The organism is Mucilaginibacter sp. CAU 1740 (assembly GCF_039839285.1).
In the GTDB taxonomy this organism is placed as follows: Bacteria; Bacteroidota; Bacteroidia; order Sphingobacteriales; family Sphingobacteriaceae; genus Mucilaginibacter.
The window spans coordinates 288,358-340,549 of the sequence record NZ_JBDOQS010000009.1; the positions used below are offsets into that span (position 1 = coordinate 288,358).

Annotated in this window: 44 protein-coding genes (1 of these 44 cut by a window edge); 19 read left to right on the forward strand and 25 right to left on the reverse strand. The window is 42.2% G+C overall.

The features are described from left to right. The 10 genes from AAFN85_RS20275 to AAFN85_RS20320 all read right to left on the reverse strand — a co-directional run. Positions 1-105 carry the start of a c-type cytochrome gene (locus tag AAFN85_RS20275; RefSeq protein WP_347529431.1) on the reverse strand. 870 nt of this gene lie to the left of the window's left edge, so the window shows 105 of its 975 coding nt (coding positions 1-105); its start codon is at positions 103-105; its stop codon lies beyond the left edge, outside the window. Between the two features lie 94 nt (positions 106-199). Further along, positions 200-922: a head GIN domain-containing protein gene (locus AAFN85_RS20280; RefSeq protein ID WP_347529432.1), complete on the reverse strand. Its 723-nt coding sequence runs from the start codon at positions 920-922 to the stop codon at positions 200-202. 115 nt (positions 923-1,037) lie between these two features. After that, positions 1,038-1,646, reverse strand: a complete 609-nt coding sequence (locus tag AAFN85_RS20285; RefSeq protein ID WP_347529433.1) for a DUF2807 domain-containing protein — start codon at positions 1,644-1,646, stop codon at positions 1,038-1,040. 410 nt (positions 1,647-2,056) lie between these two features. Next, entirely contained in the window at positions 2,057-2,572 is a 516-nt protein-coding gene (locus tag AAFN85_RS20290; protein ID WP_347529434.1) for a hypothetical protein, read from the reverse strand. Positions 2,573-2,731: 159 nt separating this feature from the next. After that, entirely contained in the window at positions 2,732-3,478 is a 747-nt protein-coding gene (locus AAFN85_RS20295) for an SDR family oxidoreductase (protein WP_347529435.1), read from the reverse strand. A 39-nt stretch (positions 3,479-3,517) separates the two neighbouring features. After that, positions 3,518-4,372: an oxidoreductase gene (locus AAFN85_RS20300; protein ID WP_347529436.1), complete on the reverse strand. Its 855-nt coding sequence runs from the start codon at positions 4,370-4,372 to the stop codon at positions 3,518-3,520. 142 nt (positions 4,373-4,514) lie between these two features. Further along, positions 4,515-5,105 (reverse strand): TetR/AcrR family transcriptional regulator, encoded by a 591-nt coding sequence (locus AAFN85_RS20305; protein WP_347529437.1) that lies wholly within the window; start codon positions 5,103-5,105, stop codon positions 4,515-4,517. A gap of 395 nt (positions 5,106-5,500) precedes the next feature. Next, entirely contained in the window at positions 5,501-6,100 is a 600-nt protein-coding gene (locus AAFN85_RS20310; protein WP_347529438.1) for a DUF2807 domain-containing protein, read from the reverse strand. Between the two features lie 272 nt (positions 6,101-6,372). Continuing rightward, a complete protein-coding gene (locus AAFN85_RS20315) occupies positions 6,373-8,268 on the reverse strand; it encodes an ATP-dependent DNA helicase RecQ (RefSeq protein WP_347529439.1) in 1,896 nt (631 codons plus the stop codon). Between the two features lie 199 nt (positions 8,269-8,467). Next, on the reverse strand, positions 8,468-9,613 hold the full coding sequence (locus AAFN85_RS20320; protein WP_347529440.1) for an alpha/beta hydrolase-fold protein: 1,146 nt from the start codon (positions 9,611-9,613) through the stop codon (positions 8,468-8,470). Between the two features lie 407 nt (positions 9,614-10,020). Between AAFN85_RS20320 and AAFN85_RS20325 the strand changes: the two genes are divergently transcribed. Genes AAFN85_RS20325 through AAFN85_RS20335 form a run of 3 tightly spaced genes read left to right on the forward strand, consistent with a single transcriptional unit; the run spans position 10,021 to position 15,683 of the window. Continuing rightward, positions 10,021-12,975 carry a TonB-dependent receptor gene (locus tag AAFN85_RS20325; RefSeq protein ID WP_347529441.1) on the forward strand — a complete coding sequence of 985 codons (2,955 nt, stop codon included), beginning with the start codon at positions 10,021-10,023 and terminating at the stop codon, positions 12,973-12,975. 29 nt (positions 12,976-13,004) lie between these two features. Next, positions 13,005-14,591, forward strand: coding sequence for a RagB/SusD family nutrient uptake outer membrane protein (locus AAFN85_RS20330; protein WP_347529442.1), 1,587 nt, complete (start codon positions 13,005-13,007; stop codon positions 14,589-14,591). 60 nt (positions 14,592-14,651) lie between these two features. Further along, positions 14,652-15,683, forward strand: a complete 1,032-nt coding sequence (locus AAFN85_RS20335; RefSeq protein ID WP_347529443.1) for a SusE domain-containing protein — start codon at positions 14,652-14,654, stop codon at positions 15,681-15,683. Between the two features lie 295 nt (positions 15,684-15,978). Here the strand turns inward: AAFN85_RS20335 and AAFN85_RS20340 are convergent, their stop codons facing one another. Beyond that, positions 15,979-17,265, reverse strand: coding sequence for a citrate synthase (locus AAFN85_RS20340; protein ID WP_347529444.1), 1,287 nt, complete (start codon positions 17,263-17,265; stop codon positions 15,979-15,981). A gap of 135 nt (positions 17,266-17,400) precedes the next feature. Between AAFN85_RS20340 and AAFN85_RS20345 the strand changes: the two genes are divergently transcribed. Then, a complete protein-coding gene (locus tag AAFN85_RS20345; protein ID WP_347529445.1) occupies positions 17,401-20,685 on the forward strand; it encodes a PAS domain S-box protein in 3,285 nt (1,094 codons plus the stop codon). Positions 20,686-20,982: 297 nt separating this feature from the next. Here the strand turns inward: AAFN85_RS20345 and AAFN85_RS20350 are convergent, their stop codons facing one another. Beyond that, positions 20,983-21,507, reverse strand: a complete 525-nt coding sequence (locus AAFN85_RS20350) for a DUF3347 domain-containing protein (RefSeq protein ID WP_347529446.1) — start codon at positions 21,505-21,507, stop codon at positions 20,983-20,985. Positions 21,508-21,514: 7 nt separating this feature from the next. Then, on the reverse strand, positions 21,515-22,762 hold the full coding sequence (locus tag AAFN85_RS20355) for an ABC transporter permease (RefSeq protein WP_347529447.1): 1,248 nt from the start codon (positions 22,760-22,762) through the stop codon (positions 21,515-21,517). Positions 22,763-23,015: 253 nt separating this feature from the next. Here AAFN85_RS20355 and queA point away from each other — a divergent pair, with 253 nt between their 5' ends. Both queA and AAFN85_RS20365 read left to right on the forward strand, forming a co-directional pair. Beyond that, positions 23,016-24,065 carry a tRNA preQ1(34) S-adenosylmethionine ribosyltransferase-isomerase QueA gene (queA, locus tag AAFN85_RS20360; protein ID WP_347529448.1) on the forward strand — a complete coding sequence of 350 codons (1,050 nt, stop codon included), beginning with the start codon at positions 23,016-23,018 and terminating at the stop codon, positions 24,063-24,065. A 373-nt stretch (positions 24,066-24,438) separates the two neighbouring features. Further along, positions 24,439-25,140: a 2-C-methyl-D-erythritol 4-phosphate cytidylyltransferase gene (locus AAFN85_RS20365; protein ID WP_347529449.1), complete on the forward strand. Its 702-nt coding sequence runs from the start codon at positions 24,439-24,441 to the stop codon at positions 25,138-25,140. Between the two features lie 36 nt (positions 25,141-25,176). Here the strand turns inward: AAFN85_RS20365 and AAFN85_RS20370 are convergent, their stop codons facing one another. The 3 genes from AAFN85_RS20370 to AAFN85_RS20380 all read right to left on the reverse strand — a co-directional run bounded on the left by AAFN85_RS20370 (position 25,177) and on the right by AAFN85_RS20380 (position 26,298). After that, positions 25,177-25,326 (reverse strand): lmo0937 family membrane protein, encoded by a 150-nt coding sequence (locus AAFN85_RS20370; RefSeq protein ID WP_110585189.1) that lies wholly within the window; start codon positions 25,324-25,326, stop codon positions 25,177-25,179. 106 nt (positions 25,327-25,432) lie between these two features. Next, positions 25,433-25,654, reverse strand: coding sequence for a DUF2795 domain-containing protein (locus AAFN85_RS20375; protein WP_002996718.1), 222 nt, complete (start codon positions 25,652-25,654; stop codon positions 25,433-25,435). Positions 25,655-25,728: 74 nt separating this feature from the next. Next, on the reverse strand, positions 25,729-26,298 hold the full coding sequence (locus tag AAFN85_RS20380; RefSeq protein ID WP_347529450.1) for a cob(I)yrinic acid a,c-diamide adenosyltransferase: 570 nt from the start codon (positions 26,296-26,298) through the stop codon (positions 25,729-25,731). A 240-nt stretch (positions 26,299-26,538) separates the two neighbouring features. Between AAFN85_RS20380 and AAFN85_RS20385 the strand changes: the two genes are divergently transcribed. From AAFN85_RS20385 to AAFN85_RS20395, 3 genes are all read left to right on the forward strand, one after another. Beyond that, positions 26,539-27,564 (forward strand): chitinase, encoded by a 1,026-nt coding sequence (locus tag AAFN85_RS20385; protein ID WP_347529451.1) that lies wholly within the window; start codon positions 26,539-26,541, stop codon positions 27,562-27,564. A 67-nt stretch (positions 27,565-27,631) separates the two neighbouring features. Next, complete coding sequence (locus tag AAFN85_RS20390; RefSeq protein WP_347529452.1) at positions 27,632-28,243, forward strand: hypothetical protein; 612 nt, start codon at positions 27,632-27,634, stop codon at positions 28,241-28,243. 44 nt (positions 28,244-28,287) lie between these two features. Continuing rightward, positions 28,288-29,457 (forward strand): TlpA disulfide reductase family protein, encoded by a 1,170-nt coding sequence (locus AAFN85_RS20395; protein WP_347529453.1) that lies wholly within the window; start codon positions 28,288-28,290, stop codon positions 29,455-29,457. A 36-nt stretch (positions 29,458-29,493) separates the two neighbouring features. Here the strand turns inward: AAFN85_RS20395 and AAFN85_RS20400 are convergent, their stop codons facing one another. The 5 genes from AAFN85_RS20400 to AAFN85_RS20420 form a co-directional block, all read right to left on the reverse strand. Continuing rightward, complete coding sequence (locus AAFN85_RS20400) at positions 29,494-31,149, reverse strand: serine hydrolase (RefSeq protein ID WP_347529454.1); 1,656 nt, start codon at positions 31,147-31,149, stop codon at positions 29,494-29,496. A gap of 59 nt (positions 31,150-31,208) precedes the next feature. Beyond that, complete coding sequence (locus AAFN85_RS20405) at positions 31,209-32,024, reverse strand: AraC family transcriptional regulator (RefSeq protein WP_347529455.1); 816 nt, start codon at positions 32,022-32,024, stop codon at positions 31,209-31,211. Positions 32,025-32,054: 30 nt separating this feature from the next. Continuing rightward, positions 32,055-32,819 carry an ABC transporter ATP-binding protein gene (locus AAFN85_RS20410; RefSeq protein ID WP_347529456.1) on the reverse strand — a complete coding sequence of 255 codons (765 nt, stop codon included), beginning with the start codon at positions 32,817-32,819 and terminating at the stop codon, positions 32,055-32,057. Positions 32,820-32,955: 136 nt separating this feature from the next. After that, complete coding sequence (gene gatC, locus AAFN85_RS20415) at positions 32,956-33,270, reverse strand: Asp-tRNA(Asn)/Glu-tRNA(Gln) amidotransferase subunit GatC (protein ID WP_347529457.1); 315 nt, start codon at positions 33,268-33,270, stop codon at positions 32,956-32,958. Positions 33,271-33,384: 114 nt separating this feature from the next. Next, positions 33,385-34,137 carry a lysophospholipid acyltransferase family protein gene (locus tag AAFN85_RS20420; RefSeq protein ID WP_347529458.1) on the reverse strand — a complete coding sequence of 251 codons (753 nt, stop codon included), beginning with the start codon at positions 34,135-34,137 and terminating at the stop codon, positions 33,385-33,387. 40 nt (positions 34,138-34,177) lie between these two features. Here AAFN85_RS20420 and trpS point away from each other — a divergent pair, with 40 nt between their 5' ends. The 5 genes from trpS (at position 34,178) to AAFN85_RS20445 (ending at position 39,817) form a co-directional block, all read left to right on the forward strand. Next, positions 34,178-35,173, forward strand: coding sequence for a tryptophan--tRNA ligase (trpS, locus tag AAFN85_RS20425; RefSeq protein ID WP_347529459.1), 996 nt, complete (start codon positions 34,178-34,180; stop codon positions 35,171-35,173). Positions 35,174-35,338: 165 nt separating this feature from the next. Further along, positions 35,339-35,953 (forward strand): deoxynucleoside kinase, encoded by a 615-nt coding sequence (locus AAFN85_RS20430; protein ID WP_347529460.1) that lies wholly within the window; start codon positions 35,339-35,341, stop codon positions 35,951-35,953. A 9-nt stretch (positions 35,954-35,962) separates the two neighbouring features. After that, positions 35,963-36,697 carry a 3-deoxy-manno-octulosonate cytidylyltransferase gene (kdsB, locus tag AAFN85_RS20435; RefSeq protein ID WP_347529461.1) on the forward strand — a complete coding sequence of 245 codons (735 nt, stop codon included), beginning with the start codon at positions 35,963-35,965 and terminating at the stop codon, positions 36,695-36,697. 447 nt (positions 36,698-37,144) lie between these two features. Next, positions 37,145-38,281: an FIST N-terminal domain-containing protein gene (locus AAFN85_RS20440; RefSeq protein WP_347529462.1), complete on the forward strand. Its 1,137-nt coding sequence runs from the start codon at positions 37,145-37,147 to the stop codon at positions 38,279-38,281. 3 nt (positions 38,282-38,284) lie between these two features. After that, entirely contained in the window at positions 38,285-39,817 is a 1,533-nt protein-coding gene (locus tag AAFN85_RS20445) for an ATP-binding protein (RefSeq protein WP_347529463.1), read from the forward strand. A 3-nt stretch (positions 39,818-39,820) separates the two neighbouring features. Here the strand turns inward: AAFN85_RS20445 and AAFN85_RS20450 are convergent, their stop codons facing one another. Further along, entirely contained in the window at positions 39,821-40,834 is a 1,014-nt protein-coding gene (locus AAFN85_RS20450; protein WP_347529464.1) for a DUF4365 and DUF1817 domain-containing protein, read from the reverse strand. A 369-nt stretch (positions 40,835-41,203) separates the two neighbouring features. Between AAFN85_RS20450 and AAFN85_RS20455 the strand changes: the two genes are divergently transcribed. The 3 genes from AAFN85_RS20455 (at position 41,204) to AAFN85_RS20465 (ending at position 46,234) form a co-directional block, all read left to right on the forward strand. Beyond that, positions 41,204-42,814 carry a CTP synthase gene (locus AAFN85_RS20455; RefSeq protein ID WP_347529465.1) on the forward strand — a complete coding sequence of 537 codons (1,611 nt, stop codon included), beginning with the start codon at positions 41,204-41,206 and terminating at the stop codon, positions 42,812-42,814. 22 nt (positions 42,815-42,836) lie between these two features. Beyond that, positions 42,837-44,675 carry a membrane protein insertase YidC gene (gene yidC, locus AAFN85_RS20460; protein ID WP_347529466.1) on the forward strand — a complete coding sequence of 613 codons (1,839 nt, stop codon included), beginning with the start codon at positions 42,837-42,839 and terminating at the stop codon, positions 44,673-44,675. 194 nt (positions 44,676-44,869) lie between these two features. Then, a complete protein-coding gene (locus AAFN85_RS20465; RefSeq protein ID WP_347529467.1) occupies positions 44,870-46,234 on the forward strand; it encodes an exonuclease domain-containing protein in 1,365 nt (454 codons plus the stop codon). 229 nt (positions 46,235-46,463) lie between these two features. Here AAFN85_RS20465 and AAFN85_RS20470 read toward each other — a convergent pair whose 3' ends face one another. From AAFN85_RS20470 to AAFN85_RS20480, 3 genes are read right to left on the reverse strand one after another with little or no spacing between them, the layout of a single operon-like run. Then, positions 46,464-48,059: an MFS transporter gene (locus tag AAFN85_RS20470; protein WP_347529468.1), complete on the reverse strand. Its 1,596-nt coding sequence runs from the start codon at positions 48,057-48,059 to the stop codon at positions 46,464-46,466. Beyond that, entirely contained in the window at positions 48,052-49,128 is a 1,077-nt protein-coding gene (locus tag AAFN85_RS20475) for an HlyD family secretion protein (protein WP_347529469.1), read from the reverse strand. Before AAFN85_RS20475 ends, AAFN85_RS20470 begins: the two co-directional genes overlap by 8 nt. Before the next feature lies 1 nt (position 49,129). Then, positions 49,130-50,470, reverse strand: coding sequence for a TolC family protein (locus tag AAFN85_RS20480; RefSeq protein ID WP_347529470.1), 1,341 nt, complete (start codon positions 50,468-50,470; stop codon positions 49,130-49,132). An 88-nt stretch (positions 50,471-50,558) separates the two neighbouring features. Between AAFN85_RS20480 and AAFN85_RS20485 the strand changes: the two genes are divergently transcribed. Both AAFN85_RS20485 and AAFN85_RS20490 read left to right on the forward strand, forming a co-directional pair. Next, a complete protein-coding gene (locus AAFN85_RS20485; RefSeq protein WP_347529471.1) occupies positions 50,559-51,350 on the forward strand; it encodes an AraC family transcriptional regulator in 792 nt (263 codons plus the stop codon). Between the two features lie 92 nt (positions 51,351-51,442). Beyond that, the gene (locus AAFN85_RS20490; RefSeq protein ID WP_347529472.1) at positions 51,443-51,979 is read left to right on the forward strand and encodes a pyridoxamine 5'-phosphate oxidase family protein; all 537 of its coding nucleotides are present in this window, start codon (positions 51,443-51,445) and stop codon (positions 51,977-51,979) included. The last annotated feature ends 213 nt before the right edge of the window (positions 51,980-52,192 follow it).

The following is a 52,192-nucleotide window of genomic DNA, read 5'->3' on the forward strand; positions in this document are numbered from 1 at the left end:
TTTACCCACATTGGGTAGTGCAAGCGTTATGTACGAAATGCCTGCAACAATGATCAGCACCAGCGCGATTACGGCATAGGCTGTCCATTTTAAAAACTTTTTCATTGAAATTTTTAATTAGTGATAGGTGGCGAATAAATTAAAAAAGCCGGGGAATATCACGTCCTCAGCTTTTTCGCTGTGATTTTATGATAGATGATCAGTCAACCTTTTTGATGGACGATGCGCCCGATTTATCATTATTTACTGTAGATGGCGAACCTTTGTATTTAATTTCGGAAGCACCGCTGGTATGCACGTTAAGCGTTTTTAGCACGTTGATATCGCAATGAGCAATACCCGAAGTTTCGATCTCGTAATCGCCCACAACAAAATCAAACGCATTAATTTTACTGGCACCGCTCATATCGATCTTGTGTGATGAAGCCTGGCCGGTTAAATTAACTTCGGTAGCGCCACTGCCATCAGTTGATACATTGGCGGCATTTAAATCTAAAGTTACTTTGGTAGCGCCCGACAGATCGAGGTTAAAATCTTTAGCATTGATCTTACCATCACTGAATACCTCAACAGCGCCTGCGGCTTTAACTTCCTCAAGATCTTTTACGCCGATATTGATCACCATATCGCCGGGATCACAAAAGTTCTTTTTTGATTTGATATGCAGGACACCGCCCTCTACCGAGGTAGAAATGTATTTGATCAGGTTATCATCAGCAGTGATAGAGATACCTAAAGTACTATCCTGTTTTAAATGTACTTTGAAAGCGCCAGAGATATCTACTTTTTTAAACTCGTCGGCCTTGCGCTTTTCGGTAGTTTGATTGCCCGATCCGTGTACGCATTTGAGGCGACAAGATGATAAAATGCCGGTTATAATAAACGCGCTTATAATAGTGATGGTAAGGATATGCTTTTTCATGGTTGTGGTGTATGACGCCCGGAGGCAGTTTAGTGTTACATCAAAATTAAAAAAAGCTACCACATTTTGGGCGGTAGCTTCTGGAATATATGATAGACTTTTGCAAAAGTGATTATTAAAGGCCTGCCAGTTCGTTCTCTACAGTGTGTTTAGCAGGCGCGTTGGTAACTTTATCATTGTACTGATTGGCAGCAAAAGCGTTGTTGTTTACAAACGATTCGCGGGTATGGTTCAAAGTGTACACATCAGCAGTGCCGTTCAATTCAACTTTAGCGCTATCATTTACATTGATGGTAGTAGCGTAGGTATCCAGTTTTAAGTTAGCTGAAGCATTGTTGTACAGGTTAACGTTTAAATCGATCATTGATAATTTACCGAATGATTTTACTTCGGCGTTATCATAAGCGTTGATAGCTTTTAAATCGGCAGCGGTTACCCAAACCACCAGTTTCTCGTTTTTGTATGAGGTGATACGCAAAGTACCGTTGTTGTTTTGAACCAGGGCGTTTTCGGCGTAGTATTTATTGTAAACCTTTACCTGGTCGGCGTTGCCGGCAGATACGTAGACTTCGACATTACCACGAACTTCTATTTTGTTGATGCCTTTTACATTGTTTAATACCACGGCGGCATTGTTGTCAATTTTGGTATTTGCGTTAGCTGCGGTTGATACGCCAAGTGCTAAAACTAAAGAGGTTGCGATTGTTAATATTGTAGTTTTCATGATGATTAATATTTTGATTGTCAATTATTTGCGTTTATATTTCATTTAATACACAGATAAGACGCCCCCACTTTTAAAACGTTACAGCCGTTTTGGCTCAATTAGATGTACAGCAGGTTTTAGTCGGCGAAGAGCAGAAAATCATCGGTGAAAAGAGGAAGAAATTTGATGCCCTGATGTGCAGATATGCGAATTTCAGATGTGCAGATGAAATTGTGCGACTAATGACCGCTGTCCGAAGTTTTCAACTTCGGACTATTATGTTCCGAGTTTGAAACTCGCGAACTACTGTGTCAAAACTACTTTCAGGCTTGTAGTTACAAACTACAGGCATATTAGTTCGTACACAGGAGTCTACGGTCAGCGTTTCTTGATATTGGTAAAATCTTCAAGAGTAAAAGTACAGATATCTAAAACGATACCCCCAACTGCAATCCCGTACCAATTGATGTTGGCTGATCATTCCCAAACCTAACCGGTACAGGTATAGAGGCAAAAAAGTTAGCGTTCTTTCCGCGGATAACCACCTGGTTAAATACCGGCGTCACCCCGAAACGGCCATTGGTTTCAAAAGCAACCCTGCCAATAAAAGTAAAACCGTGTGCAAACCTGAACATAGCACCGGGATGAAACACCACTGTATTTACTTTGGATATATGCTTCTCGGTACGGATAGATGGCGATACCTCAAAACTCACCCCAAAGTGGTCGCTTTTGATGATGTTCATCCCAAAGGGAAAAGCGATGGTATAAACCTCGCCATCAAAATTACTTTTAAAGCCATCTTTGTTCCAGTTGCCGATGGGGTTGGTTAAACTAAAGTACCCCACTATACGGGGATATACCGGGGCTTGCTGTGCTGAAGTTTTAAAATTAATTAACGATAGGGCTACAAACAATATCAGGGGCAGGAGTAATAAACGCATATACAATAATATAGCGTTTAAACGAAAGGTAAACAGCAGATGCAAACACTTAATAGCCAGTTATTCTTTTGTTAACATTACAAGGGATATCCTGACAAAAACAGGGCGTTGTTACCAACGCCCTGCCCAAAACAAACATATATAAAATACAAGGTTAGCTTACCAGGGCAGTTCTTCGCCCAGGTGAATAAACCTGCCGTTAGGGCCATCTTCACCTATCATTGCCAGTTCAACGCTGGTTTTAGCGCCGTCAGGTACGCTCATTGGGGCATGTTCAACACTGCCCAGTTCTGTTTGTACCCAACCCGGATGTGCCGAGTTTACTTTGATATTGGTTCCTTTCAGCTCATCGGCCAGAAGCACGGTGAAAGTATTTAAAGCAGTTTTTGATGCCGCGTACGATAAACGTTTAAACGGTGCAATCGGACTTTCAGGATCGGCATGCAGGGTAAGCGACCCTAAAATGCTTGACAGGTTAACAATACGGCCTGCATCGCTTTTTTTCAATAGCGGCAACACATCGTTGGTAAGATATACTACACTGAAAAGGTTTGTATTGAAAATATATTCAAATTCATCAGCGGTGGTAGCCACGGTTTTCTTAACAAAAAGGTCTTCATCTTTAGGACCTACACCTGCATTATTTACCAATATATCCAGCTTACCAAATTTTTGTTCGATGTAAGCTGCGGCGGATTTGCGTTCACCTGCATTGGTAACATCCAGTTGGATGCCGTAAGCCTCGATACCTTGCTCAGCTAATTTGGCGGCTGTTTCTTCAGCAGCGTTGATACTGCGGGCGGCAACAATTACGGCCACACCTTTTTCGCCAAGCTGTTTGGCTGTTTCATAACCTATACCACGGTTTGCACCTGTTATTAAGGCAACTTTTTTATTGTTCGACATGATGTTTTATTATTTAAGAGTAGAGTATATGATGATTAATTAATTTGCGGCAACATGATCATGATCGGTGCTTGTTGATACAGCCAGCCATTGATCAACTTCTTTATTTACTTTTTCGCTATTGGCTTTGAACATCCCAACGGCATCTTTACCGATAGGTAAATGCAGCGGAGGATTTTCGTTATGGGCCAAATCGACAAGTACCTGGGCCAGTTTTTTAGGGTCGCCAGGTTGGTTGCCGTGTAGCTGATCGGCACCTGCCCTCATTGGGCCAACGGTTGTGGCATAATCTTCAATAATGTTTTTACCTGCCGTGTATGATTCGGCGCTTAAAAATTCGGTGCTGAACAAACCAGGTGCAGCCGAGGTTACCTTAATACCAAGCGGAGCCAGCTCCAAAGCCAGGCCTTTTGAAATACCCTCAACCGCAAATTTGGTCGATCCGTACAATGCCCAACCCGGGTAAGCATCATATCCAAACAGGGATGAAATATTGATGATATGCCCGGACTTTTGAGCACGCAAATGAGGCAATACCGCACGTGTTACATTCAGCAGACCGAACACATTAGTGGCGTATTGAGCTTTAGTTTCGGCGTCGGTAGCTTCTTCAATTGCGGTTACTATACCGTAACCAGCATTATTGATCAACACATCGATATTGCCAAAATAGGATACCCCTTCTTCAACAGCGGTTTTTACCTGGGCTTCGTTGGTTACATCCATGGTTACCACCAACAGGTTTGGGTTATTATCTAACGCAGCGGCAAGTTCATCGGCTTTGCTGCGTACGGTTGCTATTACTTTATCGCCCACAGCAAGTGCTGCTTTAGCTATCTCTAAACCAAAACCTTTTGAGGCCCCGGTTACTAATATTACTTTTTGAGTTTTCATTGTTGTTCTGTTTTTATGTTTATTTTTTAGACTTTTTAGTCTATTTTTATCTTTTAAAAAAGCCGTTTCCGGCATTAGTTTCTATATCTGTTCGTTCTCTTTTTTAAAAAAGACTAAAAAGTCTATTTTAAAGCAAAAAAAATTATTTTAGCTGATAGCTTTTTAATTCGTCCTTCAGCATTTTTATCAGGCTGTGCATGTATTTGCTATCACCGGTAACCCTCGATACCAGCATCCCGCCCTCCAGCGAAGCAAACATTTTAATGGCATATCCGGCGGCATCAATTTCGGGCGACAACTCTCCATTGGTTACCCCATCATTAATGGTGGTTTTAATAACTTCCTGCCCTCCTTCTATGATCATTTTAAGTTTGGCTTTCAATTCAGGGTTATTATCATCAGCCTCTACCCCGAAATTCAAAACCGGGCAGCCACCATCTATGTATGATTTTATCGGGTCTTTATACACATCAATAAAAGCGAAGATCTTTTTAACCGCAGTTTTTTCATGTGCCATAGCCGATGCAATTTTGTCGCTCAGCTTACCAAGCAGGTAATCAACCATCACGCGGGCAATCTCATCCTTACTTTCAAAGTGACCGTAAAGGCCACCTTTGGCCATTTTAGTGGTTGCCAAAATATCATCAATGGTAGTACCGGCAATACCTTTTTCATTAAACAGGGGTGCTGCTTGTTCGATGATAAATTGCCTGGTTCTTTCTGCTTTGCCCATTGTTATTTTTGTTTGACGAATCAAAAATAGACTAAAAAGTCTTAAAATAGAAATAGTATTTTATTTGATGACAATTGGGTGAAGATCGGGGATTAAACGTGCTATACAATTCTCGCAAAACTTTTGAGGCCTGTTAGATATCCGTGTTGTAGAAGTTTAAGCACGCAAAGGCGCTAAGACGCAAAGATTTTTAAGTGAATAGCTTTATAAGTTTACCACCACAATCTTTCTTTTACAACGATTGACGAAAAACTTATGTCATTGCGCACTTAAAACGCTCAAATCAACTGCAAAAGCTTTGCGTCTTAGTGCCTTTGCGTGCTAAAAAACAAAAAAGCCGCCTCTTTACAGAAAACGGCTTTACACTTATATAATTGACTCTAAAAAAATGGCTTTTACAAAGTAGCGTATTCAGCTACTACCGGTTTGGTTTCGCGGTTTAATGTTTCGGTGGCGTGGGCATAAGTTAACCCGTTGCTGTTCACGTTTGATACCGGGGTGCGGGTAAGGCTATACTCGCTGGTGGTACCACTTAGCTCGGCTTTGGCGTTACCGCTTAGGCTGATGCTGGCTGCATAAGTATCGAGGTTTAATGTTGCAGAAGCATTATTGTTCAGCTTCACATTAAGTTCAACACCGTTAAGGCAACCAAATGATTTGATCTCGTCGTTATCATAAGCTGTGATGGCACTTAACTGGTTGGCGGTTACCCAAACCACCAGTTTTTCGTTTTTATATGATGAAATGCGCAGCACTCCTTTTTTGCTTTGTACCAGGGCGTTTTCGGCATAATATTTATTGTACACCTTTACCTGGTCGGCAGGGCCGCTTGATACATAAAGTTCAACGTTACCGTAAACTTCTATTTTGTTGATATTACTTACGTCGTTCAAAACAACGGCGGCGTTATCTTTAGGAGTGCTTGCATTAGCATTTTTGGCGAATCCAGGTACCATAAACAATACGGCAGCGATGGCAAATAATGTAGTTTTCATGGCTTTAATATTTTGATTGTGAGTTGATTATTATTTTATTTCATTAAATACACTGGTAAGACGCCCCCATTTTTAAAACGTTACAGCAGTATTGGGTTAAATAGATGGAGGACAGGTTTTTATCGGTAAAGGCGTGATTTTTCCCGGTGAAAATATCCGATGTGCGGATGAAATCGTTGCCGGTGAGTGTATTGCTCGTTAAGATGCAAAGCTTTTTTGTGCAGCTGATGTTCGACTGGAATTTGGCAATAGTGTTATGTTTTAGCTTAATATTAGCTTAGATAATAAACCTCACCATCGGTTTTGATTTTCCCGGCATCTAACAGCATCCTCACTGTTTCCAGTTTTTCTTTTTCGGTGCCGATGTTAATCCCGGTTATTAATGTGCCGATATCCGGAGAGGATACCTGCAGCAACTGCACTATTTCGGTGGTGATATTATCAAAGATCTCTTCTTCATTAACCAGCCGCTTTTCTTCGATACAAACATCACAAACACCGCATTTTGGCGGGTTGGCTTCGTCGAAGTAATCGAGCAGCATCTGGCTGCGGCATTTTTTTCGGGCGGCATAGGCAAATACCGCTTCCATTTTTTTGCGATAAACTTCTTTACGCTCTTCGATATATTTCCTGTCGATGATCAGGTGACTGGCCTGAACCCTTGGCTTAAGGTAGGTAACCTGCGGCTTATCAGTTTGTTGCATGTAGCTAATGAGGCCAAACTGCTGTAACTTCAGCATACCATCAATAACCTGCTGAACGCTGAGGCCGGTACGCCGGGCAATATCAAACTCCTTGATCTTTACATAGCCTTCAAAGGCCCCCCCGTAAGAGCGGAGCAAGGTTTTAACAAACGGATCCCAACCGGCGTTTTGAATTTGAAAATTATAAAGCTGTTCGTTAACTACCTCAAACTGAAACCTCGAAGGCAAAAACACGCTTTCGTTAAATGCCAGGTATTCGTCGCGTTCCAAAAACTTAAGCGAGTTGAGGGTTTTTATCGGGTCGAGTTTAAAACGGGCGCAAAACTCGCCTATGTCAAGATCAAAACTAAGACCTTCGCCGGCCTCATAGGCCAGTTGGTAGTAATTGGCCAGGTAATGATAAACCTGCTTAATTTCATCTATCGATGGGAAACTAAGCTCGTACATTTTTTCCTGCCTTAATTTATCAGAAGCAGTATAAAGTAAAACACCATAGGCTTTTTTGCCATCACGGCCTCCCCTGCCGGCTTCCTGGTAATAGGCCTCCAGGCTTTCAGGCATATCTTTGTGGATCACGAAGCGTACATCCGGCTTATCTATCCCCATGCCAAAGGCATTGGTAGCTACAATTACCTGTACACGGTTATTTTTCCAGGCTTCCTGTTTTTCGGAACGCTGATCGGTAGTGAGACCTGCGTGGTAATAATCGGCCCTGATGCCGTTATCGGCATAAAACTTAGCTATTTCGAAAGTTTCCTTACGGCTGCGCACATAAACAATCCCGGTGCCTTTTACACCACGGGCCACATCCAGCAATTTCCTGAACTTGTCTTCCTCGTATTGCACCACATAGCTCAGGTTACTCCGTTCAAAGCTTTGCTGAAATACTATACCGTTTTTAAATTGGAGTTTATTCTGGATATCCTGCTTAACCTCGGCAGTAGCAGTAGCAGTAAGGGCTAAAACAGGTACATCAGGGTGCAGCTCGCGCAGATCGGCAATGTGCAAATAAGGCGGCCTAAAATCATATCCCCATTGTGAGATACAATGCGCTTCATCTATCGCGAAGAGGTTCACCTTCATGTATTTAATCCGTTCGCGAACCAGTTCGCTCAGCAGGCGCTCGGGCGAGAGGTATAGGAACTTTACTGAGCCATAAATGCAGTTATCAAGGGCAAGATCTATCTCGCGCCTACCCATGCCCGATACTATCGAGATGGCATTGATCCCCTTATCCCGCAGGGTTTCAACCTGGTCTTTCATCAGGGCGATCAAGGGTGATACTACGATGCAAACACCTTCCTTAGCCAAAGCCGGCACCTGGAAACAAACAGATTTACCACCGCCGGTAGGCAGCAAAGCCAAAGTATCATGCCCGGTTAAAACAGAATGGATGATCTCGGCCTGCATAGGCCTGAAGCTATCGTGGTTCCAGTATTGTTTTAATATTTCCTCTATGGTCATGAAGTAGTGCCTGACCTCAAAACTATCAATTTTAAGTGAGATATGGGTCGATGTTGCCTGGGAAATCACCTTCACGTCATTGCGAGGCACGAAGCAATCCCCTACTTACAGAGCCGTTAAGCATAGTTCGCGATTGCTTCGTATCTCGATGACGTGCGCGGAGAGGCCTAAAACTTTCAATCTATTAGTCGGTGATATCTTAAAATCCCGGTTCTGACAACCATTTATAAAACCCCGTCCAATCCCCGTTCCATTGTTTTTCATTGTGCGATGCACCTTTGATAATCACAACCGGAGCATTTTGCAACTTAACGCCCTTTGCTTTAACTATATCAGCCATTTTCTGCATATCTGCAACCATGGTATCACTCTCCGCGTCGCCACAAACCAAGTAAAACCGGCTGCTTTTGCCAAACGAGGTATCCTGCACCAGCTTATAAATATCCGGCGCTATCCAAAACGCGGGCGAAAACACGCCCGCATTCCCAAATACATTAGGATATTTGACAGCCGCGTACATCGATATCAAGCCTCCCATCGAACTGCCTGCAATTGTGGTATGCCTGGCATCTTTAATAGTACGGTAATGGGTATCTATATATGGTTTAAGCGTTTCGATCAGAAACCGCACATAATCATCACCCCTTCCCGTGCCGTATTTGGAATCATAAGGATCGTATTCGGTAATGCGGTTATCGCCACCGTGGTCAATGCCTACTATAATACATTGATTTTTAACCGAAACCCGATCCATCAGTTCATCTACACCCCACTCGCCATAGCCCGCGGTGTATTCATCAAACAGGTTTTGCCCATCGTGCATATAAATAACCGGGTATTTCTTTTTGCCCGATTCGTAATCTTTGGGCAGATAGACCCAAACCCGGCGCTGACGGCCAAGCTGCGGCATATCAAATTTCTCGCTGATGATGTGTACCTGTGCTGTGGCGGTATGTTTTTTCTCTGAAGCGGCAAAATTATCCTGCCAGCCGGCTATATCGAGCGTAACCGAGGTATCGGCGCTAAGCTTTAAAAGGCGGTTATCAATTTGTTTCCCGGCGGCATCACATTCAACTGTGTTCCAGCTGCCACGGGTTATTTTAAAGTGATAGATACCTGCCGGAAGATCTTTTTTTAAGGCATACTTTTCATCATTGGTTTTGAGCAGTTCCCAGGCCTTATCGGCGGGGTTCCAACCGTTAAAATCGCCTGCTAAAAACAGGTGTTCGGAGGCACTTTTCAGGGCTGGAATTTTGCCGGTAAAAACTGTGAAATTCACCTGTGCAAAAAGCAAAAAATTTTGACCCAAAAGCCAAAACGCGCAGAAAATTATTTTTTTCATCATCGTAAAATAGTAAAAACCGGGAACGTTTCCGGGAACGTTCCCGGAAATTGATTACGTAAAAGTAAAATCACCTATTGTGTATTGTTGACACTTATGTTTTTAATAAATGTAGGTTTAAATCCAAATTTCGCATAAAAACAATATTTTTTACCCTCTTTTTTAACACTTTTTAATATTTCTTTTTAGTTAAAAAAGCATAAACCAAACGCTTTAAAATTATCTTTTATATAAAATTTGCAATTATTATTTGTAAATGTAAATTAGTCGCATGCTGTTTCGGCCACTATTATAAACCAATTATAGCCGACAAATTAAGCCTTTTTTTATTCATAAAAATCAATAAGTAAATGAGAAAAAATTACTCAAAAAAGTATGTTCTTCTTTGCGCTTTCCTAATGATGTCAGTCATGGCATTTGCTCAAACCGGAAGCATTAAAGGAAAGGTATCTGATGAAACCAACCAGCCCCTACCCGGTGCAACGGTTACCATCGATGGTACCACTATTGGCTCAACTACCGATGTTAATGGTAACTACGCTATTAATAATGTTAAAGCCGGTAGCTATACCCTTAGCATCAAGTTTATCGGCTATGTTACTTTAAAACAAGCTGTAACTGTTAATGGCGCAACCGCCTTAAACTTTAGCCTTGTACCCGAAAGCAAAAGCCTTAATGAGGTAGTAGTTATCGGTTACGGTACACAGCGCAAAAAAGACCTGTCGGGTGCTATTACCAACGTTACCGCCAAAGATTTCCAAAAAGGTGTGATCACTACTCCCGAGCAGTTAATTGCCGGTAAAGTAGCTGGTGTATCTGTAATATCAAACAGCGGTGCGCCTGGTGCGGGTAGTACTATCCGTATCCGTGGAGGTGTTTCGTTAAGCGCCAGCAATGATCCGCTTATTGTTATTGATGGTGTACCTATCAGCAACAGCTCTATCTCGGGCGCCGCCAATCCGTTAAGTTTGGTCAACCCTAATGATATCGAATCATTTTCGGTATTAAAAGATGCTTCTGCTGCCGCTATTTACGGTAACAGGGCATCAAACGGTGTAATTTTGATCACTACTAAAAAAGGCAAAAGCGGAAAACCTGTTATTGATTTCAGTTCGCAGGTATCGGCAAGCAAGCTAACTAAAGAAGTACCTGTATTTACAGGCGACCAGATCCGTGAGTATGTTAAAGCTAACGGTACTGCTGCGCAAATTGCACAATTAGGCACCGCAAGTACCGACTGGCAAAAACAAATTTATCAAACAGGTATCACTACCGATAATAATATCAGTGTATCGGGTGCTACTAAACACCTGCCCTACCGTGTATCTGCAGGATACCTTGATCAGGATGGTATTTTAAAAACCAGCTCGTTACAACGTATTACAGGAGCTATTAACTTAAGCCCAACCTTTTTCCAGGATCACCTGAAAGCAACGCTGAATGTTAAAGGCGCACAATCAAAACAACGCTTTGCCAACGAAGGCGCTATTGGTTCGGCAGTTAGTTTCGATCCAACTAAACCAGTATATTCAGGTAATAACCGTTTTGGTGGTTATTACGAGTGGTTAAACAACCCGGCACAACCGGGCGGCGGCCTTAAAGATCTGGCAACGCTAAACCCACTTGGTTTATTGGAGCAACAGGATAACCGCAGCAAGGTTTACCGCAGCATAGGTAACTTACAGTTAGATTATAAATTCCACTTTTTGCCCGAGTTACACGCTAACGTTAACTTAGGTTATGACATTTCAAAAAGTTCCGGGAACGTTATCATACCTGATAGCGCTGCTTCAAACTACAAAGGATTCTTAGATGCTAAAGGTGTTACTCACCGCGGCTTAAACAATCAGTACAAACAAAAGCAATCAAATACCATATTTGAAGGTTACCTGAGCTACGCTAAAGATCTGAAAAGTATAGCCAGCCATATTGACGCGGTTGCAGGTTATTCATACCAGGACTTCTCGATCACAAACTACAACTTCGGCAACTTTGCTCATGATGGTACTGAACAACCAGGCACCCAACCGGTTTATCCTTTCGATAAGCCTGAAAACAGGTTGATCTCAGTGTACGGCCGTTTAAACTACGTATTCATGGATAAATACATCCTTACGGGTACTGTACGTCGTGATGGTTCGTCAAAATTCAACCCGGATCAAAGGTTTGGTACTTTCCCATCAGTTGCTTTTGCCTGGAAGATGAAAGAAGAATCGATGTTTAAAGGCATCACTGCTCTTTCTGATCTTAAATTACGTGTAGGTTACGGTGTTACCGGTCAGCAAGATGGCATTGGAAATTATGATGTTATCTCGTTTTATAACCTGAGCAACAACACTGCCCAATACCAAATTGGCGATACTTTTTATAACTTATATCGTCCGGGTGGTTACTATTCATTACGTACCTGGGAGCAAACAGCATCAAGCAACATAGCTGTTGATTTCGGTTTCTTTGATAACCGCATTACCGGTACTTTAGATTATTATCACCGTAAAACATCAAAACTGCTTAACCAGATCCCTCAGCCAGCAGGTACAAACTTCTCTAACTACATTGTGGCCAACATTGGCGATTTAACAAGTAATGGTTTAGAATTGAACCTGAGTGCAGATGTGATCAGAAACAGCGATGTTACCTGGAACGTTAACCTAAATGCTACTTACACAACCAATAAAATCACCAAACTTACCCTGGCACCTGATCCAAGCTATCCGGGTGTATTTACTGGCGGTATCTCAGGTGGTACTGGTAACACTGCTCAAATCAACTCTGTTGGTTATGCCCGTAACTCGTTTTATGTTTACCAACAGGTTTACGGCAGCGATGGCAAACCGCTTGATGGCGTGTTTGTTGACCGCAACGGTGATGGCATCGTAAACTCAAATGATCTTTACCGTTATAAAAGCTCAGATCCTAAAGGTTACTTTGGCTTAAGCTCCAATGTTAACTACCATAAATGGTCGGCAGGGTTTGTAGCCAGGGCAAGCGTTGGCAACTATGCTTACAATAACGTTTTCTCAAGCTCGGCAACACAATTAAGCATCTTTAACGGCATAGGTATCCTGAACAACGCCTCAACCAATTTATTGGAAACAGGCTTCACTGGCACTTCGGATAAAGGCAGGTTATCTGATTACTTTGTTCAAAACGCGTCGTTTATCCGCATGGATAACGTGAACGTAGGTTACAACTTCGGTAAGCTGTTCCATAATACCGGCAACCTTCGTTTAAGCGCTAACGTTCAGAATGTATTTATTATCACCAAATACAAAGGTGTTGACCCAGAGGTTAGCAGCGGTATTGATAATAACTTCTACCCTCGCCCGCGCACTTATGTGTTAGGTCTTAATTTATCGCTATAACACTTTATTAACAGTAAAGAGAAATTAACATGAAAAGAAATTCAATAAAATATATAACTGTAGCAGCTTTAATTGCCGGCGGTCTTTCGTCGTGTACCAAAAAGCTCGATCTGCTGCCAACTAACGATGTTACTTCGGCCCAGGTTTACAAAGATACCGCAGGTTATAAAAAAGCCTTTGCTAAGGTTTACGCCGCTTACGCGTTAACCGGCAACTCAGGCCCCGCAGGTAATGGCGACGTGCAAGGTATTGACGAAGGTACATCAGATTTTTTCAGGCTGATGTGGTGTGCCCAGGAATTGCCAACAGATGAAGCTGTTGTTGGTTGGGGCGACGTAGGTTTGCCCGATTTTCACAGCATGACTTGGTCATCAAGCAATACATTCCTTACGGGTTTATATTACCGTTGTATGTACCAGATCACTTTGGCTAATGATTTCATCCGCCAATCATCTGATGCTAACCTAAGCAGCCGTGGCATCAGCGGTGCAGGTGCTGATAAGATCCGCCAGTATGTAGCCGAGGCCCGCTTTTTAAGGGCGTACCAGTACTCTATCTTGATGGATCTGTTTGGTAACCCCCCGTTTGTTACTGAGGCCGATCCACTGGGTGGTCCGCTGCCAAAGCAAATAAGCCGTAAAGATCTGTTCACTTATATTGAAAGCGAACTTAAAGCTATCGACGGTACTTTAGCTGCGCCAAAATCAAACGAGTATGGTCGTGCCGATAAAGCTGCCGCATGGGCATTGCTGGCAAGGATTTACCTTAACGCCGAAGTTTATACAGGCACAGCCCAATATGCCAACGCGGTAACATATTCGAAGAAAGTGATCGAAACAGGCGGTTACACCTTGGTTAGCGATTACACTAAACTGATGCGTGCCGATAATAACCTCAATAAAAACGAGTTCATCTTAACCATTAACTACGATGGCTTGCACACTCAAAGCTACGGTGGTATGACTTTCATGACCCATGCCCCTGTTGGCGGCAGCATGGATGCGGCGGCGTTTGGCATTGCCGGCGGCTGGGCCGGTTTACGTACTACTAAAGCTTTGGTAAACTTATTTCCAGATGGTGCTTCAAGTGCCGATAAACGTGCACAGTTTTATACAGATGGTCAAAACATCGATATTAATACCATCAGTACCTTTACTGATGGTTATGCTATCACCAAGTATAAAAATATAAAAATTAATGGCGGCGCAGCGCAGAGCAAGGATTACGCGGATGTAGATATGCCTATCTTCCGCCTGGCCGAGCAGTATTTAATTTATGCAGAAGCTACTACCCGTGGCGGTGGCGGCGATGCTACAGCTGCCTTAGGTTATGTTAATGCATTGAGGGCCCGCGCTTACCAAAGTGCAACTAATGGCAAATTAACCGCTTTAACTACCGATTTATTGTTAGATGAAAGAGGCCGTGAGCTATACTGGGAAGGCTTCCGCCGTACAGATCTGATCCGTTATAAAAAGTTTGTTGAGGCTACTTACCTGTGGCCATTTAAAGGAGGATCAAAAGATGGCAAGGGTGTTGAAAGCTTCAGAACCCTTTACCCTATCCCATCGGCCGATGTTACTGCTAACCCTAATTTGAAACAAAATACAGGATATTAATAACATACCGGGAGGTGCCCGCAAAGCATCTCCCGTAAAACCATAAAACCTAAAAAGGATATGAAAAAAATATTTACCACGATTTTAGCAATAGGCGGCATAGCACTGCTGATGCTGGCATCATGTAAAAAGGATGAAACAAAGGTTGTAACAAACGTTGGCAAGGTAGGTGCTTTAACATCAACTACAACAGCTCCGGAGTTATCAAAACCCAATGCCAATAATGATGCAGTAACCTTTAGCTGGGCCGCAACTTCGGTAACCGGCTACAAAGCTCCTATTACTTACACTGTACAGTTAGACGTAAAAGGAAACAATTTTAAAAACGCGAGAGAAGTTAGTACCGATAAACTTACCCAAACGCTTAAAGTAGGCGTATTGAATGATATGCTTATCGCGTTGAAGTTATCATATAACGATCCATCGCAGGTTGAGGTGCGTATCAAATCGTCGGCTGCGGCAAACCTTGCGGCAACCTATTCAAATGTTGTTGCGCTAACTGTGTTACCATACCAGGGTACAGGCTATATTTACGCTCCAGGCGCTTACCAGGGCTGGGAACCTAAAACTGCCGACAGCCTGATCTCGCCTAATAACGATGGTGTTTATGACGCTAACATCGGTTTCCCGGCAGGTAAACTTGAGTTTAAACTCAATCCTAAAAGAAACTGGGACGTTTCGTGGGGTAATGCTGGTGGCGGAAACATTTCGACAGCCAAAGGCGATAACCTATCTGTGCCATCTCCGGGTTACTATGCTATCCACGTTGTAATTGATCAAAACGATAAATCAAAAGGTACATTTACCGCTACACAGCAATTCTGGAGCATTATTGGTGATGCTACTCCAAATGGATGGGGCGGCGATACCGATATGGCTTACGATGCCGATGCCAAAACATGGAGCGTTACATCAACCTTAATTGGTGGTAAAGAAATGAAATTTAGGTTTAACCACGATTGGGGTGTAAACCTTGGTGGCACACCAGGAGCGCTTACCAATGGCGGCGATAACATCAAAATAACAGCCGACGGTACCTATCGCATTGTGCTTAACGCCAACGCCAAAACGTTTACTATTACTAAGCTATAACCGTTGATTAATTTGATTACGCTGATTTCGTTGATCATGGCAAGTGGAGAATGAAAGGATCAGCGTAATCTTATAATGCCAAAAAAGCGATGGGGAAATCCCCATCGCTTTTTTTATGAGAGATAACTTCAGTATCACCCTACAACATTCAATCAGTAAAAAATCACCGTAAACCCCAAAAAGAAATCAACGCAATCAGCGTAATCAAACCAATCAGCGGTTCAAAATAAAAAAGCGATGAGGTCATCCCCATCGCTTTCTTTATATAGTATATGAATTTCTTTTATAAGCTAACTTATCTGTTCGCTATATCCACATAATCCTTATCAGTTGCACCTACATAAATTTGACGCGGGCGACCGATAGGTTCTTTGTTCTCTTTCATCTCTTTCCACTGGGCGATCCATCCAGGTAACCTACCAAGGGCGAATAACACGGTGAACATATCTGTAGGGAAGCCTAACGCGCGATAGATGATACCTGAGTAAAAATCAACGTTAGGGTATAATTTACGCTCAACAAAGTATGGGTCTTTCAGGGCAACTTCTTCAAGGCGTTTGGCTATTTCCAATACTTCGTCGTTAATACCTAATTTCTCAAGGATATCATCGCAAGCTTTTTTGATGATCTTGGCACGTGGGTCGAAGTTTTTGTACACCCGGTGACCGAAGCCCATCAAACGGAAAGGATCATTTTTATCTTTTGCTTTGGCTATCCATTTGTCGGTATCGCCGCCGTCTTCCTTAATTTTTTCCAGCATCTCAATCACAGCCTGGTTAGCGCCACCATGCAGCGGCCCCCAAAGCGCCGAGATCCCGGCAGAAACTGAAGCGTAGATATTAGAATCGGACGAACCTACAATGCGTACTGTAGAAGCCGAACAGTTTTGCTCATGATCGGCATGTAAAATTAACAGCTTGTTCATGGCATCGATCACTACCGGATCAATAGTTACATCTTCTGTACGCTGGCCAAAGGTCATGTTCAGGAAGTTGGTAACGTAATCGTATTTATTTTGAGGATAAATAACCGGGTGGCCCAATGATTTTTTATAGATCCACGAAACTACTGTAGCCATTTTAGCAACCATTTTAATGATGCTTTGGTTAAGCTCTTCATTAGTTTGCGATGGTTTTAATGATTCGGGGTAAAATGCTGATAAAGCCGATACCAATGAAGACAGCTGGCCCATCGGATGCGATTTTGACGGGAAGCCATCAAAAAATTTCTTCATATCTTCGTGCACCAGCGTATGGCGGCTTAACTCGTATTGGAATGCTTTTAACTGATCGGCAGTTGGCAATTCGCCATAGATCAATAAATAAGCTACTTCAATAAATGATGATTTTTCGGCCAATTGCTCAATCGGGTAGCCGCGGTATTTTAATATACCCTGCTCACCATCTAAAAAAGTAATGGCGCTTTTTGTAGCGCCTGTATTTTTGTACCCAATATCAAGGGTAACATAACCTGTTTGATCGCGAAGCTTAGAAATATCGATTGCTTTTTCACCTTCAGTGCCTTCAATTACCGGCAGTTCGAATGTTTTATCATCAAGTATTAGTTGTGCTGTTTGAGCCATAGAGATTTTTGTATCTGCAACAAATGTAAATAAATCTGCGTATTAATAACCGCTAATATAATTTACTGTTTGTAAAAATTTAACGGCAAATTTATTAATTTAAGCCCTGTATTAGCGTTTTATTCTTATTAATAATTGATTAAAAAATTACTCAACATCATGTCGTTAAAAGGCAAAGCATTGTTTTTAATACAAAACGATGCAACTGTTTATCGGCTGTTGCTTACAGGCTTATTAATTGCAAGTCCCTCACTACATTACCTTTGCTCCAGCAATTCGTACGATCCTTTTTGGCTCAGGTTGATCAATTGCTTTTTTTGCATGGCGGCCCTTGTATTTTCTTTTGCGGGTAATAAAACTTATTACCGGGTAAGCGTTTATCTCACTATAGCATCGTTTTTATTAATAAACAATTGCATTTTATTGGGCAAAAATGGTTTTGAACATGTTTACCTGTTTAGCGCCATCACCATTTTTATAGCCTTAACGCTATTTTGCAAAAAGCGCTGGGAGTTTGTGATCATTAGCGAGGCAAACCTTGCGGCCATTGTAACCGCGTATTTCACGGCGCCTAAGCTGGCCATCTCCCCTACAATATTAGTGGTACTTATTTTGGTTTTTACGCTGATAGCTTACGTATCATTTTTAGTGGTAATGGCTTACCAATACCAGCTTAAAAACGCTGTTAACAATGTAATGGAGCTTAACCAAAGCTTGCTGGCCAACGATGCCGAACTGCGTGAAAGCCGCGAACACCTCAACTCGCTCATTAACTCGCTTAACGATATTATTTTTGAGTTTGATGAAAGCAAAACCTGTATTAATGTTTGGTATAATGAGATGACCGAGCGCGCGGTTGATCCGCGGATAGCGATAGGTAAAAAGCTTGACCAGGTGGTTGGCCCGGAAAAGGCCGAAAAGTATGATAACGCGTTAAACTATGTGATGTTAAACCGTAAACCGATCTCGATCGAATTTGATTCGGATTACAACAGTGGGCGCTCGTTCACAGCTAATTTTACACCGATCCTTGATCAAACCACAGGTTATACCGGCCGCATATCAGCATCGGTAGTGGATATTACCGAACAAAAGAAGTACGAGCGTAAACTACGGGAAAACGAGGGCCTGCTATTAGAAGCCCAAAACATTGCCAAAATAGGTAACTGGTGGTATGATCATGAAACAAAAGAAACATTCTGGTCGCCCAACCTTAACAATCTCCTGGAAATTGATAAGCTTCCCGAAGGATCGAGCCTGTTTGAGCATTATATAAGCCTCGTGCACCCGGATGATAAGGCCGACGTTTTTGAATACCTTACTACTATTCGTAATGCCTCTCAAAATAAGATCGAGCATAAATTTGTTACTCCAGCAGGCAATTTAAAATACATCAGGATCCAGCTGGGCGAAAAGAAACAGGCTGTTGATATTTCTACCCGCACTTTTGGTATTATTCAGGATATAACCGAAGCCCGCCTGGCAGATAAAGCCGTTAAGCTAAGTCAGCTGGAGCTGATGGAAGCCCAGGCCATTGCTAAAATAGGTAACTGGAAGTACGATGTAGCGTCACAGCATCTTTCATGGTCGGAAGAGTTGAACAACGTTTTTGAGCTTGATCAGGGAACTTCATCATGTCGCCGCTGCTTTGTAAAACTGTTGCTTAAATATGTGCACCATAACGACAGGCCAATTGTGCGTCAAATGCTCAGGAGTCAGGTGAGCGACATCGATTCATCGTACGAATACCGCGTTTTTACACCCAATGGTCATATTAAACATATCAGTATTATTGCTGGTAAGCGCCTATATAATGAAGATGGCAGCATACGCAAAATTATAGGCACCCTTCAGGATATTACCGAACGTAAACAGGCCGAGCTTGATTTCAGGAGTGTAGAAAGCCAGTACAAACAGGTGCTTGAAACCATTAATATGGTGGCCATTACAGTTAACGCAGAAGGAATTGTGACCTTTTGCAATAAATACCTGGCAAATTTATTAGGTTATAGCAGGTATGAACTTATCGGCATGAACTGGATGGATAATTTTATCCCCGACGATCAAAAGGATTATATCAAAAGCTGGTTTGTAAACAATGATATTTTGCCACACTATATTAACCCAGTTATTTGCCGCAACGGCGAGCAACGGGTTATAAGCTGGCAAAACACTGTTTTTTATGATGAGAATGGCAAGATCAAAGAAACCACCTCGCTGGGCGAGGACATAACCGACCAGGAAAAAGCCCGGCAAGATCTGATCTGGGCCAAGGAGGTTGCCGAAAAATCATCCAAATTCAAGTCGGATTTCCTTTCGATCATGAGCCACGAGATCCGCACGCCTATGAACGCGGTTATAGGTACCACCAACCTGCTGCTAAGCGAAAATCCGCGGGCCGAGCAGATGGAATATCTCAACACGCTTAAATTTTCGGGCGAAAACCTGCTGGCTATCATCAACGATATTTTAGATTATAATAAAATAGAGGCCGGTAAACTGGAGCTAAACCAATCGAGGTTCAACGTTTTTCAGCTCATCCAAAAAATAAAACAATCATTTGTAAGCCGCGCTGCCGAAAAACAACTGGCCCTCGAAACCATCATCGACGAGAGCATCCCAGCCGATTTAATTGGCGATGCCATGCGGTTAAGCCAGGTGTTAAATAACCTGGTAAGCAACGCCATTAAATTTACTCACGCGGGCCGGGTGGTAATCAGGCTTGATAAGGATGTAGCTACCGGCGATACCGTAGCCATCAAATTCGCGGTTACGGATACGGGTATAGGGATAGCGCCCGAGAGTTTCAATATTGTTTTTGACCCTTTTACACAAGATCCACAAGTAACTAACAGCGAATATGGCGGTACCGGCCTTGGTTTGGCTATCACCAAACGCCTTGTTGAGCTTCATAAAGGCACTATTTCTGTATCGAGCGAGTTGAGCAAAGGCACTACCTTTAATTTTACTATCAACTTTATAGTAGCCCCTGCTCCCGGCGCTCCGCCGCCGACAGTGGTGCCAATGAACATATCCGACCATAACCTGCAAGGCGTAAATATTTTGGTGGTTGATGATAACAAAATGAACCTGATGATAGCAGCCAAGTTTTTAAAACGCTGGAACGCGCAGGTTGATGAGGCCCTGAACGGCCAGATAGCCGTTGATAAGCTCAACACAAATAACTACGACCTCATTATTATGGACCTCCAAATGCCGGTAATGGACGGCTTTGAGGCAACCGCCATCATCAAACAATCGCACCCTGATATCCCTATAATAGCCCTTACAGCTGATGCGATGCCCGAGACTTATGAGAAAGCTTTAGCCGCCGGTATGGTTGATTATTTGACCAAGCCTTTTGTGCCTGAAGTGCTCTATACTAAGCTGGCAAAGCATTTGAGGCAGCAACCGGCGTAGGTTGATAGCCCCAACAACGTCATTGCGAATAAGTAAAAACCAAAGCATCTAAAGGAGCTGTAAAATTCACCTATTTGTCATGCTGAGGTACGAAGCATCTTCTTCGCCCTGTATAGCCGCTATGCTTGTTGAAGAAGATCCTTCGTACCTCAGGATTACAAACTCTTTTTTAGATCTCAGCACTCACCTGATAAGCTCAGACCAACGGGGCTACGCACCAATAAAAAAAGCGATGAGGATCACTCACCGCTTTAATATCATCAACGAAATCTGCGTAATCAGTAACGATCAACGGTCTTAGTTGATCTGCTGCTTTACTGATCCGCACTCTTTCATATGCTCCGGGAAATAAGGGTTTTCGATAGGTTTTGCTGCTGATAACCAGTATCCACCTTTACCATCATCAGCCATTGGGCAAAAATCAACATAAATAGGTGCCGATTTAAATTTACCACCTTTAATAAGGTCAATCACATCTTTACTTAATACGAGGAACGATGCACGCTGAACTTTAATATCATCGGCAGCGGCAATATGGTGCGCTACTGTGGCCGTTTCGGTACAACCTTTAATACCGGCTAATTGGGCCTCTAAAGCGGTAGCAGCGGTTTTAACACCAGCTACGTTCGATTTTAAAAACTCATCTTTTAAAGCGATGTAAGCTTTAACAACGCTCGCGGTATCAGTTACCTGTGGCGCGGCAGCCGTTTTAGCCGAATCGGTAGCAACGCTATCGGTTTTAGCTGTTTCTTGTTTGGCGGATTGGTTACACGCTACGGCGGCGCAGGCCGCTAATAAACATAATGTTTTAACAATTTTCATATGGCAATTAGTTTGTGCGGATAGCTTCTACCGGATCAAGCATTGATGCCGAATAGGCCGGAATAATTCCCGCTATCACTCCTATTATAATTGAATAGCTCAAGCCCCTTATCACATTGGCGGCATCGAGTATTACTTGTATATCAGCGGCAGCCTTAACTGCAAAAGTACCCAGATATACGAAGAATAACCCAATAAGCCCGCCGCATAAACAAAGTAGCACTGATTCAATTAAAAACTGCAATAATATGAAATAGTTTTTAGCCCCAAGCGATTTTTGGATCCCTATAATATTGGTACGCTCCTTTACCGATACAAACATGATATTGGCGATACCGAAACCACCAACCAATACCGAAAATAAACCGATGATGAAACCACCTTTGTTTACGATGCCAAACAAATCGTCAAGCTGTTGTGTGATCATGGTGGTACGATTGAGCGAAAAGTTATCTTCCGCACCCGGCCTCAATCTGCGGATAGAACGCATCAAGCCTTTAATTTCACTTTCTACATCATCTGTTGGGATGCCTTTTTTGCCACGTACAATTATTGAAGGGCCATATCTTGAACTTTGAATATCAATTAAATTGCGGGCAAAGTTAAGCGGGAGCAATACTTCTTTATCTGTAGAGATGCCCAACATGTCCTTACCTTGCTTTGAAAACACACCCACTACAGTTACGTAGCGACCCATAACTTTAATTTGTTTACCGATGGCATCCCCATCCGGGAAAAGGTTTTGCGCTATATCATAACCTATATTGGTAATAGGTGCGCCCGTTTTTGATTCGATCTCGGTAAAATAGCGTCCGCTTTCAAAATCAAAATTCCAGGTTTTATCATGATCCTGCGATCCGGCATCAACCTGTGCTCCTTCAACCGTATTACTTTTATATTTAATGGTACGATTATCAATATTGATCTCATAAGATAAAGCCTCGGCGGTGGTCATCCGGCGCGATAGCTCATTAAAATCCCGCAGATCAGATTCGGGGCGTTGCAGGTATTTCCACCAGGGGAAGTCGCTACCGCCTACCCAAGGCCATTTTTGCACGTAAATACTGTTGTTACCCAGCTTATCAACGCTATGTTGCAGGTTATTGCGGAGCGTATCAACTGCCGATTGTACGGCGATGATGGTGAAGATACCGATGGTTACCCCAAGCAATGATAAAAACGTGCGCGTTTTATTTTGCCTCAGCGCGTCGCCGGCAAATAAAAAGCTCTCTTTTAAAAGTTTTAAAAAAAGCATCTAACTAATTTTGATATTTTGTGTTAATCAATTTTATTGCACGTTTTACGTGGAGACAACCTAAATAACCCGATTTTATAAACAACAAACACCATTTAGGGCATTATTTTTTTTAGACGATGACAGGCTTATTAAGTTACAGCATTTATCAATTAATATAACAGTAGTGTAATTAAAATGCTTCTTAAAAAAATCTGTTAAATTAACAAAAAAATTCGTACATTTGCGCCCTTGAAAATTCATAAACACAAACATGAAATTATCTCAATTTAAATTTAACTTACCTGAATCCCTTGTCGCCCATACTCCATCTGCCACCCGCGATGAATCACGTTTAATGGTTTTACACAAAGATTCGGGTAAAATTGAGCATAAAATATTTAAAGATGTGCTGGATTATTTTGAAGATAAGGATGTAATGATCCTGAACAACACCAAAGTTTTCCCGGCCCGTTTATATGGCAACAAAGAAAAAACAGGTGCCACTATCGAAGTATTTTTGCTTCGCGAACTAAATAAAGAATTACGCCTTTGGGATGTGCTGGTTGATCCGGCCCGTAAAATCCGCGTAGGTAATAAATTATATTTTGGTGACGACGACCTTTTAATTGCCGAGGTTGTTGATAACACCACTTCACGTGGCCGTACTATCCGCTTCCTGTTTGACGGTACCGACGAAGAGTTTCGCCGTAACGTTGAAATTTTGGGCGAAACACCACTTCCAAAATACATTAAACGTAAAGCTACCGCCGAAGATAAAGAGCGTTACCAAACCATTTTCGCTAAACACGAAGGTGCTGTTGCAGCCCCTACCGCTGGTTTACACTTTAGCCGCGAGCTAATGAAACGCCTTGAACTAAAAGGTGTTGATTTTGCCGAAGTTACCCTGCACGTTGGTTTAGGAACTTTCCGCCAGGTTGAGGTTGAGGATTTAACCAAACACAAAATGGATTCGGAGCAGTTTATCATTGAGCAAAAACAAGCTGATATTGTAAACCGTGGCATCGAGCGTAAATCACGCATCTGCGCAGTAGGTACCACTTCAATGCGTACCATCGAATCGGCAGTATCTGCAAACAAAACCCTGAAAGCTGCTAACGACTGGACCAGCAAATTCATTTTCCCGCCTTACGATTTCAGCATTGCTAACTCAATGATCACCAACTTCCACACACCAGAGTCAACCCTGTTGATGATGATCGCTGCCTTTGGTGGTTACGAGAACGTAATGAACGCATACGAAGTAGCAGTTAAAGAAAAATACCGTTTCTACAGCTACGGCGACGCGATGCTGATCATCTAAAAGTTTTTTAATAGCATATATAAAATTTGAGATACGGGATTTTTCTTGTATCTCATTTTTTTTGCGGTAAATCCCGGATTCGAAAGTGCACCCAACAAGGCAATAAACTTTCTCTCCAACAAACGAGCGGTGGCCTGACAGAAAAGCGGGCCTGGCGTATGGCCCCCGATGGGCTTCGGGGCAGGTTTTGCGGGATGAAGCTTTTTTCTGTCTTGACTTTTTGGTTACTTTTGTGTCAAGACAAAAGTAACAGCCTCCGCGGCAAATGAGCGGCCAATGATTGTATAATTGCAAAACGGCCGTCCATAACCACAAAAGCCGTATGCAAGTCCTACCCCGTGCAGACAAGTAATTTCAATTTTATTAGATTTAAATGTCCCCGAACTACCAATTACTACCCACCTACGTTATTATAGTAGCCGGAGGCTCAGGCAGCCGCATGAAATCAGCAGTGCCTAAACAGTTTTTGCTATTGAATGGCAAACCTGTTTTAATGCACACTATTGAGGCATTTAACAATACAGACGCAAAACCCAAAGTCATACTTGTTTTACCCTCAGATTATCACCAATACTGGCAACAACTGGTTAATGAACATGAGTTCACCATCCCCCACCAGCTGGTAACCGGCGGAGAAACGCGTTTTCACTCGGTAAAGAACGGATTGGATTTAATTACAGATAACGAAGCTTTAGTAGCTGTACAGGACGCCGTACGCCCACTCACAAGCTCATCAGTTATTGATGAAGCCTACAAGTGCGCTCACGAGCACGAAACCGCCGTAGTAGCCGTTAAAAGCCGCGATTCGATAAGGCAGGTAAAGGATGGAAAATCTGTTAGCCTGATACGGGATGAGATTTACCTGGTGCAAACCCCCCAAACATTTAAAGCATCCCTGTTAAGAAAAGCCTACGAGCAGCCCTTCGATACAAAATTCACAGATGATGCCAGCGTAGTTGAGCAATACGGGGCCGAAATCAAACTAACCGAAGGCGATCACAGCAATATCAAGATCACCTTCCCCGAGGATATAGCCGTTGCCGAACTCCTTTTAAGCAAAAAGCCACAAGTGTAACACTCGTGGCTTTTTTATTTGCAATACAAGGTGGTTTTATGCCCTCCTGATCACGCCTAATAGTACAGCTATAATAGCTATAACCAATAAAATGTGGATCAAACCACCGCCAAACGGGTGGATAAACGCGCCAAACAGCCATCCTATAACCAAAATAACTGCGATGATGTACAATAAGCCTCTCATAGTTGAAATGTTTTTTAAGTAAATGTGAAATCACATATACCAAAACCATTCCAAAAAGTGCTAATCAACAAAAAAACCCTTATTGCTAAGGGTTTCATTATTGTTTTTAATACTCGTCTTCGTTAAAAAAGAAGTCGTCTTTAGTCGGGTAATCCGGCCAGATCTCTTCAATGTTTTCGTACGGCTCGCCATCGTCTTCAAGGGCCTGAAGGTTTTCGATAACCTCAACAGGAGCGCCTGAACGGATAGCATAATCAATTAATTCGTCTTTTGTTGCGGGCCATGGTGCATCCTCAAGGTGCGATGCCAGTTCAAGTGTCCAATACATCGTTTTTATTTAATATTTATAATTATCGGTAAATTTTACGTTTTCGCAAAAGTATAACATTTTCAATTTGAAAATCAATATTTTTTTTCATTTTTTTTAACACGTGGTACCCACTGATTCTCAGCTATTTTATCATCATTTGCAATTTTTCGGGCCAATGTGAATAGGTAATCGCTCAACCTGTTCAGATAAATATTCACTTTTTCATCAACTGTACTCTCTTCGGCAAGCAATACGGTAACCCTTTCGGCCCGGCGGCAAACACATCTCGCAACGTGGCAAAATGAGATGGCATTACTACCGCCCGGCAAAATAAAATGCAGTAACTCGGGCAGGTTTTCGTTCATGGCGTCCATTTCGGCTTCCAGCAATTCCACATCCTCCAATTCCAGATCGGGGATAACCATTTTTGATTTTTCGGGATCGGCCGCCAACGAGGCTCCAATAGTAAACAACCTGTCCTGTATCTGCTTCAATACCTCCTTATCATGCGCATCTATATCCTGATCGCGGACAAGGCCGATGTATGAGTTCAACTCATCCACCGTACCGTAACTTTCAATCCGGATATGATGCTTGGGCACACGGGTACCTCCTATCAATGAAGTTAACCCTTTATCGCCCGTTTTAGTATATATCTTCATGGTCAATTTAACAAAAAATTACAACAATGTGGTTACATAAAACACGTAACCTCATTATCAAGCTATTAAAACCAAAGTGATCAAATCTTTTTCCGCAGATCGCTGTTATTTCAACACTATCATTTTAAACACCGCATTTTACGGCAATTGCGCATAATTTTTGCTAACGAAGTGTAATTTTTAAAATGTTAGCTTAAACTTGCATTTATAATATCGTGAAACATACTTATTCAGCCATCTATGAAATCGATCATATTATCATCTAAATTATTATCCCTCTCATTAATTATACTGTTTTCAACCGGATTTAGTTGCGGCGGCAGCAGTAAAAGTAAAGCAAGTAGCGATAGTAGCCAGACAGCCACAGATAAACCAACTCCTCCTAAGGTAAGCATGGCCAGCCTGCTTAGCGAGAAACAATTTAATGATCTTTTTCCGCAGCGCGATAAGTTTTATACCTACGCTGCTTTTATTAAGGCTGCCGATGAGCTAAGCACAATCAGCGTAAAGGTAACCCGCCGCGCCACATCTGTTTACCAATTGATACGCACCGATAAAAAAACAGGCAAAAGCGCCGTTGTACGCCAGGATGTTGACTGGAACGAAGAATGGGCCAAAGCCAAACCTGATAGCACCTACACCATCGACTATGGGAATTTCTGCACCCAATTTGCCGCCGATGTAAATAAAAAAGAGCTTGCCGCCTTTTTCGCTCACATAGCACACGAAACCCGTCATGGTGTTAACGCCACCTACACCGACGGGCTAATGCTGATACACGAAAGCAATACCAGCCTCCCCTACGTTGCCGAAAACGATGAATACCCTCCTGTTGCGGGCAAAAAATACTATGGCCGCGGCCCTATGCAGTTAAGCTATAACGGCAATTATGGTTACGCATCAGATTGCATTTTGGGTGATGATAAGATCTTGTTACAAAACCCCGAAATGGTAGAGAACGACCCAGTAATGGCTTTTAAAACCGCCATTTATTTTTGGATGACACCTCAAACCCACAAACCATCAGCCCACGATGTAATGACAGGCAAATGGCAACCCAACGCCGAGGATAAAGCAGAAGGCCGTACCCCCGGCTTCGGCATGACCATCAATATTGTAAACGGCGAGGTAGAATGCAATAAAGGCGAAAACATGTACAACATGAACGACAGGATTGGCTTTTACCAGTTCTTTTTAAAGAAACTTGGTATTGCCGATGCTAATTGCGTTTGTTCATGCGCTACCATGAAACCGTATCATTATTGATAACCTTTTGATTTTTGTTGCTAAAAAGTTATTATTGTGTTAATCTTTAACACTAAACTTTAACAAAGTGTCATCATTATTTGATACCGCGCAAATCGCATCATCTATACCAGAGGTAGCCGACATACTTGCATCGCTAAAAAAAGAGTTCAAGATAGAGCAAACCGGGCATATTGATTTTAATCTGGGGCAATTCAGCGTACTTAAAAACTATACTGATGTGCATCTATTAAGTTCGCATGCGGTGAAAAATAAGAATAACGATAGCTATATCCTTTTCACCGAAGCGCAACCAAAACTTACCGATCATGGTAAAGCCCTACCCGTTGAACAGCACATTTGGGCACTGGCCTACTTAAAGCACGATTTTGGCCGCGTACTCATCAGGCGTGAAACCTTGGTGGACAAGATCAAAGAACTCATCCACCCGGTTGAACTTGATTTTGCTGAAGACAAAGCCTTTAGCGATACTTTTTATATGCTGGTAAGCGACCGCCAAAAAGCAACCTCAGGTGCCGATCGTAATTTCCGCAACGTGGTAATGGATATCCGTCTGGATGATTTTGTGATTGAGATTGTTGAGCACACGCTTATTATCGGCAACACTAAACCACGCTGCGCTGAAAAAGCGCTGCATTTGGCCGAGTTTGTTTCGAGGTTGTGTACTACGTGCGATTAAGCTTCGGTTTGATCCGACAGTAATTTTATAAAAGACCTAACCTTATGAAGGTATTTATCGGAATATTTTATATTCTCGTCGGCTTTTCTTTTGCATCGTGCAATAGCAACCCCAAAATTCAGATCACAGGTTTTATAAAAGATGGCGATGGCGTTTTTGTTAAGATCAAAAGCGGCAATAGTGAAACCTGCTACGATTCCACTTATGTAAAAAACAACAAATTTATATTCAGTCCGCAAATCCCCAAAAAAGGATTTTACCATGTAGGCTTCTACAGTACAAAACCCCATATGTTTGATGGCGATTCTGTACAATGGATCTCTGATATCAATTTTTATGCTGACGACAGCGACTCTATACACATCCAAATTAATGACCTTACGCGTTATTTAGAACACACAAAATACTCACTTACTTCAACATCTTTTACCGAACGTAAACTGAACGACTTTGAACAACTCTTAGCATTTAAAGCAGACTCGTTAAAACAGCAGAAAAAGGAATACGAAAAAATTGCGGATAGCTTTATGGGCGATCCTAAACGTTATAGTGCTTACATAGATACCTTAAATGGATTTGATCAAAAACTTGCAAACTCACGAAAAATGGCACTAAACCAATTTATAAAGGGCAATAATAATACCATCATTGTCCCCTACGAAATTAGCCGGTCAAGTGACCTGTTTGACGATTATACTTTTTATAAGAAAACACTCGATCAGCAAAGTCAATCCGTTAAACAATCTTCTTACTATGAAGATGCTCTTAATTTACTCAAATCAGTAGAAAAGATATCCCGAGGAGGACATGCTTCTAAGTTATATGGAAAAGATCTTAATGGACATGAATTTGATAACAATTTCAAAAACAACAAATTAATACTGGTAAATTTCTGGGCTTCGTGGTGTGTTCCCTGCCGCGAAGAAATACCGGAGTTAAAAAAAGTTTACAGCGAGTTTAAAAACAAGGGGTTTGACATAGTTTCTGTTACTATCGACGAAAAATATGACCGGTGGAAAAATGTATCTGAACAAGAGAAAATGCCATGGACGAACATCGGCGAGATTGTTGATCAATTTGATTCAAAAAACATCAAAAACTTTGTTGTTAAATCTGTGCCCACAAATTATCTCATATCTGCCGATGGAAAAATACTTAATCGGAATATTGAGGTTGACAGTTTACGAAAGATGCTTAAACATCGGTTATTATAATCCATAGTGAAAAGCGGTAAAGAATATAAAATCTCCCTATTTGCCCAACACCGCCGGTAAAATATACTCCTGCATCATTTTATCAACCTGCGGATGAGCATAAGGTGTATTATAAGCCTCGGCAGTTACTATCACGACCAGCGGCTGATTGGTAAACACAAAGATCTTGTTACCTCCATTGCCCGAGCAATAATACGTTTCATAAGCTTTATTATTTACGGTGTAAGTTTTATTCCAGAACAGGTAGCCATAATAACCCTCGCCTCCCATATCTTTTGGCAAGGTTAAATGTTTGGTGAACGATTCTTTTACCCAACTCTGCGGCAAAACTTGTTTACCATTCCAAAGCCCACCGTTTTTATATAGTTGTCCAAATTTCGCGTAATCTAATGAGCGCATTTGTAAACCTCCGGCTGTACTGGGTACGTTTTGCGGTGTGTATTGCCATTGGTAATGAGTTATGCCCAGCGGCTTAAATAGTTTCAGGTTTGAGTATTTGTCCAGGCCACCAGCTACTGTTTTGTTGAGAATATCACCCAATAATACAGCACCGGCCGTAAAATAGTTCCATTGTTTATATGCGTTTTTTGCACTGTCGGTTTTTAGATCGAGCGTAAATTTAACCCAATCATCGGTTGGGTACATGTTTTCCTCGTTCCCCGGTGAATCGCTTTTACTATCGTCAGCATCAAATACCGAACTCATGGTGAGCAGGCTTTTTAAAGTGACATTATCTTTTTGAGTTGAATAATTGCTAAACTTTTTCAGATCATAAAACTCTTTTAAAGTTTGATCAACACTTTTGATATAGCCATCGCGAATAGCCATTCCCATAACTGTTGAGGCAAATGTTTTGCCTACTGATCGTGGGTTATGCAGCGAATCGCGGGCGCTTCCATTAAAATATTCCTCAATAAGTAATTTCCCATTTTTAATCACCACCACGCTGGTAATTTTTTTAAAGATGTTATTAGCAATGAGGCCATTCATTGCCATAAGTTTCTTTTTATCAAAACTTTCTGTTGATACCGGCCAACCGCTGCCCGGTTTTATAGGTTGAAGTGGCACATCTTTCGATTCGATAGCAGGCATAGAAAACTGAAGCTCACCTTGTGCGATGATATCATTACCTACTTTTAAATCAGGTATGGCCACATAAGGCCTTACCTCTATTTTAAGTTGATGTGTGCCTGCTGTAAGTGCGTCTTCCCCACCGCGAGCCATAAATCTGCCCCACAAAAAACAGCCCCATGAGTCTTCTCCCCGGTTATTGATGAGCGGGACAAATATGCTGGTACTTGTATTTTTCACTACAGGCAGGTTAGCGCCTTTGTTCAAATTTTCCTGGTATATCTGTCGGCCATCTACATAAAAGGTAAATTGAAAATTACCTTTGTTTAAATCGTCAACAGTAGATGATGGCTGTAGGGCATGCTGATAATTGGTTAGCGAATTACCCAATACTAACCGCATATACAGGTTATTTTCAGGTTTGGCATAGTAACTTGTTAAAAAATCTGTTGGCTTAAGTTTTTCGAGTGGAATGGTATCCGCTTCGAAGATCACTTTACCAATATTGGCTTTTTGAATAGCTGATGTTATTGGTTCGGGTTCAATGATATTACTGGTTTGAGCGTATAGGGCACCGGCTGTTATCAATATAAAAAAAGCGATAAGGCTGTAACGTTTCATTTTGTTTTATTTAGATACTACAAAACTCCATTTATTAAAAGTTTGAAAATAGAACGAGATTAACATCCACGCAATAAAAACCTGCGATAGGCCGAAGGGTTACTTCCGCCAAATTGCTTAAAGCACCGCACAAAATGGCTTTGATCTGCAAAACCACAACTGAAAGCAATATCCGTTAAGGACAGATTATCATCAGTAAGCAACGAAAATGATTTCTCAACCCGCAGCTTCCGGATATATTCGCCCAGGTTACAATTAAAATGCTTCGAAAAATCACGCGATAAGTGCACGGGGTGGATCTGTAATATTTGAGAAATGTTGTGCAAAGTGTAGCCTTTGGCAGGCTCATCATGCAATAATTGCTTTAACCTGTCAACCCAGGCTGGAACCGCCCGTAACAGGCGGCCATTGTCAAATTGCATTTTATGAAGCGTTTGCAACAGCAACGACTCTACGGCAAGCCCGGTAAGTTCGTCGGTAATTTTCGATTCCTTAAAAATTCGGTATAAAAGAAATTTAACATCGGGGTTGGCAATGGAAAAGCTGCCTTGCAATTTATCCTGCTTTAGTTCAAGGCTATCAAACCAATGCTTTTGCAGTTCGATGTGAAAACCTCGGGTAAAACCTTTCGGTTTGATGTTGTAATGGGGATCCTGCCAATTGTGGAATAGCAAGCTACCTGCCGAGCAATTATAAACTTCCTTTTTATTGCCTTCAAGTACATTGCCGGCGAGTATAAAAGTGAAATAAGCATTTTCGTGATAATGCCAATCTACCTTATCAAGTGTGTATTCTGTATCAGTTATGGTGATGCCTGGCAGGTGGGTTGTTTGATTGGTTTGTCCGTAAAAGCTGCCTGTTTTTAGTTGTTTCATTATCCACCGGGAATAAAATTAAACAACCAATTATTTTTCTTCTAACGAGCCCGGTGCCTCATCTACAACCCTCCTATCCACCGTTTGGATATTGGTGTTCAAATAATCCTTCTCGATCAAACCATCGCGCATACGCACTATACGATGCGCGTGCATGGCAATGTCCTCCTCGTGCGTTACCAGGATAATGGTATTGCCCTTGGCATGGATATCTTCAATAAGGCCCATGATCTCGATAGATGTTTTGGTATCGAGGTTACCCGTAGGCTCATCGGCCAAAATAATAGATGGATCATTGATCAAGGCCCTGGCTACAGCCACACGCTGCCTTTGTCCGCCCGAAAGTTCGTTCGGTTTGTGATCCATGCGGTTACCGAGGCCTACATTTTTAAGCGCATTAGAAGCCCGTTCCATTCGCTTTTCCTTATTCACACCCGAATATACAAGCGGTAACGCTACGTTATCTAATGCGGTATTGCGGGGCAACAGGTTAAACGTTTGGAATACGAAACCAATTTCGGAGTTACGCACTTCGGCAAGCTGGCTATCGGTCATGCGGCTTACGTCGATACCGTTAAGCACGTATTGGCCTTTGGTTGGGGTATCCAAACAGCCTAAAATATTCATAAGGGTTGATTTTCCTGAACCGGAAGGCCCCATAAGCGCTACAAACTCGCCTTTGTTAATAGATAGCGAAACAGATTTAAGCGCGTGGATCACCTCGGCACCTATCACGTATTTACGCCCGATATCTTTAATTGTTATTAACGGCTTGGCAGTATTTATTGGCTCCATGAATTATTTTTCGGTTTGACTGCACAGGGGTAGGTAATGTTACAGTTGGAAAGTCGAAAGTATGAAGTTTTTAGTCGAAAGTCATTTTGAACGATAAATACTAAAGACTTTCGACTCCGGACTTAATACTTAGAACTTATTTCTCAATAACCTTCGCTACCAAAAAGTAATCGGCATCGTGCTTTGGCGCGTTCTCTAAAGCTTCTTCGTGGGTAATTTCGTATTTAACCACATCTTCGCGCAGTACGTTGGCACCGGTGGTCATGTATACCAGCGGCTCAACACCGGTAGTATCAACCTCGTTAAGCTTGGCCATAAAATCAAGGATTTTGCTCATATCCTGCATGGTTTCCTCTTTTTCGGCTTCGGTAAGTTCTAAACGGGCCAGTTGGGCTACTTTTTCAACGGTTTCTTTATCAATGGTCATGCCTGGTGGTTTTATTAACATCATAAACCTCATTGTACAAAATGCAGCTGTCAGAATCCATCCGGCTGCTTTTTGAAGTGGTTTATGTACAAATATATTACAAATTAGCGGTGTGTTGCCATCCGGGGTTATAATTGGCTAAGCCTGGGCTGAAACGATTGCCTTGGCATTTAAATTGGCACTTATAATTTCATACACCTCATCGCGCAGGGTATCAGCATCATCTACCGTTAAATTTGAAGTATCAATAGGCTTGTGCACTTTAAACTTCGCGATACCCGGTCTGCTGCCGTATTTGGTACCGGTGTCCCAAAGTATTTTCCAGGTATTTACAGATGATACCGGAATAATGGGAACATTCAGTTCGATAGCCAGCCTGAAAGGGCCGTTTTTAAACTGTCCAAGCTGTGGTGGATAATTATCAGAAATCCCCCCTTCCGGGAATATAATCAATGAGATGCCTTCTTGTAATTTTTCGGACGCCTTTTTAAATGCTCTAAATGATGACATTTTACTTTCGCGATTTACCGGGATATCAACTGTACGAAAAAACAAGCCGGTGACCAATCCATCCTCAAGTTCTTGCTTCCCCATAAAACAGCAATCATTTTTTACCATTATGCACATAGCCGAAATATCAAGATTAGATGTATGATTGGGGCAAATGATATAAGGCTTGCTCCAGTCAATAGACTGCTCGTATTCAAACTTATAAAATATGCCCACAAAGGCCGAACTCACTCTCCCCCAAACCCCGCGGAGCTTGTTTAACGTATGGTAACGTTGTGGTTTCCGGGAGAAAAAATAAAAAAAAGGCCATAAAATAAAGTAGCCCAGCGCTACGCTCACCACATATAAATAGATGTGCACTTTTTTCAATATCATTTTCATCGTCACCAAAAATAGAAAAATTCCTTACTTTCGCCACACTATGGAGACTGTTGTTAGTGGCATCCGATCGACCGGAAACCTGCACTTAGGAAATTACTACGGGGCGTTGCAAAACTTTATAAAAATGCAGCATGAATACAACTGCTTTTTCTTTATTGCCGACCTCCACTCGTTAACTACCCACCCCACACCTGCCGATTTGCATGGCAACGTTAAACAGGTGCTGATAGAATATTTGGCCGCCGGTATCGACCCGGAAAAAGCTACCATCTACGTACAATCAGACGTGCCCGAGGTAACCGAACTGTACCTGTACTTAAACATGAACGCTTATTTGGGCGAGCTGGAACGCGCCACATCATTTAAAGATAAAGTACGCGCCAATCCCGAAAACGTGAACGCAGGCCTGCTTACCTACCCGGTATTAATGGCTGCCGATATCATCATCCATAAAGCCGTTAAAGTGCCTGTAGGTAAAGATCAGGAGCAACACCTGGAGATGGCCCGCACCTTTGGTAACCGCTTTAACCGTTTATATAACAACGATTATTTCCCCGAGCCTTACGCGTTTAGCTTTGGCGAGAGTTTGGTGAAAATCCCGGGCCTGGATGGTAAAGGAAAAATGGGCAAATCTGAAGGTGAAGGAAACGCTATATTTTTAGGCGATGCTCCGGAAGTGATCCGCAAAAAAGTAATGCGCGCTGTAACCGATGGCGGCCCGACTGTTGAAAACCAGGAAAAACCACAGGAGATCCAAAACCTGTTCGATTTAATGAAGGTGGTATCTACACCGGATACCGTAGGCCATTTCGACGGTTTATATAATAAAATGGCTATTCGCTACGGCGACTTCAAAAAACAACTTGCCGAAGATATGATCCTGGCCACCGCCCCTATCCGCGATAGGATCAATGCCATTGCAGGCGATGCTGATTACCTGCGTAAAGTTGCAGAAATGGGTGCTGATAAAGCCCGCGAAAGCGCTTCGAGAACTATAAGAGAAGTAAGAGAGATCATCGGTTTCAAAAAATTTTAATTTCAGAACCGGAATTAAGAAATTTTCAGAATATTAGATAGAGCCCTTTTCAGGGCTTTATTTTTGATAATAAAAAGACAAATATTAGTTGGATAGCCTAACGAAAATTGAAGCAATTCTGTAAATTCGAAAAATTCAGGTTCACACAAAACTTAATAATAACGCATGCACTTAGCTATTGTAGGAAATATTGGCGCCGGAAAAACCACCCTTACCGAAATGCTGGCCCGCAACTACGGTTGGGAACCATTATATGAAGCTGTAGATAACAACCCTTATTTAGAGGATTTTTACAGCGACATGAAACGCTGGAGCTTTAACCTGCAGATCTACTTTTTAAATAGCCGCTACCGACAGATCATCGATATTCAGAAAAGTGGCCGTAATATTATTCAGGATCGTACCATTTATGAGGATGCCTACATATTTGCAGAAAACCTGCACGATATGGGCCTCATGACCACCCGCGATTACGAAAACTACGAATCTATTTTTCAGAACATAACCGAGTTTATTAAACCACCCGATCTATTGGTTTACCTTAAAGCTTCGGTACCTACCCTGGTTAGCAATATTCAACGCCGTGGTCGTGAGTATGAGATAGGGATCCGCTTGGATTATCTTTCAAAACTGAATGAGAAATACGATAAGTGGATCAATAGCTACAAATTGGGTAAGTTGTTAGTACTTGATAAAGATAACCTTGATTTTGCCAACAACACCGAGGATATGGGTACTATTGTTAACCTCATTGAGCGGGAAATTAACGGGTTGTTTTAATTTTTGCTGATGAAAATTTTAGGCATCATTCCAGCCCGCTACGCGTCGTCACGTTTTCCAGGCAAACCACTGGTTGATATCGGCGGCAAAACAATGATCCAGCGTGTATACGAGCAGGCAAAAAAATGTCAAAGCCTAAGTGAGGTTATTGTTGCTACCGACGATGATCGAATTTTTAACCATGTTACCGGTTTTGGCGGCGTAGCGGTAATGACCGGCGAAAACCACCAAAGCGGTACCGACCGTTGTGCCGAAGTTGCCCGCCTGCACCCGGAATACGATGTGATCATCAACATACAGGGCGATGAACCCTTTATCGATCCCGAACAAATCACAAAACTAACAGCCTGCTTTAATGATGCTGATACGCAACTGGCCACACTGGTAAAACGTATCCTTACCGAGCAGGAGTTGCATAACACCAACTCGCCAAAGGTGGTGATCAATAAACTATCCGAGGCTGTTTACTTTTCACGCTCCACCCTGCCCCACATCCGCGGACAGGAACCTGAAAACTGGCTTGAGTTTTATCCTTTTTTTAAACATATAGGCATTTACGGTTATCGTGCCGATGTATTGCAGGAGGTTACCCAATTGCCAGTATCTCCGCTTGAAAAGGCGGAAAGCCTGGAACAATTGCGTTGGATAGATAATGGCTACCGCATAAAAGTTGCAGAAACTGAACTGGAAACGCATGCAGTGGATGTGCCGGAGGATTTGGATAAGTTGAAGTTTGATATTTGACACTCCTACCTATCGTCGTGCCGTCCGCTGGTTAGCGGATCGGCATCCCACAGGACAAGTATCCCGCTTTGCATAGCATGGTTGCTCAGCGGATGGGAGGTTGAAACAAGTTCAACATGACTGTGATATTTTGGTACAATAAAAACCACAAATCACAAGCTGAAATCTCCTGCCTTGTCAGCCTGTAAAACAACACTATCAACGCAGCAAAAGTTCAACATTTCTGTTGCAACTATCTTCCCTTTTCTCTCGTAAACCAATAAATATTTAGGCTTGCAGAACATGGTTAACAGCGGGTTAAACTATTGAAACATCGCTCTACTATTAATAATTAAGTTTATTTACACAAACAACAAAACGTTTGATACTTTAGGTGTTTAACTAATTATTGCTTTTTAATTTATTAACTTCATACATAGCACGCCCCTTGCTATTAACCTGATTGTTATGAGAATACGGCAGCACCATTTTAAAAATGAAGGTTGGGTAAGCTATTTTTCTGAGCCGGGATTTGATGCCGGCAAATGCCGTTTAGTGCTCGCTTTCGGGGCGCCTGAACTTATAAGCGATCCTGTTATTTATGACTATTTAAGGAATGCTTACCCGGCGGCAGATATTGTTTTTTCGTCAACTTCGGGCGAGATCATTGGCAGTGATGTGTATGATGATTCGATAGTGGTTACCGCCATCGAACTTGAAAAATCATCCATAACCTGTACTTCAACCCATGTAAATGAACAGGCCAACAGTGCCGAAACCGGGGCCTTCCTGATGTCGCAGCTGGAAAAAAGGGGGCTAAAATGCGTATTCATCATCTCGGATGGAACATTTATAAACGGCAGCGAACTGGTTGACGGTTTTAATCGCGATAATCCGGACAAAGTGCCGGTAACAGGTGGCCTGGCAGGCGATGCCGCAAGGTTTAACAGTACTTTCACCAGCTTAAACGCGGTACCATCACAGGGCAATGTAATAGCGATTGGTTTTTATGGTGATGAACTACGCATTAACCACGGCTCGAGCGGCGGTTGGGAAGAGTTTGGGCCTCAGCGCACAATCACCAGATCAGTTAAAAATGTGTTGTTTGAGATTGATGGCAAAAGCGCCCTTGATCTGTATAAGGAATATTTAGGAGAGTATGCTGCCGAGTTGCCTGGTTCTGCCTTGTTATTCCCCCTCTCGTTAAGTATTGAGGGCAGCGACAAAAAACTGGTGCGCACGATACTGAGCGTTAATGAGGATGAAAAATCGATGACCTTTGCCGGTAACCTTCCCGAAGGAAGCAAGGTGCGCCTGATGAAGGCAAATTTTGAAAAACTGATCAATGCCTCATCTACAGCCGCTACCGATTCAATAAACGATCCTAAACAAGCCGATCTGGCCATACTGGTAAGTTGCGTTGGCCGAAAACTGGTACTTGCCGACCGCACCGACGAAGAGCTTGCTGCCGCGAAAAGTATTTTTGGCGATCAAACATCCATGGCGGGCTTTTATTCGTATGGAGAGTTGTCCCCTCTAAACAAAGGATCCAACTGCGAGCTGCACAACCAAACCATGACTATCACAACCTTTACCGAAATATAATTTATGGATTACCATTACCTGTTAGATAAGCAAATAAAAAAGATGCTTCCGGCGCAATACCTGGAGGATGACGCTATTTTGCAGTTTTTAGGTGCCATAAACAACAGTTTTAAAAACCTTGATAAATCCATAAAGCTGGCCGATCATGCCTTTAATGTAAGCGAACGCGAGTATGTAAGCGTAACCGATAACCTAAGGCAACAAAATGAGATCAAACAGCGCTCGATATCGCAACTAAAAGAAGCCATCAAGGCACTTAGTCCGGATACAGAATTAAGTATCTCCGATTCGGACGATGACCTGATCCATATCATCAGTTTTTTACAGGAGCAGATCACCAAAGCCAAACAGCTTGAAATTGAGCTGATCCAATCAAAAGATGTTGCCGAAAAAGCGGCTATGGCCAAATCGCAGTTTTTGAGCGTGATGAGCCACGAGATCCGCACACCGATGAACGCGGTAATCGGTTTCACGCACCTGCTCATCCACCAGGAACCACGGCCCGACCAAATGGAGTTTTTGAACTTCCTCAAGTTTTCGGCCGAGAACCTGCTAGTGCTGATCAACGATATTTTGGACTTTAGTAAGATAGAAGCCGGCAGGGTTGAATTTGAGAACGTAGATTTCAGTCTCACAGATCTAATCAAAAACATCCGCCTTGCACTGCTTCAAAAAGCCAACGAAAAAAACATCCAGATAAAACTAATGATGGACCAGGACCTGCCCCATGCCATCATTGGTGACCCGGTACGTGTAGGCCAGATCCTTACCAACCTAATGAGTAATGCTGTTAAATTTACCCATCAAGGCAAAGTAACCGTAACCGCTACCCTTGCCGAAAGTAAAAAAGGTGAAGCAACTATCGATTTTGAAGTAGCCGATACCGGAATAGGGATCACTCCCGATAAACAGGAAAGCATTTTTGAAAGCTTTACCCAGGCCAGTTCGGATACCACCCGCAAATATGGCGGCAGCGGCTTAGGCTTAACCATCACCAAACGCTTGTTGCAATTGTTAGGTAGCGATATCACCGTTGAAAGCGAATATGGCAAGGGTTCAGTATTTAAATTCGGCCTCACTTTTAAAACCAGCCATAAAAAACTGAACAGGCATGCGGATAACGAAGAATTTTACGCGCTAAAAAGCCTAAAAGGCACCCGCCTGCTCATTGCAGAAGATAACCAGATCAACGTAATACTGGCCAAGCAGTTTATGAAACAATGGGATGTAGAGTGCGACGTAGCCGAAAACGGCGAGATTGCCCTAACCCTTGTAAAAACCCGCGATTACGATATGGTATTGATGGACCTCCAGATGCCCGAAATGGACGGCTACCAAACCACCCGCGCCATCCGTGAACTTCCCGGCGAACAATATAAAACGTTGCCTATTATCGCGCTAACAGCTTCGGCTATGTTGGATATACAGGATATGGCTTTTACTGTAGGGATGAACGATTATGTGAGCAAACCGTTTAATCCTAATGAGCTGCACCGTAAAATTGATTTGTATAGCAGACAGCGGGAAAGGGTATAGGTTTTATTTTTTACCGGTCAGAATTCCAACTATTAAATCACTTTGCTCTTTGTTTATATCCTCACTGATTTTATAAGTTTCTGAAAACTCATTCAACCAATCGAAAATTTTCTCCAGAAATTCCAAAGTTAGGGCTGTATCAGTGGAAACTTGCTTAATGTTTGTCTTTCTATCGAATGTCACGGAGTGAGCGTTTGCATAACAAAGATGTAATACACGCAACCCCGCCACATTTTCGATAAACTCCTCCATGTTTAAAAAATATCCCCAGTATTTAAAAGCAGGCAAAACAACACGAACCCATTCCTTTATAGCAGGAATTTCATAAACCTCTCGAGGGTCATGGTTGTAACCGTCAATAGCAAATGATATCTTACCTCTGGTTTTTTCAATCATTCTGTCGTTTATTGTCAAACGATCCAATAATTTAACAAAGCCACTAACGTCTTTATTTAAAATCTCACTTTTGTTAACTTCTAAATAGATTAATCCACTTTCCCTTAATTTTTTATTTATTTCCCATTGATATTCGATCTGATCCATATAATCAACTACGCCACCAGCATACTCTATAAATTTCTGTTTAAAACCTTTATCGAGTAAGTTCGCCTTTGGTATATTAATGGACCAACCATTTTTTGTTCTATCAATATTGTTAATATCAAATCGAGTCCAATAAGCTTTCCGGTCAGATAAATTTACAATAATGATTAGTACCGGAAATCCGGCATTAAGGTAGTAATTCAAGTGTTTATTTTCCCCTGTAAATGTCCATCCCGTTGAGGTCGCAGAAGCAAAATAGCTATCTCCTGTTTTGATCTGGACTCCAAGAAATTTGCCGGTTACGCTTTCTCCAACTAAAACATCAAAATAACCATCAAGCCCGAAATCATCTTCTAAATGAACTGGTCTAAAGAGCCAATCAAAATCAGTTTCTACTATTGATTTCACAAACGATACCCCATTATCGCCAGTTTTTCTGTTTGACACATATTTGGGAAATGAGTTTTCGGGCATAGATATTGATTTTGATCTCTAAAATTAACACAAATTAATGCTTTTAATAAATAGGGCTTATTTCAACTGGCGACCTGTGCAGTTATCTCACATTTCTGCTTACCCACTGGAGTCAATAGATTTCGGAAAGCTGCTATCTCGAAATAACCAATAGAATCTTTAACATCTAACTCAACATAGTGGAAAACGCGCCCTAAGTCCGTCCATCATCACAACACCTTTACAATCAAAAAATTACATTCAACACAAACTTAACCGTTCTCTTTTTTAAAAACAGATATAGCAAAGCCCTAAAAATTTTCGTACTTTTGTATCCCGTACAGAAACAATTGGTCGCGGCATAAAAGCCCGGTCATTTTCAAAAAAATCATGACTAAATATATTTTTGTTACGGGCGGTGTTACCTCATCGTTAGGAAAAGGTATTATCTCTGCTTCATTAGCCAAACTACTTCAGGCGCGCGGTTATCGTGTAACCATCCAAAAATTTGATCCCTATATCAATATCGATCCGGGAACATTGAACCCTTACGAGCATGGTGAATGCTACGTTACCGAAGATGGTGCCGAAACCGATCTTGACCTTGGCCACTACGAGCGTTTCCTGAACACCCCTACTTCAAAAGCCAACAACATAACTACCGGTCGTATTTATCAAAATGTGATCAATAAAGAGCGTGAAGGCGCGTTTTTAGGCAAAACTGTACAGGTAGTGCCCCACATTACCGACGAGATAAAAAGAAACTTCCGCATTTTAGGCGAAAACGGCGAGTATGATATCGTGATCACCGAGTTGGGTGGTACTGTAGGCGATATCGAGTCGTTACCATATATTGAGGCTGTAAGGCAGTTCCGTTGGGAAATTGGCTCAGGTAACTCATTGGTGATCCACCTTACTCTGGTTCCTTTCCTTGCAGCAGCAGGCGAATTGAAAACCAAACCAACCCAGCACTCGGTTAAAATGTTGTTGGAGTATGGTATCCAACCGGATATTTTGGTTTGCCGTACCGAGCACCATTTAACTAACGATATCCGCAAAAAGATCGCGTTGTTCTGTAACGTAAATATCAACGCGGTTATCGAATCGATAGATGCACCAAGTATTTATGATGTGCCATTGTTAATGCTGAAAGAACAGTTGGACAAAACTGTACTTACCAAACTAAAACTTCCGCATAAATTAGAACCAGACCTGGAAAACTGGAAGGATTTCCTTGGTCGCCTTAAAAACCCTACTGCCGATGTTCGCATCGCTTTAGTTGGTAAATATGTAGAGTTGCCGGATGCTTACAAATCAATCACCGAGGCATTTATTCACGCAGGTGCTAAACAAGAGTGTAAAGTAAGGGTTGAATACATCCCATCTGAGCAGTTAACACCCGAAAATGCTGTTGAAAAACTAAAAGGTGTACATGGCGTATTGGTTGCCCCTGGCTTCGGCGAGCGTGGTTTTGAAGGTAAAATTCAGGCCATTCGCCATGTGCGCGAAAATAATATCCCATTCTTCGGGATCTGTTTAGGTATGCAATGCGCTGTGGTTGAATTTGGCCGGAATGTTTTAGGCCTTGAAAACGCTAACAGTACCGAAATGAATGCAGAAACTCCTCACCCGGTTATCGGTATGATGGAAGATCAGAAAACCATCACTCACAAAGGTGGCACCATGCGTTTGGGCGCCTATCCTTGCGATATTAAAAAGGGTACTAAAGCGGCCGCTATTTATGGAAAAAACCGTATTTCTGAGCGTCACCGCCACCGTTACGAGTTTAACAACGACTATCTGAAACAATACGAGGCTGCTGGCCTTACCCCATCTGGCATAAACCCTGATAATGGCCTGGTGGAGATTGTGGAGTTAAAAAACCACCCGTTTTTTGTTGGTTCGCAATTTCACCCCGAATTAAAATCAACAGTTGCTAATCCGCATCCACTTTTTATTAACTTTGTCGCCGCTTCGCTGGCTTATGCCCGCAAAAAATAAGTAATTGTACGATAATTAGATAATGGATAAAAATACGTTTACAGGATTATTCCTGATCATGGCGATCATTGCCGGCTCGATATACTTTTTAAAGCCATCGGAGGCCGACCTGAAAAAAGAGCGCGAAGTACAGCACCAGGACTCACTGAAAAAAGCAGGATTGGCCAAAGCTGATAAAGCAAATGCTACTGCCAACTTTGATACCAGCAAAACAGCTAAGGTTGATTCAAACCTGCTTAAACTGCCTTTTGGCGCAGCATCAGTTGGCAAGCAAGAGTTTGTTACCATCCAAAACGAGGAACTAATTGTTAAATTAAGCACTCAAGGTGGTAAAGTAGCATCGGTTGAATTAAAAAACTACAAAACCTTTGATAAAAAACCTTTAATCCTTTTTGATGGCGATAAAAATCAATTTGGTTTAAAATTCGCTGCCGGTGTAGCTAACATCAACACCAACAATTACTTTTTTACACCAAGTGTAAAAGAGCTTAATGTAGCCAAAGCAGATTCTGGTTCAGTTACCCTGCGTTTAAGCTACAGCCCTACCCAGTACATTGATTATGTGTACACCTTAAAAGGCGAAGGCTTTAAACTGGGCCTAACCATTAAACCTGTTGGTTTAGACGCGGTAATTGCTAACAGCGGCGCGTTAAACCTTAACTGGGCAGCCAGCCTCCACAAACAGGAAAAGGACATGAAAATGGAGCGCCAGTATTCAACAGTGTATTACTATAATACAGATAATGATGTTGATTACCTGAGCGAAACCAAAGACGACCAGAAAAGCATTGGCGATAAAAAAATGGCCTGGGTTGCCTTTAAGCAACACTTCTTCTCGAACGTGCTTATCGCTAAAAACAGCATCGCTAAAACTGACTTATCAGTTGCTACAGATGTAAATGATACTACCGACGTAAAACAAATGAAAGCCGACCTGTCGCTTACCCGCGGTACGGATGGAACTTTCCCGTTAGAGTTTTACTTTGGCCCTAACCGTTTTAACACTTTAAAAGACCAAGGTCATGACCTTGATAAACTGGTTAACCTGGGTTGGGGACCATTAAAATACATCAACCGTTTTGCGGTATTGCCGGTATTTAACTTCCTGAACAAGTTTAACTGGAACTACGGCTTGATCATCCTTGTTTTAACGGTATTGTTGAAGCTGGTATTATCACCACTTACCTACAAATCATACCTATCAATGGCTAAAATGCGTGTATTGAAGCCGGAGATGGATGAGATCAAAGCCAAAGTTGGTGAAGATAACCCTACCCTATTACAACAGGAATATCTGAAGCTTTACAAAAAAGCAGGAGTAAACCCACTGGGCGGGTGCTTACCGTTGGTTATCCAAATGCCGATAGTTATCGCGTTCTTCCGCTTTTTCCCAAGCTTATTTGAGCTAAGGGGCGAAAGTTTCCTTTGGATGCATGACCTTTCAACTTATGATTCGGTTATCAAATTCGGAACATCACTTCCGTTAATTGGTGATCACATCAGCGCGATGTGTTTATTGATGACCATTTCAACGCTCATCTACACATATTTCAACAACCAGATCTCGGGTGCTACCGGACAAATGAAATACATAGGTTACATTACGCCTATCGTTTTCCTTTTCACACTTAATAGCTACCCATCAGGTTTGAACTATTACTACTTCCTGGCCAACATGTTCACCTTTTTACAGCAATACCTGATCAAATTTATGGTTGATGATAAAAAGATCCATGCCCAGATCCAGGAAAACAAAAAGAAACCTGAAGACGCTAAAAAGAAAAAATCAGGCTTTAGCGCTAAAATGGAAGAAATGATGCGCCAGCAACAACAGGTGCAGGCTAAGAATAAGAAGTCTTAAGTCGGAAGTCCGAAAGATATTGAAGCCCCTGGGAATTTAGTTTTCAGGGGCTTTTTCTTTGTTTTCTTTAACAAAACAATTCTATTTAAAAATCTATGGGTTTTCCAATTTTCTGATTACTGACTTTCAGACCTCCCCGACTTTTTTCAAAATCCAACTAAAATAATTAGCAAAATTATATTACATTTGAAATAATGTATGCAATTGTCGATATCGAAACCACCGGAGGTCATGCCAGCGCGAATGGCATTACTGAGATAGCCATTTGCATACACGATGGTAAAAAAGTAGTGAAACGCTTTGAAACCTTGGTGAATCCTCAACGCGACATCCCTATTTACATCAGCGCTCTAACCGGCATTACCAACGAGATGGTTAAAGACGCGCCTCTTTTTGAGGATGTGGCGGCTGATATTTATCACCTCATCCATGGGAAGATCTTTGTTGCCCACAATGTAAACTTCGATTTTTCTTTTGTTCGATATCACATGGCCGCGGCAGGGTACGATCTGCAAAGTAATAAACTGTGCACGGTTAGATTGGGGCGTAAAATAATGCCGGGATTGCCTTCGTACAGTCTGGGCAGGTTGTGTAAGCATCTGGGTATTGATAACCAGGCACGTCACCGCGCCATGGGCGATGCAGAAGCTACTGCCGAGTTATTCACCTTGTTATTGAATAGCGATACAGAGAACCACATTAAGCAATCGCTTAAACAAGGTTCAAAAGATCAGGTACTACCACCCAATCTTTCCAAAAAAGATCTCGATCAATTGCCCTACACACCGGGCGTATATTACTTTCATGATCAGAAAGGCAAGGTCATCTACGTAGGTAAAGCCAAAAACATTAAAAAACGTGTGAGCAGCCATTTTACGGGCAATAACCCAGGCTTTCAGCGGCAAGAGTTTTTGAAAAATATCTACCAGATCAGTCATCAGGTTTGTGGGACGGAGTTGATAGCATTTGTGTTGGAGGCTATCGAAATTAAACGGTTGTGGCCAAAGTACAACCGATCGCTAAAGCGGTTTGAGAATGCCTTTTGTTTATATGCTTTTGAAGATCAGCGTGGCTACATTCGCCTGGCTGTTGATAAGTACCGCAAATACAGCGACCCTATATATACCTGCAATTCGTTGCTGGATGGTTATAATTTATTGAATAAACTGATTGAGGCTTTTGATCTTTGCCCTAAACTTTGCTTTGTACAAAAAAATAATGATGTATGTGCAAGCAACTTGGGAAGTGTTTGTGCCTGCGAAGGTGTAGAGCCTGCCGACAGTTATAATAAACGCGTAAACAACGCCATCGATCAGCTTAAACAAGCTTTACCAACTTACGCCATCCGCGATGAAGGGCGTACCGGTGATGAACATAGTTGTATCTTGGTAGAGAAAGGCCAGTTTTATGGTATGGGTTACGTTTCGCATTATTTTTATGCGGATAATGTGCAGCAGCTTAAAAGTCATCTTACACCCTATCCTGGAAATGATTATATTAAGAATATCATTGCTACTTATGCTTCTAAATATCCGGAGCGGATGGTGGTGTTTGGATAGAAATCTTTTTTAGAAAACTAACTTCAGAATACGAGGCACCTACGGAGCCAACTTCAGGATATAGTTCATTCTATAAACACGATACTCCTACGGAGTTAAAATAACAGTTTTTCAACACTCCGTAGGAGTATCGTGTTTATAGATGAAATTCAAACAATATTTTAGGCTCCGTAGGTGCCCCCTACTCTAAAAGCTATTAATTCCACTGCATTTTATCTCAACCGAATTATCAAAACGCCACTGCTTCCGGCACATTTTCCTTCACCTTGATCTTAGTTTGCCCAACCGATGGAAACAAAGCCATTAACAAAATAGTCCCCACAATCAGCCAACTGATCCAATGATAATAATCGACGGAAAATTTGAGCTGTGCCTGGGCGGTAACACTTTTGCTTAACAAACCGTTGGCTATTTTCACAGCCTGATCAGGCGCTACGCCTCGCCCCATCAACCCCTGCTTGAATGTTGCTAATTTCTGAACCGCCATCGGGTTAAGTTGCGTTAACTGCTCCTGAAAACGGTTATAATGATCCTGCTGCCCCCGCAACTGACAGAAATTAATGAGCGCTATACTTGAGCAAAACCCTAAAAACCTTGTAAATATCCCAACTGCCGAACCTGTGTTACCGAATTTGGCCGGGGCTGCAGATACCACAAAAAGGATAATAGGCACCATCAACATCCCCGCTCCCATCCCCTGCAAAAACAGAGGCATGATCAGATCAACAGCCGTAGCCTGGGTGGTGAAAATGAAAGTCATTATTACGTGAAACACCAGCAGGATAATAAATCCGCCGATAAAAATGAGCCGGGTAGGTTTTTTGGCCAGTACCAAACGGGACGCGATGATCACCGCAGCAATAATTCCCGCGATATTATACAGCAGCAAATAGCCCATATGTATGGGATCAAACCCTAAAACCCCTCCCATAAATGATGTAGTGATACCAAACGCCCCGCGAATAATGTAGAAAATAAACAGCAGCAATACGCCCAAAACAAACTTAGGCTGCTTGAAGGCATCCAAGTAGATGTAAGGCTTTTTCAGATTGATCTGCCTTAATATAAAGATCCCTAAAAGCACTACAATAGCTATTAACCGAAACAAGATCCTGTTATCATCCAGCCAGTTGTATTGCTGCCCATATACCAGCACGTAACCAATAAAACCCAATCCTAAAGAATAAATAATAAAACTCGGCCAATCCAAGCGGTACAAAGGTAAAGTTTTGTTAAGCCTTACATTATTCATGATCAAAAACAATAACGCCGCGCCGGGGATGTATGAGTAGACAGCGCATTTGTAGATCATGTTATAATCAAAATTATCGATGATGTTGGCCGTGATGAATGTGGTAAACTGCACTACACAAAGCAAAACGCAATACACCACAGAATATCCTATTTCGCGCGAGCGTTCGGTATGTAGCTTACTGAACATCAGTGTAAGAGTTATACTGATGGTTGCGCAGGTAAGTAAACCCTGTATGTACCGCATGGCCAACAGTAGCAAAAACGAATGGGTTAAATAGCAGATCCAACAGGTAGTAACTAATAAAATGACACTGGTAAGCATATATTCCTTGCCGGCTATGTATTTAAAAAATCTCCCTTCCAATACAACAAAACTGGCCATCCCGCCATATAAAATAATAAGCGAGTACTGTACATCATTGGGACTAACTCCGTAATACCCGGCTGCGGCGTTACCATTGCTTACCGATAAGGCAAACAATACAAGGCCCGGCAACACTACAATAAAAAGGGTGACCCTAATGAGCCATTCGGGCACCCAGGTTTTAAAAACGGGCATGATTTCAGTCATTGCTTGCAGAATTTTTGTTTACACTTACACTTGCATTCATACCGGCACTTAGTTGGGTTACCACGGGGCTATCATCAGTAATTTTGATTTTTACCGGTACACGTTGGGCTATTTTCACAAAGTTACCGGTAGCGTTATCCGGTGGAAGCAATGAAAAACGGGAGCCGGTAGCAGGCGATAATGATAATATTTTGCCTTTGATAGGCACGTCTGGATAAGCATCGATAGTGATAGCTACCGTTTCGCCAATATGCATGTTGTGGAGCTGGGTTTCTTTAAAGTTGGCCACCACCCATTTGCCGGTTTCCTTATCCACTATAAAAGCCAAAGTTTGTCCAAGCTGGATCTGCTGACCAGGCTGTATGGTGCGCTTGCCCATTTTACCGTCGTACGGGGCAGTAATTACCGTGTACGATACATCCAACTTATTCCGTTTCAGGATCAGCTCACGGCGTTTGATCTCGGAAAGTACAGGCGAGATCTGCGATTTATTATCATTCACTTTTGATAAAGCGGCCTGGTAATTATCCAACGCGGCCTGATAATCTGACTGGGCTACGTTTAATGCCGCCTGTACATTTTCCATCTGCTGTTTAGTTGCTGATTCGGCATCAAATAGTTTTTGGTAGCGGGCAAATTCCTGTTGCTGCCTTAACAGTTTGGCTTTAGTCGCAGTGATCTGGGCGCTGCTTACTTTAGCGATTTTATCGGCAGTTGCTACATTGCTTTGCAGGGCGGCTGCCTGATCTTTACCAATCTGGATACCTGCCTGGGCTTCCTGTTGCTGCAGGGCGTACTCCTGGTTATCGATTATTAAAAGCGTATCGCCTTTTTTTACGTCCTGGTTCTCATCGTACCTTATCTCTTTAATAAAACCGCTTACCCTGGCCGTTATGGGGTTGATATATTCTTCAACCTGGGCATCGTCAGTTTCTTCGTATTTAAAAAGGTTAAAAATGGTTATTATGCCCCATATACAAAGGGCTATAGCTATAACACCGGCTATCCATGTAGTTATCTTAGTGATCAGCTTATCTGTGGTGGTATAGGTATTATGTTGCTTGTTCATGTTAAAGTTTACCCGTAATGTATTGTAATTGATAGTACTGAAGCTGCGCGGCTATCTGGGCGGCAGCAAGATCGAAACGCGTTTGCAATAACTGCGTATCGGCATCTAAAAGATCGGTAATGAGCGAGGTTTGGTTAAAGTAGGTGTTGCTTACAATACGCCTGTTTTCGAGAGCTTGTTTAATATTTACCTTGCTCACCTCAACCCGGTTGAGGGCTTCGTTAAAACGCCTGTAAGCCTCATTCACCTGTTGACGAACGTTATCCTGCGATTGCGAATGCTCAATTTCCTGGCTCTCATATTCCAACTTGGCCACTTTAGCTTTATGACTGTTATGATAAAATGAGGAAATGGAAAAAGAAGCCTTTATGCCTCCCATTCCAATACCATACAGGTATGGCGAGTATGGATACAGGAAAATCTGCGGATAGCTATACTTATACATCCCGAACAGTCCTATTTTGGGCGATACATTTGCCCTCACGTTTTTCAATTGTAACTCCCGCAATAGGGTTTCCTGTTCGGATATTTTTAGCTGGTAGGCATTAACGCCCGCATCGGCCAGGTAGTCGTTGTTTGATTTTAGGGCGATTGAATCCTGTTCGCTGTTTTTGGTGGGTTCTACCCGCTGTTCATCAGGCAAACCGATCAGGATATTGAGTTTTTGATTGGCTATCGCCAGATCGTTATTCAATTGTACAAGCGAGAGTTTCTGTTTGGATAGTTTAAGCTCCGCACGTAAAACATCGCTTTTTAAAACAACACCGTTTGCTTTGAGGGTATTGATTTGTTTCAGTTGTTTTTCCTGCGCTTCGATATCTTTCAGCAACAGATCACGAAAAATAATGCTGCGCTGCATATCCAAATAGTAAGCCGCTGCACGTAGTTTCACTTCGGCAACAGTGAGCTTCTTTTGCTCGACCGCGATATTGTTTTCGGTTTTGCGCTCGGCTATTTCGATGTTGGTTTTATTGCCGTTGTACAGGTTAAAGTAGGCATCGGCTCCAACAGTGTGGGTGCTATGCAGCACCTCAAATTGCGATGGCGAATGAAATATCCCATTATTATACACCGGCATATTGGTTATGCGGGCATATTCGCCTTCTATGCTTAACTCGGGCAATCTTTCGGCCTTAGCATCTTTAATTTGTTCTATACTGCCCTGCTGGTGCAGTTCCTTAATTTGTACCGCTTTGCTGTAAGCTGCGGCCCTGTCCCAAACCTGCCTTAAGGTTAAAGGTATGTTGTGCAAACTATCTGTTTGCTTTAACGCCGCGTGCCCTGTTGCGATGGTTTGGGAAAACGCCAGGGAAAGCGCGACGTATTTAAAATATGGTTTCATAAAATTTATGCTGCAAAGTTGGCGCTATTGCAGCGAAGTAATTTTATGTAACTTGCCAAAAGTTTATTCATTCCGGCCAAACATAATTATGATCAATGCCCCAGATTTTTTTGAAGCGATAGACCGCATACCTGAATCTGTTTTTGTAATGCACGAAAAAAACGAGTTCAGGCTGCCCCAACATTCGCACCATAAAGGGCAATTGATTTATATTGAGGGAGGTGTGGCCTACATTCATTTGGTTGAAAAAACGCTCATCATTCCCGCCCGGCATTACGTATGGATCCCGAAGGAAGTGAAGCATTTTATCGAGATGCACCGCTCGGTGGTTATCATATCGCTGTATTTTTATGCTGATGATGATGACGACCACCCTTTTTTTAACAAAGGTGGCATCTATCCAATTAATACCCTGCTGATGCAAATGCTTTCGTACACCGTTAAATGGGAAGGCGATGTTTTACCGGGCGATAAAGCGTTTCCTTTTTTGGCAGGGATCAAAAACGTCCTGCCCGAAATAAGCCGAAAGGCTTTACCGATAGCTTTACCAACTACCGAAAACGAGCGGATGCAACCAGTAATCAAATACATTAGCAACCATGTTTTTGACCCGCTCACCCTCACCTCAGTAAGTAAAGAAACCGGCTTCAGCGAGCGGACCTTAACCCGCCTGTTCCGGCAAACCATGAACATCTCGTTTTTGCAGTATTTTAAATTATTGCGCATGATCAAGGCGATTGAAATGATGCTGCAAACCGATAAATCAATGAGTGAAATAGCTTATACTTTGGGCTACAATAACCTATCGGCGTTCAGTAATATCTTTTACCAGCTTACCTTAACAAGGCCGTCGGAGTTTGCTAAGCAGTTGCAATTATAAAATAAAAATTATCCTTAAAGTTAAAATAAAACAACACAATATCTATCCCGAGGGGTTATCCTTATATCATTTACCAATAAAAACTAAAGATAATGGATAGCATTAATCAACAACAACCCGAGGATAATATTAAAGATCTGAACGGCGATGAAGCCAAAGCCAAGATCAAGCAATTAGCCGAAAGCGCCAAAAGCTGCTTTTTTGTAAGCGATATCAAAACCGGTGTTCCGGCATCGATAAGGCCTATGTCGCCGCAGAAAATTGACGATGAGGGTAATTTCTGGTTCCTGAGCGCTAACGATAGCCATAAAAACCTCGAAGTATCAGGCAATCCTTTTGTGCACCTGCTCTTCCAAGGGTCAGCATATTCCGATTTCCTGAATATTTATGGTATAGCTACCGTTACCGAGGATAAAGAGAAAATAAAAGAACTATGGGAACCAACATTAAAGGTGTGGTTTACCGGGGGTATTGATGACCCGCGCATCAGTGTGATCAAGGTTGAACCTACCGAAGGGTATTATTGGGATAACAAGCATGGTAACGCGGTTGCCTTTGTAAAACAACTCGTCGGTGCTGCCATCGGCAAAACTATTGATGATTCGATTGAGGGGAAATTGGTTGTGTAAGTATAACATTTTACCCCACCACGTCATTGCGAGGTACGAAGCAATCGCACACAGGCGGTCCGCTCTGTATAGTTCGCGATTGCTTCGTACCTCGCAATTGTAAAGGTTAGATAATTCGGTAACAGAATTAGGGATTATTTTTGTTGTTTAGGGTAGCCATATCAATGGGCTTTTTACCATTAATCCCCTGATGTGGCCTTTCCCAGTTATAGT

Bases quoted from the DNA above. Each gene is read 5' to 3' on its own strand.
- AAFN85_RS20280 (WP_347529432.1), bottom strand. From the start codon at position 922: ATGAAAAAGCATATCCTTACCATCACTATTATAAGCGCGTTTATTATA.
- AAFN85_RS20285 (WP_347529433.1), bottom strand. From the start codon at position 1,646: ATGAAAACTACAATATTAACAATCGCAACCTCTTTAGTTTTAGCACTT.
- AAFN85_RS20290 (WP_347529434.1), bottom strand. From the start codon at position 2,572: ATGCGTTTATTACTCCTGCCCCTGATATTGTTTGTAGCCCTATCGTTA.
- AAFN85_RS20295 (WP_347529435.1), bottom strand. From the start codon at position 3,478: ATGTCGAACAATAAAAAAGTTGCCTTAATAACAGGTGCAAACCGTGGT.
- AAFN85_RS20300 (WP_347529436.1), bottom strand. From the start codon at position 4,372: ATGAAAACTCAAAAAGTAATATTAGTAACCGGGGCCTCAAAAGGTTTT.
- AAFN85_RS20305 (WP_347529437.1), bottom strand. From the start codon at position 5,105: ATGGGCAAAGCAGAAAGAACCAGGCAATTTATCATCGAACAAGCAGCA.
- AAFN85_RS20310 (WP_347529438.1), bottom strand. From the start codon at position 6,100: ATGAAAACTACATTATTTGCCATCGCTGCCGTATTGTTTATGGTACCT.
- AAFN85_RS20315 (WP_347529439.1), bottom strand. From the start codon at position 8,268: ATGACCATAGAGGAAATATTAAAACAATACTGGAACCACGATAGCTTC.
- AAFN85_RS20320 (WP_347529440.1), bottom strand. From the start codon at position 9,613: ATGATGAAAAAAATAATTTTCTGCGCGTTTTGGCTTTTGGGTCAAAAT.
- AAFN85_RS20325 (WP_347529441.1), top strand. From the start codon at position 10,021: ATGGCATTTGCTCAAACCGGAAGCATTAAAGGAAAGGTATCTGATGAA.
- AAFN85_RS20330 (WP_347529442.1), top strand. From the start codon at position 13,005: ATGAAAAGAAATTCAATAAAATATATAACTGTAGCAGCTTTAATTGCC.
- AAFN85_RS20335 (WP_347529443.1), top strand. From the start codon at position 14,652: ATGAAAAAAATATTTACCACGATTTTAGCAATAGGCGGCATAGCACTG.
- AAFN85_RS20340 (WP_347529444.1), bottom strand. From the start codon at position 17,265: ATGGCTCAAACAGCACAACTAATACTTGATGATAAAACATTCGAACTG.
- AAFN85_RS20350 (WP_347529446.1), bottom strand. From the start codon at position 21,507: ATGAAAATTGTTAAAACATTATGTTTATTAGCGGCCTGCGCCGCCGTA.
- AAFN85_RS20355 (WP_347529447.1), bottom strand. From the start codon at position 22,762: ATGCTTTTTTTAAAACTTTTAAAAGAGAGCTTTTTATTTGCCGGCGAC.
- queA (WP_347529448.1), top strand. From the start codon at position 23,016: ATGAAATTATCTCAATTTAAATTTAACTTACCTGAATCCCTTGTCGCC.
- AAFN85_RS20365 (WP_347529449.1), top strand. From the start codon at position 24,439: ATGTCCCCGAACTACCAATTACTACCCACCTACGTTATTATAGTAGCC.
- AAFN85_RS20370 (WP_110585189.1), bottom strand. From the start codon at position 25,326: ATGAGAGGCTTATTGTACATCATCGCAGTTATTTTGGTTATAGGATGG.
- AAFN85_RS20375 (WP_002996718.1), bottom strand. From the start codon at position 25,654: ATGTATTGGACACTTGAACTGGCATCGCACCTTGAGGATGCACCATGG.
- AAFN85_RS20380 (WP_347529450.1), bottom strand. From the start codon at position 26,298: ATGAAGATATATACTAAAACGGGCGATAAAGGGTTAACTTCATTGATA.
- AAFN85_RS20385 (WP_347529451.1), top strand. From the start codon at position 26,539: ATGAAATCGATCATATTATCATCTAAATTATTATCCCTCTCATTAATT.
- AAFN85_RS20395 (WP_347529453.1), top strand. From the start codon at position 28,288: ATGAAGGTATTTATCGGAATATTTTATATTCTCGTCGGCTTTTCTTTT.
- AAFN85_RS20400 (WP_347529454.1), bottom strand. From the start codon at position 31,149: ATGAAACGTTACAGCCTTATCGCTTTTTTTATATTGATAACAGCCGGT.
- AAFN85_RS20405 (WP_347529455.1), bottom strand. From the start codon at position 32,024: ATGAAACAACTAAAAACAGGCAGCTTTTACGGACAAACCAATCAAACA.
- AAFN85_RS20410 (WP_347529456.1), bottom strand. From the start codon at position 32,819: ATGGAGCCAATAAATACTGCCAAGCCGTTAATAACAATTAAAGATATC.
- gatC (WP_347529457.1), bottom strand. From the start codon at position 33,270: ATGATGTTAATAAAACCACCAGGCATGACCATTGATAAAGAAACCGTT.
- AAFN85_RS20420 (WP_347529458.1), bottom strand. From the start codon at position 34,137: ATGAAAATGATATTGAAAAAAGTGCACATCTATTTATATGTGGTGAGC.
- trpS (WP_347529459.1), top strand. From the start codon at position 34,178: ATGGAGACTGTTGTTAGTGGCATCCGATCGACCGGAAACCTGCACTTA.
- AAFN85_RS20430 (WP_347529460.1), top strand. From the start codon at position 35,339: ATGCACTTAGCTATTGTAGGAAATATTGGCGCCGGAAAAACCACCCTT.
- kdsB (WP_347529461.1), top strand. From the start codon at position 35,963: ATGAAAATTTTAGGCATCATTCCAGCCCGCTACGCGTCGTCACGTTTT.
- AAFN85_RS20440 (WP_347529462.1), top strand. From the start codon at position 37,145: ATGAGAATACGGCAGCACCATTTTAAAAATGAAGGTTGGGTAAGCTAT.
- AAFN85_RS20445 (WP_347529463.1), top strand. From the start codon at position 38,285: ATGGATTACCATTACCTGTTAGATAAGCAAATAAAAAAGATGCTTCCG.
- AAFN85_RS20450 (WP_347529464.1), bottom strand. From the start codon at position 40,834: ATGCCCGAAAACTCATTTCCCAAATATGTGTCAAACAGAAAAACTGGC.
- AAFN85_RS20455 (WP_347529465.1), top strand. From the start codon at position 41,204: ATGACTAAATATATTTTTGTTACGGGCGGTGTTACCTCATCGTTAGGA.
- yidC (WP_347529466.1), top strand. From the start codon at position 42,837: ATGGATAAAAATACGTTTACAGGATTATTCCTGATCATGGCGATCATT.
- AAFN85_RS20465 (WP_347529467.1), top strand. From the start codon at position 44,870: ATGTATGCAATTGTCGATATCGAAACCACCGGAGGTCATGCCAGCGCG.
- AAFN85_RS20470 (WP_347529468.1), bottom strand. From the start codon at position 48,059: ATGACTGAAATCATGCCCGTTTTTAAAACCTGGGTGCCCGAATGGCTC.
- AAFN85_RS20475 (WP_347529469.1), bottom strand. From the start codon at position 49,128: ATGAACAAGCAACATAATACCTATACCACCACAGATAAGCTGATCACT.
- AAFN85_RS20480 (WP_347529470.1), bottom strand. From the start codon at position 50,470: ATGAAACCATATTTTAAATACGTCGCGCTTTCCCTGGCGTTTTCCCAA.
- AAFN85_RS20485 (WP_347529471.1), top strand. From the start codon at position 50,559: ATGATCAATGCCCCAGATTTTTTTGAAGCGATAGACCGCATACCTGAA.
- AAFN85_RS20490 (WP_347529472.1), top strand. From the start codon at position 51,443: ATGGATAGCATTAATCAACAACAACCCGAGGATAATATTAAAGATCTG.